Origin of the sequence: Euzebya rosea (genome assembly GCF_003073135.1) — a bacterium.
Taxonomy (GTDB): Bacteria; Actinomycetota; Nitriliruptoria; order Euzebyales; family Euzebyaceae; genus Euzebya; species Euzebya rosea.
In genome coordinates, this window is record NZ_PGDQ01000012.1 from 115,343 (window position 1) to 173,013 (window position 57,671).

Sequence of the window (57,671 nt, forward strand, 5' to 3'; positions counted from 1 at the left end):
CCGGCCTTCGGACTGGCGGACTCCATCGCCGGCATCACGGGTGCGAGCGCCGTGTCCATGGCCCTGTACCACCGCGACGCCCGCGGCGGGGCAGGACAGGTCATCGACCTGAGCCTCCTGGAACCCATCATGACCGCCGTCGGGCCGGCGCCGACCGTCTACGACAAGACCGGTGAGGTGCAGCAGCGGCAGGGCAACACGTCCAGCAACAACGCCCCGCGCAACCTCTATCGCACCGCCGATGACCACTGGGTGGCGATCTCCACCAGCGCCGACGTGATCGCCGAGCGCGTCCTGACGCTGGTGGGTCATCCAGAGGTCATCGACGAACCGTGGTTCGCCTCCGGCGCTGGCCGTGCTGCCCACACCGACCTGCTGGACGGCTGGGTCAGCGAGTGGATCGGCACGCGGTCCCGTGAGGACGTGCAGTCAGCGTTCGCCGAGGTCGGTGCAGCCGTCGCACCGGTCTACTCCGCCCAGGACCTCGTCGCCGACCCGCAGGTCACCGCCCGCGAGATGTTGACCCGAGTGCCCGACGACGACCTCGGAGACCTCCTGCAGCACAACGTCCTGTACCGGATGAGCGAGACGCCTGGTGGGATCCGGTTCACCGGGCGCCCACATGCCGCGGACACCGACGAGGTGCTCCGCGAGCGGCTGGACCTGGACCCAGAGCGCATCGAGGACCTGCGTGACCGCGGCATCCTCGCCTGAGCCCGCGCGCGCCGCCGCCGGCGTGCTGCACCACAGCTACCTCTACGCCCCCGGGTCCCGCCCGGACGTGATGCGCAAGGCGTTGCGGTCCGGGGCAGATGTGGTGCTCCTCGACCTCGAGGACGCCGTCCCGCCGGAGGGCAAGGCCCAGGCCCGTGCCGCGGTGCTCACCCTCCTGGCCGAGATCGCCGACGAGGCACCGCCGTCCGGGGACCACACCCCCGAGGTCCACGTCCGCATCAACGTCGACGGCGGCTGGTGGGACCACGACGACCTCGAGGCCGTCGTCAGCCCGGCCCTGTCGGCGATCCGCCTGCCCAAGGCGGAGGACCCGACCGCCGTCCACGAGGTGGCGGCCGTGCTGGACCGCCTCGAGCGGCAGCACGGCATCGCGGCCGGCCGGATCGGCCTGTACCCGCTGATCGAGTCCGCCGCGGGGATCGACCGGGCCCGCGACCTCCTCTCCTGTCCACGGGTCGTCCGCGCCGCCCTCGGCAGCAGCGACCTGCTGGCGGACCTCGGGATCCTCGAGGACACCCCCGCGACCACCGGGTTCCTGCGGGGCGCGCTGGTGCTCGCCTCCCGCCTGGCCGGTGCCGGCCCCCCGATCGACAGCGTCCACACCGACCTCGACGACGTCGACGGCCTGCGCCGCGCTGCCCGCTGGGCCCGCGACATGGGCTTCGTCGGCAAGTCCCTGATCCATCCGCGGCAGATCGACCCCACCCACAAGGCGTTCGCGCCGACGGACGCCGAGGTCGCCCGCGCCACCGCCCTGCTCGACCGCGCCGACGACGGCGCCAGCCGTGACGGCAGCCAGTTCGTCGACCCCGCCGTCGTGGCCCGAGCCCGCTCCGTCCTTCGACTCCAGAGGAACCCGTGACGACCCTGACCGACCTGTTCGCCGGCCACCGGGCCATCGACCTGTCCCGTCCGTACGTGATCGGGATGCCGCAGTCCCCCAACCACCCCCGGTACTGGCACTCGCTGCCGCGCCGCCACGGCGACACGGTGCGGGGGGACGGTGGCTCCGCCGCCAACGACGTCATCATGCTCGGGACCCACGTGGGGACCCACATGGATGCGCTGGCCCACGTCAGCCACGACGGCCTGCTGCACGGCGGCATAGACGCGTCGGCGGCGTCGGTGGGCGGACGGTTCCGGACCCTCGGCATCGACGAGGTCGCCCCCATCATGGGGCGGGGCATCCTCCTCGACGTGCCGGCGGCCATGCAGCGCGACGCGTGCGAGCCAGCGCACGAGATCACCCCCGACGAGCTCGAGGCGGCCCTGGCCCTCGCCGACGTCGATCCAACCCCGGGCGACGTGCTGATCGTGCGGTCGGGGTGGGGCCAGCGATGGGACGAGGGGGACGCCTACATCGGCAAGGACTCCGGGGTCCCCGGCGTCGGCGAGGCCGGCGCCCGCTGGCTGGCCGCCCACCGGCCGGCCGCGGTCGGGGCCGACACAATCGCCTTCGAACACCTGCCCGCCGGCAAGGGCCACGCCGCCCTCCCCGCCCACCGCGTGCTGCTGGTCGAGACCGGCATCAACATCATCGAGACGATGGCGCTGGAGGAGCTGGCTACCGAGACGAGCCGGCTGGGCGTCAGGCATTTCCCGATCGTGGTCGTGCCACTCCCACTGGTCGGTGCGACGGGATCGCCGGTGCGTCCCCTGGCGCTGCTCGAGGACCGAGAGGCCACGGCATGACCACTGGGACCCTGACCCAACAGCTCGGTGCGTTCGCGAGCGCCACCCGCCGTGACGGTGCACCAGCTGACGTCCGGGCCAGCGTCCGCATGCGCATCCTGGACATCCTCGGCTTGCAGGTCGCGGCGACGGGGCTCGACACCAGCCGGGCCGCGCTGGACTTCGTCGCATCGCAGGGCGGCACGGGGCAGGCCCACACCGTCGGCCTGGCCGAGGCGTTGCCTGCCACGTGGGCGGCCTTCGCCGGCGGTGTCCTGGCGCACTCGCTGGACTACGACGACACCCACCTGCCGTCCGTGCTGCATCCCTCTGCCAGCGTTGTCCCGGCTGCCCTGGCCGTTGCCGAGGCCGAGCAGGCCTCCGGGGCGGCGTTGCAGGATGCGGTGGGGGTCGGCATCGAGGTCGTCGTCCGCCTGGGGATGGCCGGGTACGACCTGACCAGCCGCAACTCGGTGTTCTTCGAGCACGGCCAGCACGCCACCTCCATCTGCGGGGCCATGGGAGCGGCCGTCGCGTCGGCGATGCTGCTGGACCTGGACGAATCAGGGATCACCAACGCCCTGGGCGTGGCAGCGTCGATGGCCAGCGGAATCCTCGAAGCGAACCGGACTGGTGGGACGGTCAAGCGCCTGCACTGCGGCTGGGCCGCCCATGCCGGGGTGACGGCGGCCACGATGGTCAAGCACGGCTTCACCGGCGCGCCGACGGCGCTGGAGGGTCGCTTCGGCTTCTTCCGGGCCTTCCTCCACGACGGGGTGGACCCGGAGGTGGTCGTCGGGGGGCTCGGCGAGAACTGGTCAGTGCCCGGCATCTTCTTCAAGCCGTATCCCGCCAACCATTTCACCCACACCGGCATCGATGCGGCTCGCCGCATGCGCGCGGCCGGTGTGACGCCTGACCTCGTGGAGTCAGCGGTGCTCGGCGTGGCCGGACCGACGGTGCGGACCATCGGCCAGCCGCTGGAGGTCAAGCAGGCGCCTGACACGGGCTACCAAGCGCAGTTCAGCGGGCCGTACACGGTGGCTGCTGGTCTGTTCGGCGGGTCGGGGCTGGGCCTGGGACTCGACGACTTCACCGATGTGCTGGCCCAGGACCCGGACCGACGCCGGCTCATGTCGAAGGTCACCGTTGAAGCCGACGCCGAGTGCGAGGCGATCTTCCCCTTCCAGTTCCCCGCGGTGCTGACCCTGCGGACCACCGACGGCTCGACCCTGGTCGAACGCGTGATGGTCAACCGAGGTGGGCCCGACGACCCGCTGTCGCCCGACGAGCTGCGCGTGAAGTACACCGAGAACGCCACCCGCGTCCTAGACGCGGGGACCGCCGCCGACGTCGCCGACCGCATCGACGACCTCGATGTGGCGGACTCCATCAGCGCCATCGCGGACGCCGTCGCCCAGCCGATGCGGTGACCCTCCTGCGGCGTGTCGGGATGATCCCATCCCGTCTCCCGACACGCCGCATCACCGCCCCTCCAGGGCAGGGACCGCGCTACTGGCGTACCGGCTGCACGGCCCGGTGGTCCAGCTCGGCCAGCGTCGAACGGCCGATCAGCGCCATGGTCTTGGTCATCTCGTCGGTCAGCATCTGCACTGCCCGGGCAACGCCCTCGGCCCCACCGGCAGCCAACCCCATGGCCGCCAGCCGGCCGATGATCACCAGCTCGGCGCCCAACGCGATCGCCTTGAGCACATCGGTGCCCCGCCGGATGCCACCGTCCAGCGCCACGCCGATCCGTCCGCCGACGGCATCCACGACCTCCTCGAGCTGGTCGAGGGTGCCCGGCGCACAGTCCAGCTGGCGTCCACCGTGATTGCTGACGAGGACCGCGGAGGCGCCGATCTGCTCGGAGCGCAGGGCGTCCTCCGCCGTCATGACCCCCTTGACCATGAACGGCAGCTCGGTCTCCGCCATCAGACCGCCGAGCTCATCGAACGTCCAGACGTCCTGGGTCATGGTGCGGAACTGGCCGAACATCTCGTCGCTGCTCCACTCGTGATCGTAGTTGCCACCCATGACGTCCTCGTAGACGAACTGCCGGGCAAGGACGCGGTCGCGGTACCCCGCGGTGGGGCAGTCCGCCGTGATGACGAGCCCACGGAATCCCGCGGCCTCGGCCCGCGCCACGAGACGTCGGAAGTTGTCGTGGGACCCAACGGGGTGCAGCTGGAACCAGGCCGCCGCCTGTGGTGCCGCCTCCCTGATCGCCTCCATCGGATGCGTGCTGACGTGCGGGGCGATCGCGAGGCCCCCGGTGGCCTCGATGCCGCGGGCAACGGCCACCTGCCCATCGGCGTGGAACAGCCCGTCCGCACCGAACGGCGCGGTCGCGACCGGGATGGCCAGGCGTTCGCCCATGAAGGTCGTCGAAAGGTCCGGCGGGGTGTTCCCGGCGAGGATCCGAGGCCGGAACGCCCACCGGTCGAACGCCGCGCGGTTCGCGCTGACCGAGGACTCCTCCCCCGCACCGCCCTCCAGGAAGTCCCAGATGGCGCTGTCGACGTTCGCTCGGGCGCGCTCCGCCAGGTCGGCGTGGTTGCGGATGGTGTCGGGAAGGGTGCTCATGGTTTGTCCTCGCGTTCGGGTGATGGATGGGTGGTCGAGCCGGGCCACGCGCCGAGGGCACCACCGACACCGATCACGGTGATGGCGCCGCCGAGCAGGTGGGCGAGGGTGATGGGCTGTTCGAGCAGCACCCACGCGAGGCCGCCGCTGAGGAAGGGCTGGACGAGCCGCAGCACGGGGGGGAGGTTGGCCGGCACCCACGTCAGCGGCCAGGTCATCAGGAAGTGCCCGATGGCCCCCGGACCGATGGCCAGGGCGGTGGCCAGCACCCAGTCGATCGATGTGGGGTCTGGGAACGATGTGCCACCGAGCAGCACGAAGCCGAGGACGAAGGCGGCCGCGATCGTGATCGTGCGGGCGAGGAAGGGCCAGACGTCGATGTGGGGACGTGCGGCCTTGGAGCACATGAAGAAGACGGAGAACACGACCACGTTGAGCGCAGCCAGCCCCATGCCGATGAGGTTCCCTGACGGTCCGGTCGACCCTGCCCAGCCGACGACGACCGCACCTGTGATGGCGAGCACGCCCCAGGTACGGAAACGGGCGCCCGGCCGTTCCCCGAACAGCGGGATGGCAAGGACGGTGACCACGACTGGCGACAGCGTGTTCATGAGGACCACGTCGGTGACCGATGTCCACTTGACCGCGGTCATCAGTGCGAGCTGATGCAGGCCGAAGCTGATACCGCCGACGAGAGTCCACCAGCGCGCCCGTCGTGGGTCACCGGTGGACGTGCTCGGCCTGCCGAGGGCGAGTGCCCAGAGGATCGGCACCCCGACAACGAGCCTCATCAGGGAGAATCCGGGACCGTCCACGCTGCTCGCGGCGACCATGACCGGTCCTGTGGCGTAGACGGCCACCCCCAGCCACACGACGTCGATCGGACGCCGACGCGCGCGACTCCGCGCAGCCTCGCCGATGGTCGTCATCCTGTGGTGTGGTGGACGAGGTCGAGGACGTCGACCACGGTGGCTCGGGTCGGGTCTTCGCAGGTGTCGGCGAGCGCGGTCAGGTCCGGGGGGTCGGAGAGGTCACCGTCACGGTACAGGTCGTGCAGCTTGTCGAGGACCTGCCGCCGCGACAGCGGGTTGCCGGGGTGTCCGCTGGCGGACAGGACCTCCACGGTCGCGCTCCGTCCGTCGGTTGTCGTGATGGTGGTCCGGGCGCCGAGGTGCGCCGGCGGGAGGTCGTCCAGACGAGGGTCGACGTGCAGGGCGATGGCTGCCTGCAGGGTCCGTATCCGGGCGTCCTCGCGGAAGCGGTCCTCGAGGTGCCGAAGCGCGAATGTCCCCTCGACCAGCCCACACGCGACGACGTAGGGCGTGCTCATCGTCGCAGCCAGCCCGTTGGCCGGGAACGGCTGCCCGAGTACGTCGACCATCTCACGGAACCCGTCGATCCGGACGCTGGCGATGTCGTCGGCGTCCGCGGCGAGGCCACGCAGCGCGCTGACGGCGGACTCCAGCGCGGCGTGGGTGGCCCCCGACGAGGGATACAGCTTCTGACCGGCCTCGAGAAGCAGTGGGTCGGTGGACCCCAGGCCGGCGGTCAGGGCGTCCGGGTTTGGTTCTGCCGAGGTCGCTGCCAGGTAACCCCGCGGCCCGCCGAGCGGTTCCTCGGTGGCGGAGAGTCCAGCGCGCGCGGCGTCTGCGGCGAGCACACCCTCCCTCGACGCGTGTCCCGACAGGGCGTACCAGGCATCGGAGAAGTACGCGGCGCCCACGACCCCGGCGGCCGCGTTGGCGGCCAGTCCGATGGCGGCGGCGTAGACCCCTGGATCGCGCTCGCCCCGGACCTTGAGCGCGGCCACGGCGGCGGCAGGCGTGTTGCAGCCACCCCGCGGGTGCCAGCCTCGTTCGAACGCCGACCGTCCGACTGCCGTGCCGATGCGCATGGCCACCTCGTAGCCGACCGCGCCGGCCTCGAGGAGCGCGCGTCCGTCGGCTTCGACGAGCTCGCCGACAGCCAGCGCCGCAGGCCAGGTTCCCACACCGGGGTGTCCGAGGGAGCCGTGCCAGACGTCGTCGAGGTTCGGCCCGGAGCTGCCGGCCATGCCGTTCAGGAACGCCGCACGGTCGACGCTGGTCCGCCGCTGCTGACCCAGGACCCGGCACGGACCACCGCCACAGAGACCCAGCTCGACGCCGGCCCACGTGCGGTGGTGCGGCCTGGTCGCGCCGAGGCGGGCGACGCCGAGGTGGTCCAGGAGCAGGAGGCCCAACCGGTCGACGGCCGTCGACGGCAGGTCGTCGAGGTCGAGGCCGGCGCACCAGGCTGCGAGCTCGGCGGTCGGACCGCTCACGACATCCACACCCCACCGTTGACATCGATCGTGGCGCCGGTGATCGACGCGGCCCCATCCGACAGCAGGAACGCCACGAGGTCAGCGATCTCCTCCGTCGGGGTGACCCTGCCCAGCGGGATCCCCGCCAGCAGGTCCGCCAGCTCGTCCTCCGACAGCCGATCGACCATCCGGGTCGCGACGGGCCCCGGGGCGATGGCGTTGGCGCGGATGCCTCGCTTGGCCTCGTGGGTCGCCACGTGGCGCGTCAGGGCGATGACCCCAGCCTTGGCCGCGGCGTACGCGGGGCCCGACAGCTCGTTGCCACCGGTGCGTCCGTTGACCGAGCTGCACAGGACCACCCCGCTCCCGGGCACGAGCCGGGGGAGGGCCTGCTGGAGGACCACGAACGCCGAGGTCAGGTTGGCGTCCATCACCCGTCGCCACATCTCCACGTCGTGGTCGGCGATCCCACCGGCCCCGGTGATGCCCGCGAGGTGGACGAGGCCGTCGAGGGTCGGATGGTCGGCCAGGACGGCGGCGACGTCGTCGGGGTTCGTGGCGTCGTGCCCGTCGACGGTGTCCAGGACGACTGCCGTGTCGCCGTCCCGGGCCAGACGGCTGACGACTGCCCTGCCGATGCCTCCTCGTCCACCGACCACGAGGACGGCCATCAGTGCCGCCTGACGTCGTGGGACACCGACTCGAGTGTCCCTCCGGGCACGAGCGTGCCCTGTCGGAACTGGTCCAGGTAGAGGTCGGTCGCCCACAGCAACGTGTTGGCGCCCTTGGGCAGCAGCAGGTAGCTGACCGTCTCGACGATCTCGACCTCGGACACGTCCATGGCGTAGGCGCGACGGAGGTGGGCGACGTACTGGTCCTCGCACATCCGCGAGCCTGCACACACCAAGAGGACGAGCTCTGCCTCGGCGGCGGTGAGGGGCCCTCGGGCAGCGGCAACCAGCTGGTCGTACCCCGCCTCGTGGTCATCGCTGCCCAGCAGGTCCCCCCACCGGCTGTGGGCGAAGTGAAGGGCATCCCACGCCTCGGCGACGCCGGCGAGGCGTACGGCAGCCCGGAGCTCGGCGGTCGGCACGCCAGCCGCCAGTGCGCGTTCGAGGTGCAGGGAGCCGACGTGTTCGCTGGCTGCGGTCAGCAGGCCAGTCCAGACGAGCTCGCGACGGCGGGCGTCAAGGTGGCGCGGCTGCAGTGTGAACTCGCTGTAGAGCTGCCGGTAGGCCAGGAGCATCCGGGGGTCAGTGCGCGCGAGGAGTTCGTGATAGCTGAGCGCGTACCCGCGCTCGCCGCGGATGACGGCGAGCAGGTCGTCGGGGTCCACGAGGTCGGGGCGGGCGACGTCGTCGGTCACAGGCCACCCCCGACGCCGACTTCGCTGTCCTTCCACACCATGAAGCGCCGCTCGGCGACACCGACGAGGTAGTTGACAGTGATGGCGATGGCGGCCACGTAGACAAGCCCGGCGAGGACTCCCGTCGTGTCGAAGAAGCTCGACGCGTTGTTGATGATGTACCCGAGACCCTGGCTGGAGCTGATGAGCTCACCGACGATGGCGCCGATGAGCGCGTAGGGCACGGCCACCTTCAGGCCGGTGAACACCCAGATGCTCGACGATGGCAGGATCACCTTGAGGTACACGTCGCGTCGGTTGCCGCCCATGATCTTCAGGGCGTTGATGTACAGCCGGTCGACGTCCCGGACGCCGGCGTAGGTGTTGAAGAACACGAGGAAGAACACGATCAGACCGACCAGGACCACCTTCGACAGCAGCCCGATGCCGAACCAGAGGATGAACAGCGGGGCGAGCGCCAACTTCGGGAGGCTGTAGACGGCGGTGATGAAGGGGTCGGCGATGGCAGCGAGCATGCCTGCCCGGCCGAGGACGAACCCGACCACGATGCCGAGGACCGATCCCGCGAGGAGGCCGAGCCCCATCTCCCGCAGGGTCGCGCCGAGGTGGACCCAGATGTAGCCGGTGCTGAGCCACTCCCATACGCGGACGCCGATCAGGGACGGGGCGCTGGAGAAGAAGGGGTCGATCAGCGTGCCGCTGGCGAGCTCCCAGGTCCCGAGCCAGACCACGAGGGCGACGACGCGCCACACCCGGATCATGCGCTTGCGGTGTCGTGCCTGGCGCTCCGCTTCGAGGGAGGCCTCGCTTCGTTCGGGCGCGGCTGTCGGGAGCGGACTGGTAGTGGTGCTCATGCGGACCTCACTCGATCACGATCTCGTCCTGGAGCTCCGCCCAGACGGTGCGGCGGGCTTCCTGGAACTCCGGGGTGTCCCTGATCGTCTTGGGATCGCGTGGTCGGTCCAGGACGATGGGTACCTCGGCCTTGATCCGCCCGGGACGGGCGCTCATCACGACGACCCGATCGGCGAGGGTCACGGCCTCGTCGAGATCATGGGTCACCAGCAGGACGTTGCGCACGCTGGTCTCCTCGGCGTCGATCATGGCCATCAGCTCGGCCTGGAGACCGAGCTTCAGCATCGCGTCGAGGGCCCCGAAGGGCTCGTCGAGGAGGATGGTCTCGGGGTCGTAGACGAGGGTCTGGGCCAGGCCAACGCGCTTGCGCATGCCGCCCGACAGCTGTGAGGGGTAGCTGTCCTCGAAGCCGGTGAGCTGTACGAGGTCGAGCATGCGGGCGGCCTTCTCGCGCCGCACCTCGCGGTCCAAGCCGCGCAGCTCGAGCGGCAGCATCACGTTGTCCAGGACGGTCCGCCACGGGAAGACCGAGTCCTGCTGGGTCATGTAGGCGATGCGGGTGTTGATCGACTCGATCGGCACGTCGTCGTAGGACACCGTGCCCGTGGTCGGGTGGATCAGCCCCGCCACCATGTTCAGCAGCGTGGACTTGCCACAGCCCGACGGGCCGATGAGCGCGACGAACTCGCCGTCGGGCATGGTCCAGTCCACGTCGTGCAGCGCCACGACGTCGCCGCGCTTCGACGGGAAGATCTTGGTGACCCCCTGGGCGCGGACGATGGGGCCACGGGTGCTGATGTCGGTGTTGTGCACAGCGCTCCTGGGGTCGGTCTCGGGCCGGGCCGGCAGCGTGGTCACCATGCCACCGCCTGCGGCACCGAGGGTGCGGGCAGGTTCCGGTACGCGTCGGCGATGAGGGTGTCGAGGTCGTGACCCTCAACGGGTTCCCGGTAATCGGTGGACCCGAAGGCGTTCTTGCGGATGATCGACATGTTGCCGGTCCGCGAGTAGAGGGGGCCGTGCCAAGAGAGCGGGGGACGGAAGAAGTAGCCCCCAGGCCGGACGATGCCCCGACGCCCCAGCAGGAAGTCGCCGTACAGCTTGAACGACTCCTCGTACACCGGGTGGTTCTCCTCCATGGGGGCGCGCCAGCCCGGGAGCATGGCGACAACGAAGGCAGTGCCGAGGCGCTCGTCCTGTCGCAGCCACTTGATCTTCACCGCGGGGTTCGGTTCCTCGTCGCCGCGCCAGCCCATGTCGGTCCACGACAGGTTGTCGACGTCGATGACCTCCACGTCGTCACGAGCGCCGGTCTCGACGTCCAGGCCGGGGGTTCCGAAGGACCCCATGTAGAGCACCAGGGGGGCGATGTCGGGCGTCAGCTCGATCGCGGCGCCGGCCGGGACGTGCACGAACGCGCTCCCGGGCATCGGCGTGCCGTTGAGGGTGGCCGACCCCGACACCACGTAGAGGTCCACCGCCGAGGTCAGGGTCCCCACGATCGGACTGGTGACCCTGACCACCGCCGTCTCCGCACCGTCCTCCGGGTCGCGGCTGAGGACCTGCTTCAGACCGGTCTCGGTCCCGCCCAGCTGGTCGGGGCCGATCGGTTGCCAGGGCAGGAGCTTGGTGGTGACGAAGTCGACGGCGGGTCTGTTCCACATGGGCGGGTCCTCGGGTCGTGCGGCGGGGCCGCAGGGGGGTCGGGTGCTGGCGGTCTAGCTGACCTGGGCCATCGCCTCGGTTGCGACCTCGGCGTTGAAGGCGTCGTCGAACTCGAGGGCCTGTGCACCGCTGGAGTCCTGGTTCTGAACCTCGAACGACAGGACGAGGAACTCCTTCGCCTGCTCGAACTGTTCCTGGGTCGGCACGATGCTGGAGCCGTAGATGCCCTTGTTGGCCTCGAAACCGACTTCGAAGATCTCCGGGTCCACACCCTCAAAGAGGCCCTCCATGATGCTGCGGAACTCCTCGGGCTCCTCCTGGATGAAGATCAGGGCGCGCTGGAGGGCGCGGCAGTAGGCCAGGACGTGGTCGCGGTTGGACTCCAGGTACTCGGGACGGCAGGACGCCACGATGTAGAGGTAGTTGACGAGCTCCTCGATGGGGTCCTCGGCCATGTTGAACAGGTACCGCATGCCGAAGTCCGTCGTGCCTTGGTCCGAGGTCGGGGAGGAGAGGCAGAATCCATCGACCTGACCGTTCTCCACCGCCGCGAGGATGGGACCGCCGCCACCCTGTACGGGGACGAGGGTGACGTCGTTCTCGGGGTCCAGGCCACCGAGCTCGGAAGCAACGTAGCGGATGAGCAGGTCGGGGCCGGCGCCGGGGCCAGTCGTGGCCATGCGAAGCCCGTTGAGGGCAGCGGCCCGCTCCTCGTTGGAGCTGTCGTCGGTGAGCCCGGCTGCCTCGAAGGCCTCGCCCGTGATCACGATGTTGCTCGCGTAGGTGGTGACCATGGCGGCGAAGGTCGTGAGCGTCTGGCCGGCCAAGGTGGCCTTCATGGGGCCAACGGGGCTGCCGACGATCATCTCGGCGTCACCGCCCACGACCAGGCCCGCGACCTCGCCCTGGCCGATGGCCTCTCCGGCCTGGTCCAGACCTTCGTCGGCGAAGAAGCCGGCCTGCTCGGCCACGAGGAACGGGGCCCACAGCCACGACACCTCCGAGGACCGGACGGTACGAACCTGGCCATCGAGGGCGACGGCCGTCTCCGACCCCTCCACTGGGGTTGCGGGATCGGTGGCAGCCGGGGCGGTCGCCGATCCGGATGCCGAGCTCGACCCGCTGTCGGACGCGCAGGCCGCGAGGAATCCCCCGAGCGAGGTCGCGCCGAGGACTGCGCCGCCGAGGCGGATGAAGTCCCGTCGTGTGCTGCCGCCCCCGGGTGTTGTGGTGTTCTCCACGGCCTTCTCCTTTGTTCCACTGATAGAAACGTCGTACCGACTAGCGGTACACTAGGTGTGTCGTAGCGCTGACGTCAAGGGGTCGACTGAAGCAAGCCCAGTCGAACGGCCAGATCAGCGAGCACCGCGCCCACGGGAGGTGCGACTGCGTCGAGGGCCTTGGCGGTCCGCCATGCGCCGCAGACCGCGCTGGACACCACGGGCACCCCCAGCTGCTCGGTCAGGCGGACGCACGCTGCGATCGTCGGCACCCCGGTCCCGCTGAGGAGCACCGCGTCGGGGCGTGCCCCCACGAGGGCGTCACCGAGCGCAACGAGGTCGGCGGACCCCAAGGCGTAGATGCCGTTCGGGGCCTCCAGCCGGTGCACGTCGACGACGTCCAGTCCGGCGTCGGTCCAGTAGGTCTCGGCGGCATCGGTGAGGAAGTCGGGGTAGGGCGAGACCACGGCGACATGAGTCGCATCGAGCTCGGCGAGGGTGTCGACTATCGCGTCCGCGGCGGTCACGGGCGCCCCTGCGTCGGCGAGGGCGTCACGGAGCACCTGCTCTTCGGACCGACGGTTGAGATAGGAGGCCCCGGTGCAGGCGTAGTGGACTGCGGACAGTGTGAGGGACCCGAACCGATGGACCGTCTGCCGCAGCGTGTGGTTGTAGTGGCGCAGGCGCTCGTCGAGCGTGCCTTCGACAACGGGAAGGCGCGCCACGTGGAGCGCGACACCCTCGCCCAGCAGGCGTCGGATCTCCGGTTCCGACGTGGGGTTCGCGGGCGGGACGATGAGTCCGACCGAACCGTCGGGGCTGTACTCGGACATGGTGCGCTGACCTCCTGGCGTGGCTACGTGGCGTCGCGTGGCGACGGGCGTCAGCTGCTGCGGTCGGTGGGACGACGCAGGTACTGGCCACAGGGCTGGCCGACGACGGCGCCGTCCTCGACGATCCGGGTGCCCCGGAGGAAGACGTCGGTGACCGCCGCGGTCAGCTCGACCCCCTCGAACGGGGTGTACTCCTGGGTGGACTCGGAGTCCTCGGCCCGGACGGTCCATGTGCGGTCCGGGTCCAGGATGGCGATGTCGGCGTCGTAGCCGGGGGCGATGGTGCCCTTGCTGCCCAGGCCGTAGCGCTGGGCGGGGTTCCAGCTGATCAGCTTGGCGACGGTGGCGGGGGCGAGGCCCCGCTTGGTGCCTTCGCTGAACAACCCGGGCAGCAGGTACTCGGTCCCGCCGAAGCCGGACTTGGCGAGGAAGACGTCGTCGGCGTCGTCGCCGAACTTCATCTCCTCGCGGCAGCAGGCATGGTCGGAGACCACCCAGTCGACGTGCCCGTCCAGCAGGTGCGCCCACAGGGCCTCGACGTCCTCACGGGGGCGGATCGGCGGGTTGACCTTGGCGCCGATGGTGGTCGACTCGATGTCGGTCAACAGGTGCCCGATGGTCACCTCCCGCCGGAAGTTGATGTGGGGGAACGCCGACGCCATCGTCATCGCTGCCTCCATCGCCTTGGCCGACGACAGGTGCAGCAGGTTGATGTTGGCCAGGTTGGTCTCGTGCGCCAGGTAGCTGGCGATTGTGATGGCCAGACCTTCGGAGTGCGGCGGTCGCGACTCGTGGTACGCCCGCAGGCCCGTGTGTTGACCCTCCTCCTCCACCATCTTCGTGTAGGCCGCCATGATCTCGGCGGTCTCGCAGTGCAACGAGAGGCTCAGCTGGTCAGCCAGCTCGGGACGCTCCTCGCGGACCTTCTGGAGTCCACGCATCACGAACTCGAAGTGGGCGTAGTCGTACCGCTCGTCGGGCGGGGTCATCAGGAACTCGCTCTGGTCCGACGACCGACCGTGCAGTCCGTGGGAGCCGTAGAACATGAAGATCTTGAACGAGGCCACCCCGAAGTCGTCGACCAGCATTCCCAGCTCATCGATGTGCTCGCGCATCATCGGCGCCAGGTGGAAGGCGTAGTCGATGTGAGCGTTGCCGTCGGCCTGCTCGAGCACCTCGGGGAAGAACTCCGCGTACGGCCCACCCTTGTAGAGGTAGTACTGCCCGGTCCGCATGTAGGTGATGCCGGTGGTCACGCCACCCTGCGCCGATGCCCGGCTCTCCGACACCGCGTCCTCGGGGAGGGGGTTGTAGATGCCCCAGTGCTGATGCGCGTCGACGGCCCCCGGGAAGGCGAAGCGACCCTTGCCGTCCATGACCTCGCGAGCGGTCGTCGGGTCGATACCCCCCTCCACCGCGGCCACCCGACCTTCGGTGATGGCGATATCCGCGTCGATCGTTGCGTCGAGGTGTGGCTGGACCACACGGACGTTGCGGATGAGGAGATCGAACATTGCGCGGTGCACCCTTCGTCGAACGTTCGGTCACCCTACCACCAATGTTCCTTTCAGCGCAACGTTGTTCCTTTCAATGGAACGGGTTGAGGCGCAGGCCACACGCGACTGGTCCTCGGCCGAACGTTGGGCTTGACCGACCCATCCCGATGGAATCGACTCCGATCCGGCGTCGGGTGCCGGCCTCGCCGAGTCGATTCCATCCGCTCGACCCCGGGTTCCCGGGGTTTCCGCTCGTGGCCCCGGGCGATTCCGTCCACTGGCGGAGGCGATTCCATCCGCGGGGCAGACCGACCCGGTCGTCAGCGGCGTGTCAGAAGGGGATGCGGTGGAATCGTCCCCACTTCGCAGGTCGGCGGCCGGGGGTGGGGACGATTCCGTCGTGTCAGCCACGCGTTCGAGGCGCACCGGCCCCGAGGGTGGGGACGAGTCCACCCGCGGGTGGGGACGAATCCGTCAAGGGGTGGGCCGGAGCGGCGGCCCCGGGGGAGGAACCCCCGGACGTCAGCGGCGGGCGAGCCAGCCGCGGACGGTCGTGGCCAGCTGGCCGATGACGAGGACCGAGCCACCGCCGGCGGCGATCAGGGCCCACATCGTGGCGTCCGGGACGACGACGCCGAGGATGTCGGCGAGCGGGGTCACGAAGACACCGAGGGCGGTCAGGCCGGCCGACACTCCCAGCGCGGCCCACACGATCGGGGAACGGACGATGGGGTTGGTGAACAGAGGCTCGTCGGGGGCGCGCATGTTGAACGTGTGCACCAGGCGGGCCACCACGAATCCGAGGAAGGACACGGTGACGGCAGCCTCCTCCTCCATCTCGAGCGGACCGAGCGCGATGGCGAAGGTGCCCAGCGTCGCCGCGGCGATCAGGACCGACCAGACGATCGTCTCGGTCCAGCGGGCGCGGTCGAGGATGGCCTCGTCGGGGTCACGGGGATCACGGTCCAGCACGTGGTCGTCGCCCTTGACCAGGCCGAGCGCGGCAGCGGGGAAGACGTCGGAGACGAGGTTGATGAAGAGGATCTGGAGGGGCAGCAGCGGCAGGGCGAACCCACCGACGGCGGCCAGGGTGACGGCGAGGATCTCGCCGAGGTTGCCGCTCAGCAGGTAGACGACGAACCGGCGGATGTTCTCGAAGATCGTCCGGCCCTCGCGGATCGCCGCGACGATGGACTCGAAGGCGTCGTCCTGCAGCACGATGTCGGCGGAGTCACGGGCCACCTGCGTGCCCTTGTCCCCCATGGCGATGCCGATGTCGGCCGACTTGAGGGCCGGCGCGTCGTTGACGCCGTCACCGGTCATGCCGACGACGTGGCCACGTGACTGGGCCAGGGCGATCAGGTCGAGCTTCTGGCGGGGGTCCAGCCGGGCGAACACCCGCGTGTTGGCCAGCTGCTCCCGGCGGGCGTCGTCCCACTCCTCGGCGGGCTCCAGGTCGGCGCCACGGATGACCTCGTCCTCGCCCTCGCCGTCGGGGTCCAGCAGGCCGACCTGCCGGGCGATGGCCGCCGCAGTGGCGGGCTGGTCGCCGGTGACCATGACGACCTCGACACCGGCCCGGTGGCAGTCCGCCACGGCCTTTGCGGTGGCCTCGCGCGGCGGGTCCAGCAGGCCGACCATGCCGAGCAGCTGCAGGTCCTCGTACGGCTCGATCGAGCCGGCGTCGTCGGCGTCCTCGACCACCCGCCGGGCCAGCGCGAGGACTCGCAGTCCGCGGCCGGCCAGCTGGCGCTGTCGGTCCAGCCACTCCTCACGATCGGCGTCGGTCAGCGGGTCGTCGTCCCACCCGCGGGTGGCGCTGGCGACCACGGCACCGGGAGCACCCTTGACGGCCACCAGCATCGACCTCGGCGGCAGGCCCGGCCCGCCGTCGGCCCCGACCCGGTGGTAGGTCGCCATCATCTTGGTGTCACGGTCGAACGCGACCTCGCGCTCCTCCGGGGCCAGCGACAGCAGGTCCTCGCGGCTGCCGACGCCCGCGGTGATCGCCGCCCGCTGCAGCGCGGTTTCCATGGGGTCGCCCACGTCGTCGGCAGGGTCGTCCTTCCCGAGGGTGGCGTTGCCGCACAGCGCCGCGACGGCCAGCGCGGCGCGAGCCCGCTCGTCGTCCTCCCCCACCTCCGACAGCTCCACTGCCGACGATCCGGTCTGCAGCATCGTGACCGTCATCCGCCCCTCGGTCAGCGTGCCGGTCTTGTCGGTGAACACCACGGCGGCCGACCCCAGCGTCTCCACCGACGACAGCCGCTTGACCAGCGCGTTGCGGCGGGACATGCGCACCACACCGCGGGCGAGGGCGAGCGTGGCGACGACGGGCAGGCCCTCGGGCACCGCGGCAACGGCCAGCGCGATGGCGGTCTCGATCATCTCCTGCACGTCCTGGCCGACGGCGATGCCGACGCCGGCCACGACCGCGCCCACCGCGATCACCGCGACGATCAGTGCACGGCCGAGCTTGTCGAGCTGCCGCTCCAGCGGCGTCTCGTTGCCGTCGTCGGCCTGCTCGACCAGGCTGGCGACCTCGCCGATCTGGGTGTCGGCGCCGGTCGCGACGACCACGCCGCTGCCCGACCCGACGGTGACGCGGGTGCCCTTGAAGACCATCGACCCTCGCTCGGCCAGCGGGGTGGCGGCGTCGACCGGGTCGACGGCCTTGGCCTGCGGCGCGGACTCGCCGGTCAGGGGGGCTTCGTCGACCTGCAGGTTGGCCACCTCGATCAGGCGCAGGTCACCGGGGACGACGTCCCCCTCCTCGAGCTGCACGATGTCGCCGGGCACCAGGTCGGCTGCGGGGATCTCGGTCGGTGTGCCGTCGCGGGTGACCACGGCGGTGGTCCGGCCCAGCTCGCGCAGGGACTCCACCGACTGCAGCGCCCGGTACTCGGTGACGAACCCGATCACGGCGTTGATCAGCACCGCGATGAGGACGGCGACCGCCTCGACGATCTCACCGGCGAGCAACGCCGCCAGCCCCGCGGCCACCAGGACACCCACGATCGGGGAGAGGAACTGGTTGACCACCAGCCGCCAGAGCGACGTGCCCTCCTCCTGCGCCACCTCGTTGGGCCCGTGCGCCTCCAGCCGTCGCCGCGCTTCGCGGCCCGACAGGCCCTCATCGGGGTCGACGTCGAGAGCACGCGCGACCTCCTCCACCGGGGTCGTCCACGGCTGCTCGGGGCCGTCGAGCGCGGAGGGGCCGGAGGAGTCGGTGGGCGCGGGCGATCGGTCGGTGGTGGCGGCGGACATGGTCCTTCCCGTACCCACGCAGCGCCGACGTCGAACGCGTCCCGCAGCACGAGGGATACTGCGGCATGGCGAAGAACGTGCTCGGTGGCGAGCTGGCCGACTGCTCCCGCGACCCGATGACCGGCTACTACCGTGACGGCTGCTGCAACACCGGCACCGGCGACACGGGGGTCCACACCGTCTGCGCGGTGATGACCGCGGAGTTCCTGGCCTACTCGGCCTCGGTCGGCAACGACCTGGCCACGCCGATGCCCGAGTTCGGCTTCGCGGGCCTGAGCCCCGGTGATCAATGGTGCCTGTGCGCCCCACGCTGGCAGGAGGCGCTGGAGGCCGGCGCCGCGCCGAAGGTCGTGCTGGCCGCCACCCACATCCTGACGCTGGAGTGGTGCGGCCTGGCGGACCTGACGGCCCACGCCGTCGACGCCCCGTAGGGGCTGGGCCCGCCGGTCGCGGCGGCGAAGACCGTCCTCTGGTGGACGCTCGTGCAACCTGGTCGACGTGCGTGGCTCGTGCACCTCTGCCGGCACGGCGGTCAAGCTGCACATCCCGGGCCCGTATGGGTGCAGGCCGGCCGGGATGCTGGTCCAGCTGCACAATTCGGGCCGACCCGGCCGGACCGCGCCGGACCGCGCCGAGCCGACCGGACCGCGCCAATCGGGCCGGACCGCGCGGACCGCGCCGACCGGGCCGGACCGCGCCGGACCGGACCGGGCCGGACCGCGCCGGTGGGACCGAGGCGTCAGGCGGGGTGGGCGTTGCGGATCAGGTGGAGGGGTGCGCCGCCGCGTTGCGCGGTCAGGACCGCCTCGACGACGTAGTCAAGCTCGCGGGCCCGATGGGCGTCGGAGTCCAGGACCAGCGTGGCCCCGGCGGCGACGGCGATCGCCACCATCTCCGCGTCGAGGTCCAGCCGGCGGGGCGACCCGTTGACCTCCAGCGCCGTGCCCGTCTCGGCGGCCGCCTGGGCGATGGCGTGGATGTCGATGCGGTACCCCGGCCGCATCCCGAGCAGCCGGCCGACGGGATGCCCGATCGCGTGGACCGCCGGGTGGGCCACCGCAGCGAGGATCCGCTCGGTCTGGACGGGCTCGGGCCGCTGGAAGACCGAGTGCACACTGGCGACGCACCAGTCCTGAGCGAGCAACGTCTCCTCGTCGTAGTCCAGGCCGCCGTCCAGCCCGATGTTCAGCTCGAGCCCCCTGAGCAGCCGGACGTCAGGATGGCGTTCGCGGGCCTCCTCGATAGCAGCGTCCCGACGACGGAGCGCCTCCCGGGTCAGGCCGTTCATCGTCAGGTTCTCCGCGTGGTCGGTCAGGGCGATCCACTCGTACCCGCGTGCCCGGGCGGCGGTCGCCAGCGTGTCGATGGAGTCGTGGCCGTCCCCCGACCACTCGGTGTGCACGTGTCCGTCGCCGACCAGGTCAGCGAGCGTGATCAGGCGGTCGGGCACGGGCGGGCCGGCCACCTCGCGAAGGGGAGGCGGGACGGGCGTCATGTCCGCCGGGGCGTACGCCGTCGGTTCGTCCGGTGCCGCGCCGTCCATCCCTCGCTCCCGCAGGACCCGGACGTGTGCCTCGCTGCCGGTGGCGACGACGAGCGCCGACCCCGCGCGACGCTCGGCGGTGAGGTGCACGACCAGGTGACGCCCCGCCGAGGTCAGCAGGTCCACCCTGTCCCCGGTGTCGACCAGCGTCCTGATGCAGCCGTCGTGCTCGCACACCGCAACGGCGACCTGCGGGATCGGGTCGGTGCAGACCAGCAGCACATCCAGCGCCGTCGGCTGCTGCACCCCCCGTCGCACCTGCCCGGCCACGACGGCCCGGGCCACACCCGGCAACCCGCCCAGCGCCACCGCCCAGCGTTCGGCCTCCAGCCGTGCCTGCCGCAGCACGGGCATGCCGGCGCCGCGGTGGTCGATGCGTCCGAGCCCGTCGGCGATGACCTCGGCGGTCCGTTCCCGCACGCCGGGCACGTCGAGGATGCTGCCGTCCTCGACGAGGGCGGCCAACCCGTCACGGTCCACGACCCCGCGCGAGGACAGCTCGCGGGCCAGCCTGGTCGACACACCCATCACCTGCACCAGCTGGCCGAACCCTTCCGGTTCCTCCTCCCGCAGCCGCGCCAGGTAGCCGCTGACCCCGTCCTCCAGATGGCTCCGGATGGCCCGTGCCACCGCGTCGCCGACGCCGTCGAGGGCACGCAGCTCCTCCTCAGCCAGCTGGTCCACCGGCAGGGGAAGCGCGGCCACCATCCGGCCGGCGGTGCGGAAGGCGCGTGCGCGGAAGCGCTCGCCGCGGCGGGACGACAGGATCGCCGCGATCTCCGCGAGATCGTCGGCGACGGCGTCGTTGACACCTCGGTCGACGTTGTCCACAGCCACGGCCGGATCCTGCCCCATCCGTCCCGCCGGCATCCGTACCGCGCCGGGCATGGATCCCAGCACCCCCCGTAGACTGGTCCTCGACGATGACCGACCTGATCCGTCCCGATGAGGGAGTCCGTGTCCGCGGGCTCCGCCGGGTGGAGTTCGAGCAGATGGTCGCGCAGGGCATGTTCGAGGGCGAACCGATCGAGCTGCTCGGCGGGGAGCTGGTCTGGGTGAGCCCGCAGGGTTCACCCCACGGCTGGGCCATCACACGACTGACCGCCATGCTGGCGCCGCTGATGGCCCGAGGGCTGGACGTCCGGATCCAGCTGCCCCTGGCCGTCGATGACGTCTCCCTGCCCGAACCCGACGTCGCCGTGACCGACACCACCACCCCGCTCGCCCATCCGCTGGCCGCGCACGCCGCGATCGAGGTCTCGGTCACCAGCCAACGGCTGGACCTCGTGCACAAGGCGCCGCGGTACGCCGCGGCGGGCATCCCCCTCTACGTCGTCCTCGACATGGCCCGGGCCCGGGCGCTCGTGCACCACGACCCCACTCCCGACGGCTACGGGCGCGTCGACGAGCTGGGACCCGACGACGAGCTGGACGTCCTGGGGGCGCCGATCGACCTTGCCCTGCTGCTCGCCGACCGCTGGACGGCCGACGGGACCCGCGTCACGGACTGAGGGACGTGCACCGCGACGGGGTCAACGGCCGCAGCACTTCTTGAACTTCTTGCCGCTGCCGCAGGGGCACGGGTCGTTGCGGCCGACCTTGCTCGTGGGCTGCGGCGGCTCCTCGCCGATGCGCTCGAGTCCCTGCTCGGCGACCTCGGCGATCATCGGCTGACCCGACGCCAGCCCGCGGGTCCACGCCCTGCGGTACAGCGCGGTGGCCGTCTCGTGGTCGTCGAGCCGTTCGTGCATCTCCGCCGCACCCAGGATCGCCCCCGGCTCGTCGGCGTGGTCGGCCAGCACGTGGTCCAGCAGCTGCCGTTGCCGGGGGTCGTCCTGCTCGAGCCAGACCAGGGCGTCCATGTCGACCAGCCAGCAGGCCTCGGGGACGAGGAAGCGCAGGTCGTCCAGCGCCGCCAACCCGGCCTCGACCCCCTCCGCCTCCTTGATGTCCTGGGTGGCGCGTTCGAGCACGCCCGCCAGGTCGTCGTCGTCGATGTAGACCGGCGAGAGACGGCCGGGCTCGTCGAACCAGGTCCGCGCGCGGCGCAGCAGCTCCGTCGGCGTCGACTCGCCGCGGTCGATGGCGGCGATCCCTGCCCCGACGCCGCTGACGTACACCGCTTCCATGTCGATGATGAGCGAGTGGAGGGTGTGCAGCTCCTCCTCCGCCATCGGCAGGTGATCGGCGATCCAGCTCTCGTGCTGGCGCTGGTGGGTCGGGCAGAGGCCGAGGACCACCTCCAGCGGGATGTGGGGAGGGTGCAGGACGGTGCCCGCACAGCCGGCGCAGTCGTCGATCCGCTTGGGCGGCGTCGTCGGGACCAGCGGCTCGGCGGGGAACCCCAGCGGGCCGTCCTCGGCCTCGGCGATGTCGATGAGCACGCCGACGGAGTAGGGCAACCACTCCCCCACCTGCCAGCCGTCGATCGGTGCCGGCTCGGCCGGCAGGTCGGCGAGCGGGTCCTCGCCGTGGGCTGCACCGGTCGCGCCATCCGAGCCGGCCATGGCCTCGGCGACCGCGCGTGCCGCACGGCCGAGCAGCGCGGCCCAGCCTGCGTCGGCGGCGTCGAGCTCGGCCTGCCCCAGGGAGACGTAGCCGATGACCTCGCGTCCGTCGGGGGTCGGGTGGGCGGCCACGAAGCGGTCGGCGCCCTGCCGATCCCCCTCCAGCGGGTCGGCGGCGAGGATGCGCAGACGCACCTCCGTCGGCGTCCCGCCGACGTCCACGGGGCCGACGAGGTCGAGGACCATCGGCTCGTCACGCGGTACCTCGGCGAGGCGGTCGACGAGGTCGGCGGGAAGGTCGGCGGTGAGGTCGTTCATGAGGCCGGCAGGGTACCCGGGCGGTGCGTCAGGCCCCGCCGCGGCCGGTGTGGTCACGAGTGCTGGTGGTCGCCGGCCGTGTGGTCACGAATCCTGGCGCCGGCGGCGCGCCCGGCGGACCGCGATGCGACCCAGCGACCCGATGAGCATGCCGAACGAGCCGACGATGAACAGCCACACCCCGGCGGTCTTGAGCGACTCGAACAGGAAGAAGACCGAGCCGACGAAGAACGCGACGTTGCCGATGACGCCGAGCATGGTGTGGAACCACTCGTAGTCCTGCACCACCTCCTCGACGGGATGGGTGGACAGGCTGACGTCGTCGTGGTCGAGGTCGGTGGTCACGCAGAACTCCGGATGGGTCGGACGAACGAGGTGTTCATCCGACCCATCCCCGGTCCTGCGACCGGCAAACGACGATCAGGCCTGCTGGCTGGCCTCGGCCTCGGCGACCTTGGCGTGCACGTCCTCCATGTCGAGCTCGCGGACCTGCTCGATCAGCTGGTCCATCGCCTGCTGGGGCAGGGCGCCGGACTGGCGGAAGACCATCACGCCCTCGCGGAAGACCATGAGGGTCGGGATGGACTGGATGCCGGCTGCGCCGGCGAGGGCCTGCTCGGCCTCGGTGTCGACCTTGCCGAACACGATGTCGGGGTTGGACTCCGAGGTCGCCTCGTAGACGGGGGCGAAGGACTTGCAGGGGCCACACCACTCGGCCCAGAAGTCGACCATCACGATGTCGTTGTCGGTGACGGTGTCCTGGAAGCTGTCGGCGGTCAGGGTGACGGTGCTCATGGGGTTCTCCTCTGTTCGAGCCGTACGTCGATCCATCCCCCCAACACCAGCTGCCCAACCGATGTTCCGAACCGCCCGTCGACGGGCCCGGAGCCCTCTACAGTCAGGTCCATGGAGATCAGCGACGCCATCGGCTTCCTGTCCGAACGGCACCACGCGGTGATCGTGACCCTCTCCGAGGGGGAGGTTCCCCACGCCACCAACGTGGTCTACGCCTTCGATGGCACGACCTTCCGCGTCTCCGTGACCGACGGGCGCGTCAAGACCGACAACCTGCGCCGCCGGCCGCTGGCGGTCATGCATGTCGCCAGCGACGACTTCTGGTCCTACGTGGCGGCGACCTGCGACGTGGAGCTCTCGCCGGTCTCGACCGAACCGGGTGACGCCACCGGGCAGGAGCTGATGACCGTGTTCGAGGCCGTCCAGGGCAAACCCCACCCGGACCCCGAGGAGTTCATGCAGGCGATGGTCGACGACCGCCGCCTGGTGGTGCGGCTGACCCCGACCGCGGTCCACGGCCAGCTGCCTCGCTGAGGATCAGCTGGGCGATGGGAGCAGCCGACCGGTGGTCAGCTGCTCGAAGGTCAGCTGCTCGGGAGTTAGCTCGGCTGCGGGACCGGGTGCGGGTCGACGGTGGGGGCCCCGTCGGGGGCGGTCAGCGCGTCCGCGGCGGAGTCGGGGTCGCCGTGCACGAGCGCCACGCCGACCATGATGCACAGGCCGCCCACCAGCTGGATCGCGACGGGCAGCTGACCCAGCAGCACCCACGCGGCGAGCACCGCGAACAGCACCTCCGTCAGGCCGACGAAGGACGCCACGCGCGACCCCAGGCGACCGGCCGCGACGATGCCGGTGAGGTAGGCGAGCACCGAGGACACCAGCACCAGCACGACGACCGGCACGATCCAGCTCGTCGTGCGGCCCATCAGCTGCACCGACGCGGTCGACGCGTGCAGCGGCAGCACGCCGGCGACGCCGAGCAGCGCGATGGCGATGCTGCCGACGGCCAACCCGCCGCCGGCCAGCAGCACGGGCGGCAGGTCATCGGAGACCCTCGCCGACAGCAGGAAGTACGCGGACAGGCAGACCGCGGCGCCCAGTCCCCAGAGCACGCCGATCGGGTCGACGTCGACGGCGCCGCCGATGTCGAGCACCAGCACCAGGCCGACCATGGACACGACGGAACCGACGAGGGTCCGGCGGCCCGGGGCCGTCCGGGTGCGGGCCCAGGCCAGCCCGACGAGCAGGACCGGGGCGAGGTACTCCAGCAGCAGCGCCACCCCGACCGACAGCGTCTGAACAGCCGAGAAGTAGCAGATCTGGGCACCGGCGACGGCGATGACGCCATAGGCCAGGACGACGCGGGTGTCACGCCGGGCCGGACGCTTGCGACGCCAGACCACGACGAGGGCCGGCAGCAGGACGAGGGCAGCACCTCCGACACGGACGAGGACTGCGGCGGAGGGCGACCAACCCGACTCCAGCAGCGCCTTGGCGAACGGACCCGACAACCCGAACGTCAGGGCCGAGACCAGGGCCAGGAGGATCGCCCCGACCGAGCCGCCCTGTGGTGCGGGTCCACCGGCTCGACGCAGGCGCAGCCCGGCAAGCGACCCTGCCCGCAGGCGGGTGGGGATCCTGGGACGCAGGGTCGACATCGACCTCAGCACGGCGGTCGTCACGGGGCGGCTCCTCCTGGCCAGCCCCTTCGGACCGGCATGTCATGAGTCAAGTAGCATTACGGTCATGACCGTAGCGCCACAGTATGTCAGGAGTCAACGTGCGTTTCACCCATGACACGGAGATGGCGCTGCTGGCGACGGCTGCGCTGGTCAACACCGCCCCGAACGCCTCGGACAGCGGTGAGGACGAGATGCGCACCGCCGAGCAGCTGGAGGCGTTCGTCGCCGACAACCAGTACTCGGGATCGCGGACCCGCGACGATGTCGAGCTGGACGAGGTCCGGGACCTCCGCCCACGGCTCCGGGAGCTGTGGGATGACGACGTCGAGGCCGTGGTCGATCGGGTCAACACCCTGCTCCGCGAGCACGATGCGTTGCCGCAGCTGGTGCGCCACGACGGGTGGGACTGGCACATCCACGCGGTGGGGGCTGACCATCCGTTGGCCGAACGCATCGCCGTCGAGGCGGCGCTGGCCGTCGTCGACCTGGTCCGCGCCGACGAGCTGTCGCGCCTGCGGCTGTGCGCGGCCGAGGACTGTGATGCCGTGCTGATCGACCTCTCCCGCAACCGGTCCAAGCGCTACTGCGACGTGGGCAACTGCGGCAACCGGGCGAACGTGGCGGCCTACCGGGCGCGGAAGGCCGCCGGGGAACGATGACCCCGGCGGCTCCACCCCCCTCCGTCGGGGTCGGTACTAGGGGCTGATGCCGAGCAGGTCGGCCACGTCGTCACACGCCGTGCGCGAGGCCGAGCAGACGACCTCGGCCCCCTCGGCCACGGCAGCGGCGAGGAAGTCGGCGGTGACCTCGGGGACGGTGTCGCCGTCGAGCAGCACGATCGGGGCATCCCGCTCGGCGGACAGCCGTGCGGCAGAGAACCCGGCGGTCCAGCCGAACGCCGAGCCGCCATCGATCACCACGACCGCATCGGCGGGGTCAGCGGCCGTGGCGCCGCGCGCCTCGGCCACCGCGACGGCGGTGTGGAAGCGGGTCGGTCCAGCGACCCGATCGGTGTCGGCCACGATGGCAGCTGCCGCCACGGCGACGGGGTCGGACAGGGCTGCCTCGCCGCCGACGAGCCGGAGCGAACCCAACGATCCCTGCTCGAGGGCGCTCGTCGTCGTGGCGCTCAGCTGGTCGGTCTCGCTGAGCAGGACGGGGCCGCCCGACGTGGCAGCCCATCCGCCCAGGGCGAGGGAGTCGGCGAACGCCTGCGTCGGCTGGTCCGCCGACGCAGGGAACGCGCGGGCGAGGAAGCCGTCGTCGGAGGCGGCGAGGAGGGCGACAGCCGCTGCCGTCTCCAGCCTCGTCTCACCAGCGGTCCGGCCGACGGTGAACCCCTCGGCCATCAGCGCGTCGGCCACGGCCGGGCTGACGGCGAGCTCTCCCCCGAGGATGCGAACAGAGGTCGCCCCGATGCGTTGCAGCTCTGCCAGCACCTCGTCCTCGAGCTCGTCCGGGTCGGTCAGCAGGAGGGTGCGGGTGTCCTGGAGGGTTCCGGAGGCCAGCGCGTCAGCGAAGACGGCCTCGCTGGCGAGCAGCACCTCGACTTCCTGGACGCCGAGGATCCGCTGGGCGAACCCGGAGGGCCCGTTCGGCGTGGTCAGCTGGCTGAAGTCGATCGACACGTCCGAACCGCCACCGTCACCGTCGGCGGGGGGCACGTAGATCAGGCCGTCATCCGGCGGCGCCGTTTCGGTCGGCGTCGGGGTCGGCGTGGGTGTCGGGGGTGGGGGTGGGGGTGGGGGTGGGGGCGGCGGAGGAGGTGGGGGCGGCGCCGTCGGGGTGACCGCCCCTGACGGCGCGGATTCCGGGCCCTCACCGAGCGCGTTGGTCGCCGACACGGTGAACGTGTAGGGCGTGCCGTTCGTCAGGCCGGTCAGCTGGGTCTGGGTGGACCCGGCGCCGACGTCAACGGGGCCGGCAGCAAGGACGGCACCGTCGTACGCCCGCACCCGGAACCCGGTCAACGCGCTGCCGCCGTCGTCGGCCGGAGCGGTCCACGACACGGTCGCACGGGCGTTTCCGGCGACGGCACCCACGCCCGTCGGGGCTGCGGGGACGTCAGCGGGGGTGTAGGGACCGGCCTCGGCCGACTCCGGCCCCTCACCGATGGCGTTGACCGCCGAGACCGTGAACGTGTACGGCGTCCCGTTGGTCAGGCCGGTGATGGCGCCCGGGGTGTCGGTGAACGTCTCGAAGCCGCCCATCTGGACGCCGCCGTCGAAGGTGCGGACGCGGTACTCGGTGATGGGGCTGCCGCCGGTGTCGGCTGGGGGGTTCCAGGTGAGGGACACCTGTCCCGGGCCCGGCGTCCCGGACAGGTCCATCGGGGCATCGGGTGCCGTCGGGGCAGGGACGACGCCGGCGCTCTCGTCGGACTCCAGTACCTCACCGGACGTGGTCAGTGCCGCGACGGTGAAGGTGTAGGTCGTGCCGTTGGTGAGGCCCGGGACGGTCGCGGAGGTGGCGGCGGGCACGTCGAGGGGGGCGCCCATCTGCACGCCCGTGTCGAAGGTGCGGATCCGGTAGCCGGTGATGGTCCCGGGTTCGTTGGCCGGGGCGTTCCAGGTGAGGTCCACGTGGCCGTTGCCCGGTGTGCCCGCGACCGCGGAGGGGCGCAGGGCATCGAGGGCTGCATGGGCGTCCACGCGGCCGGCACCGACGGCGTCGGCGGGGGCGTTCATCGGCGTGGCCGTGTCCTCCAGCAGCTGGTGGATCTGCGCCGGCGTCATGTCCGGCGCCGCGTCGACGACGAGGGCCGCGACCGCAGCCGCGTGGGGCGCGGCGGCGGACGTGCCGAAGAAGCGGTTGCAACCGTCGAAGAACTGGCCGAAGAAGGTCGTGCAGGTGCCGTCGGTGGCGGTGATGTCCGGCTTGTCCAGCACGTTCGGGGTGGCGAGCGGTGCCGATGGCGTGCCGGTGCCGGGGAAACCAGGGCCCACGGTGTCGGTCGGCTCGAAGTAGTGCGTGACGGGTCCGTGGGAGCTGAACGTCTCCGGCAGGAGGCCGATGTCGTCGTACGGGGTCGCTGCGAGGGACAGGGCGTTCTCCGCCCCGTTGTGACCGAAGATGGTCGGGCCGACGATGTCGCCGTTGACCCCGTCGGGGTACTCCGCACCAACGATCCGGCTGCGCCCGAAGTTGAGGTTGATCCGGGGAGTGCCCGGGGTGGGCGATGGCCATCTGGCGACGACCACCGATACCTCCTGCTGGGCCCCACCGTTGACGAACTCGGTGCGCTCGAACGGCTGGACGCCGATGGGGTTGGTGGACGCGGCGACGCTGTTGCCCGAGGCGTTCAGGAAGACCACGTCGAGGTCGGTGACGACTCCGTGCCACGGCTCTGCCCACTGCGACAGCGACCGGAGGAACCCACCGACGGGCACGGTCAGCCCCAGGGTCGGGTCAGTGCCCGCGCCCGCATCGAAGTCGTGGCAGTCGAGGTAGCCCGCACCGTTGAACGCTGGTGGACATGCCGTCGGGCGGTATGCCGGAGCCTCGTAGCTGGCGACGTTCTTGCCACCGACGATCACGTTGCTGTTGCCGGCGCTCGACAGGTACACCGCACCGCCGGCAACCACATCGTCGACCGCAACCGAGATGGGTCCCTCCTGGAATACCGGCTCGACGAAGTACGTGATGTCGTCGACGATGACGTCCGCGCCCGCCGTGCGCAGGTCACGGATGCGGTCGGCGAACTGGTAGAGCCCCTCGAACGCCGTCGCGAACGACAGGTCGGCCTCGGGTGCGAGGTCGTGCACGAGCTGGGCCATGGCCCGGCCCTCGTCGATACCGCCGTTCAGGTCGGCCAGGACGTCGACCGCCGTGGTCCGTCCGCATGGGTTCGCTGCTCCGGGAAGGTCGTTGGACAGGATGTCGTCCGACTCGTCCGTGGCGTCGGTCGTGGTGGTGTCGTAGGTGTCCGACAGCACGCCGACCGTCACTCCGCTCCCGTCGACACCGAAGTCCCGGCGGGCGATGTCGGCCTGCAGCTGGATGTCGGCGGTGCTGTTGATGCCCGTCGCACATGCCCCGGTGACCGTGCCGTCGTCGTTGACGTCGGGGGCCCACGCCTCCTGGAGCGACACGACGCCGTCGACGGCGGCAACCGCTCGCAGGTCCGCCGGGGCCACGTACGCCGTCACGACCCGGTATTCGTCGGCCACATGGGTGATCTCGGCGCCCGCATCCTCCAAGGCGGCCTCGATACCCGCGTCGATGGCACGGTCGGCCTGCACGTAGACCAACAACCGTCTGCCGTCGTTGATGATCGAGTCCGGGACCGGGCGAACCCCCGGCTCGCTGCTGCTCGTGCCGACCTGGGCGACCTCGCCACGGGCGTAGTCGCTGAGGACCTGGCTGAGCCCCTGTTCGTTCCCGCGCGGATCGGAGGCCGGGCGGTCCTGTGCACCTGCGGGTACTGACAGCAGCGCGGCCAACAGGCCGAACAGCGCCGCGAACGCGAACCGACGGATACGAGACACGTGCATCGAGGTCCCTCCACCTTCTGCCGTTGGCACAGCGATCGCGCCTGGGCGTCGCACGCTACGACTGCGTCCACGGATCCACAACAGGCCGTAAGGAGTGGGCACGCGCAGTCGAACCCAAGGTCCTGAACGCGCCGGGACCTTCGGTCATGGTCATCGTCGCCGGGATCCTCGACGCTGGCCGTCGTGTCCATCGAGCCCAGCACCCCGCCGTCGCGGCCGCGGACCATCCGCGGCCACCGCGAGGGACGCCTGGGACGGTCACCGTTCGGGCCCACCGGCCCCGCCGTCCTGCTCGCCGTCGGCTACGGCGTCGCCGTGGCGGCATGGACGCTGGCGGGTGACGTCCTGCCGGGTGGCCGGTGGCTGGCGGTGCACCTGTTCACCCTCGGTGTCCTCTCCAACCTCGTGCTGGCGTTCGCCGACCACTTCGGGACGACCCTGACCCGCAGCCCGGCCGCCAACCTCACAGGCCGTCTGGTCGTGGCCAACGTCGGCGCGGTGCTGATGCTGACCGGGGTCGTCCAGGGTCGACGGGCCCTGCTGGGCGTCGGTGCCACGGCGCTGACGGGCGCCGTCATGTGGTCCTGGTGGCAGCTTCGGCGCATGCGCCGGCGCGCGGTCGGCGCTCGGTTCGCCTGGATCGTGCGGGTGTACGAGCGAGCCCACGGCATGTTCGTCCACGGTGCCCTGCTCGGGGTGCTGATGGGCCTCGGCGTGCTGTCGGGCCCCTGGTACGTCTCCGCCCGTGTCGCCCACCTGCACGTCAACGTGCTCGGCTGGGGCGGGCTGACGTTGTTGTCCACCGTCGTCTTCTTCGGGCCGACACTTGCCCGCACCCGGATCGAGCCAGGAGCCGACGACCGTGCCGCCGTCGTGCTGCGTCACGGCGCGACCGGCCTGAGCGTCGGCACCCTCCTGCTGCTCGGATCCGGCGTCGGTGGGGTGCTCGGGGTCGTCGTCCGATGCCTGGCGGCGGTCGCGTTGGGGGTCTTCGCCTGGGCTGCCACGACGACGTGCAGCGCGGTCGTGCGGGCGGCGCTGCGGTCTCGTGGCGCGCCGGCGAGGTGGTCGGTCGTCGCGGTCGGCCTGTGGTTCCCCGCGATGGTGTGGGCGGACGTGGCCGTGGTCGCCTACGGCTGGTGGGACCGTCTGGATGCCCTGGGCGTGGCCGTCGGCATGGGCGTGCTGCTGCAGGCGATCGTCGGCGCGCTGACCCACGTCGCCCCCATGCTCCGGGGCCGCACCTTCGCCGGACGGGACCGGATGGTCGCCAGGTTCGAGCGGTTGGCCACGATCCGTGTGGCGCTGTTCAACGCCGGTCTGCTCGCGGTCGTCGTCGCCATAACGATCGGCGGTGCCGCCGGGGCAGTGATGTCCAGGGTCGGCTGGGGCACGGTCGGCGCCGTCGTCACCAGCCACCTGCTGGCCGGCCTGGTCCCCGCGCGCACCTCCCCCGAATCCCCGGTGGTCTCCCGGGTGGCGTCGCGCTACCGACGGGACGGCTGACCGTCGCCCTCGATGATCGCCGGCGATCCCGAGGGAAGCGCAAACCCGTGGCGAGGAGGAGCAGCGCGAGCGCCGGTCGGCATCAGGCGCCGCCTGAGGACGGGGTGACGTGCACCGCCAGCCAACGCGTCCCGGCGGTCGTGGCCAGGACACGGTGCGGGGTGCCGGCCGGCAGGACGATCCAGTCGCCCGCCGCCAGCGTCCGTGGCTCGCCGGCCACCTCGAGCTCAGCGCTGCCGTCGAGCACGACCACCCACTCGTCGGCCTCGCCGACCTGCACGCCGGTGTCCGGGGTGGCGGAGGACGTGATCTGCTCCACGGTCACGCCGGGCAGGCGAAGCAGCGTGGCGAACGCCTCTCCCTCCACCGGTACGTCCGTGGCGGTGGCCAGCGTGCCCGCCCGCAGCGTGGCTCCGCGCGGGTCGTGGCGCAGCATCGCCACCTCCTTGTCGGCGGCGTGGGCGAGCCGCCCCATCTCCTCGAACCCCATCTCGGCATGGAAGTCCAGGGACGCGTCGTTGCGAGGGATGGTGTTGACCTCGGCCAGCACGGGCAGGTCACCGGCCTCGTCGATGACCCGGTGGTACAGCGCCCTGCCGACGCCGCGTCGCCGGTGGTCGGGGGCGACGACGACCCGGTCGACGTAGAGGAAGGCCGGGACCCGCTCGGCGAACCATCGGTAGTTGGGGCTGGCGTAGTCCGACCCCTCGCGGACCAGGACGACGAAGCCGGCGATCGATCCGCCGCGGCGGATGACGATGGTCCGGTCGGCCTGTGCGAGCAGCCGGTCGAACCCGGCCCGGTCCAACGAGCCGACGGCCGGGACCTCCGCCTCGTTGAGCGCCAGGAGGTGGTCGATGTCCTCGGGCGTGGCCGGCGCGAGGACGGGGGCGTCGATCGGGCGGGCGAGGGACAGCTCGTGCCCGTCGGGGTCGGTGCAGTGCACGTAGCGTTCACCCCACGGCGCGTCGGCCGGCTGACCATCCAGCACCCCGCCGGCCGCCACCGCTACGCGGGCCATGGCGTCGACGTCGTCGACCCAGACGATGACCCGTCCCCAGCCCGACGGGGACGGTCCCGGGACCTGCTGGAGGTTGATGAACCCCTCCCCGCAGCGGTAGGAGGTGAAGTCGGCCTGGTGATGGACGCGCTCGAGGCCCAGCGCGTCGTAGAAGGTGGTCGATCGGTCCATGTCGGCCACGGCGAGCGTCACCGCGCTCAACGATTCGATACGTGCCATCCCGGGACCGTACCGGCGCGTGTCGGGCAACCACGACGGGCGGCCCGGAACCCGACACACGTCCGTGACCGGCCCACCCCCGGCAACCACCGCGGGCGGCCCCCACGAAAGGACGCGGGACGCCTCAGGTCTCGTTCGCGGCCGCCGATCGGAGGCCGATGGGCGACCCAACACCGACACGGGGGATGGCTGCGGCGCGCCCTCGACCGTGGCTCGTGGTCGGCGCAGTCCTGGCCATCGGGGCCATGCTCGTCGGCGACGAGGCACGGGTGGCCGCGCGAGGGCTGCAGTACCTGCTCGCGGCTGCGGCCGGCACGACGAGCCTCCTCCGTGTCCGTCGCGCCAACGGTCCTCGACTTCCGGCCTTCTGGTTGCTCGTCGGGTCCTGCACGCTGTACGCCCTCAGCAACGGTGCCCGGTTCGCCCTGCCCGACGGCGGGCCGGGTGAGCTGCTCAACGGACTCGCAAGCCTCCTGCTGCTGACGGCCGGTGCGGTCTTCGTCCGCGGCATCCGCCCGGGTCACGGCCGCCACATCGTCCTCGACGGCCTGATCGTGGGCCTCATCGCCGCGATGGGCCTGCGCGAGCTCGCCGCCCTGACCGGCGACCCGACGGTGGCGGACTCGCTGCCCTCCACGATGCTGGTCATCGGCTTGGTCGGGACCAGCCTGTGGCTGCGTGCCATCGCCACCGACCCCTCCGGCGCGGTGAAGTCCTTCGCCCTGGCTGCCGGGCTCGCGATGCCCGGGACGATCCTCACGGCGCTGCAGGACCTCGGGCCCGTACGGCCGCGGTCGATCGACATCTGGACGGTCGTCTCGAGCCTGCTGCTCGTCCATGCCCTGTCCCACCGCGACCTGTCGACCATCCGTCCCGGTCCGGCGCCGGTGTACCGGCGGGTGACCGCGGCGTCGGTGTCGCTGATGTGCGTCGCGCTGGCGGCGGCACCGGCACTGATGTGGTCACGTGTGGCGCTGGACACACCACCCGATGTCGGACTCGCGACGGGCCTGACACTGCTGTCGGCCCTGTGGGTCATGCGCTTCTCGCTGATGCTGATCGACCGCGACCTCGACCGTGCACGGCTGGACGAGGAGCTCGCAACCGACCCGTTGACGGGGGTTGCCAGCCGCCGGCAGCTGACCGACCACCTCGACAGCCTGCTGGGCGACCCCCACGTCGCCCGTGACGTGGCCGTCCTCATGGCCGACGTCGACGAGTTCAAGGCCGTCAACGACCGTCACGGGCACCGGGCCGGCGACCAGGCGCTGATCGCGGTCGCCCAGCACCTCGAGGAGGCCGTCGGCGGCCGAGGGCTGGTCGCCCGGTTGTCGGGCGACGAGTTCACCGTCGTCGTCCGGACTCCCGACCCGCTGACGCTCCACAAGGAGGTCACCGCCGCCCTCAACGACGTCCCCGTGGCCACCGACCCACCCATCCGGGTCCGGGTCAGCGTCGGCATGGCCATCGCCACACCCGGCGAGACATCATCACACGCGCTGATGGAGCGCGCCGACCAGGCGATGTACCGCCACAAGCGTCAACGGTTCGACTCACCGCCCCGTGTCGACCTCGACGACGCGACCGACCCGCCCGCCGTCGGACGCCACACCCCTTAGCCAGCCGACGACTCAGCTGCCGGCCACGATCCCGTCAGCGGTCGCGGCGAGCGTGTCGGCGAGGTCGGCCGCCATGGGCACGGCCACGAGCACGACCAGCAGGGCCGGCACGAGGAACAGCAGGGCGATGCGCAGCAGGGTCCTGGCCGACGGCGCCTGCAGCGTGCGGGCGGTCCGGTCGGCGGTCCCTCGCACGGCCTGCATGACCGGTGCCACGGAGGCGAAGTCGACGGCTCCGACGGCCGCACGCGACGACCGTGGCTCCGAGGTGGGCGCGACGAAGTAGCCGCGGAGCTCGGACCGGAGACGGTGGACGACATCGTTGTGCATGGCGACAGGGATGCCCGTCGGCGACGACCCCGAACCGTCGCCGTCCCCGGTCACCCCGTCGACGCCGCGACACCCCCGGCGACGTAGCCTGCGCCCCAGTCCCGCAGACCAGCCTGCAGCGGCCCACACCGGGTCGCACACACCAACGGAGGTCCACCGATCGCACGCGCAGCCGGGGTACGGGCGTTGCTGGGTGCCGCACACCTCGAGCCCTCGCTCGTCGTCGTCGCCGTGACGGCCGGCCTCGCGGTGGGCGTCGGCATGGATGGCGGACAGCTCGCCCTGCTGATGGGTGCCGTCCTCAGCGGCCAGCTGTCGGTGGGGTGGTCCAACGACTGGATCGACGCCCGCCGGGGCCGTGACGACGGCCGCCCAGACAAGCCGGCGGCAACCGGGGCCGTGGCTCGAACAACCGTGCAGCGGGCGGCGGTCGGCGCGCTGGCAGTGACGATCGCCACCTCGTCGGTGCTCGGGGTGGTCCCCGGAAGCCTGCACCTGCTGGCCGTCGCGCTGGCGTGGGCCTACAACGCCGCCCTCAAGGACACGGTGTGGAGCCCGGTCAGCTACCTGGTCGCCTTCGGCCTGCTGCCGGTGGTGGTCACGACGGCGGCGGGTGCGGGCTGGCCGGCGTGGTGGGCCGTGGTCGCCGCGGCGTGCTTCGGGGCCGGGGTCCATGCGGCGAACGTCCTGCCCGACCTCGAACGCGATCGGGCCCAGGGGATCGGCGGACTCCCCCAGCGACTGGGTGCCAGCGGCGCCGTCGCCATGGCTGTGGGCTTCCTCGGGACCGGCACGGCAACCGCGCTGCTCGGCCCGGGGCACGGGACACCTCTCGTCGCCGCGGCGACCACGCTCGTCCTGCTGATCGCCGTGGTCGCTGCGCATCGGGCGGGCCGGGCTCGCCTTGCGTTTCGGCTGAGCATGGCGACGGGTCTGCTGCTGGTCGCCACGCTCGTCGCACGGGGTTCCCAGCTGACCGGCTGAGCCGTTCGAGGACGACACACCGTCCGTGGCGCGTCAGGCCAGCAGCACCGCCAGGCCGAACACGACGTACTCGGCGAAGAACAGCCGCCAGATGTCGCGGTAGAACACGACCAGCGTCGTCGGGTCGGAGAGCTGGACACGACGGGTGATCCCCACGGTGGCGGCCAGCAGGGCGGCATGCCCGACCGCCAGCGCCGGCCCGTTGACCCCGTCGAGCCCGACGATGCCGGCGGCGATCAGGGAGAGGTAACACGCGGCGAGGACGCCCAGGCCCAACGCCAGGACCCGCCGGACACCCAGCCGCAGGACGAGCGTGGCGATGCCGTGCCTGGCGTCACCGACCATGTCAGGGACGTCCTTGAACCAGGCGATCGCGATGGTCAGCCCGAGCACCATCCCGGTCAGCGCCCACACGTGCCGCGGGACGGATGGCGCCGGTCCCAGCACGTCGGTGAAGTGGGCGAACAGCAGCAGGTTGACCACCACCGCCCGGACCGACGTGATGGCCGCCGCCGCGCCGAGGTGGAACCGCTTCAGCCGGATGGGCGGCAACGAGTAGGCGGTGCCGACCGCCAGCCCCACGAGGATCGCCGCCAACAGGTACGGGCCGCTGAGGAGGGCCAGGCCGACCGCGAGCAACGCCGAGATCGCCACCAGCGCCCGTGCCGCCGGCAGGCCGAGCTCGCCGGACGCCACCGGCAGCTCGGGTTTGTTGATCCGGTCGATCTCGACGTCGGTCAGCTGGTTGATCCCGACGATGTAGACGTTGGTCGCCAGGGCCGCGAGGAGGGTGACGACCAGCACGGGGAGCGCGGCACGGACGTCGGCGTCGACCAGCGCCACGGCCATGCCCCAGAGCACGACGGTCGCGAGCGTCGTCCCGATGAGGGTGTGGGGACGGCCGAACGCCACGACGATCGCGACCGGCCCTCGGTCGTGCACGACGGACGAGCTCACCGCCGCACCTCCACCCCGTGCACACCGCACCGCGCCTGTGCGACACAGCGGTGGTGTGGACGTCGTCCCTGGGCGGGCATCACGACCGTACGCCCCCCGACTCCAGAGGACACGTCACCATGATCGATCGCCCCACCCCCGGCCAGCCCGCCCCCGACCTGAACGTCGACCTCGTCGGCGGTGGCAGCTGGAAGCTGGCCGACCGGACGCCAGACGCCTTCTCCATGCTGGTGTTCTACCGCGGGCTGCACTGCCCGGTCTGCCGGAGCTACAACCGGACGCTCGACCGCATGGCCGGCGACTTCGCCGAGGCAGGGGTCGAGCCCATCGCCATCAGCATGGACACCCAGTCGCGTGCGACGGAGTCGGTCGAGGAGTGGGGCATCGAGCACCTGCCCGTCGGCTACGGCCTCAGCGAGGACGACGCGAGGACGTGGGGCCTCTACATCTCCACCGCCATCAAGGACGGCGAGCCGGCACGCTTCAGTGAACCCGGCCTGTTCCTGATCTCCCCGGACCGGTCGTTGTTCTACGCGGCGGTCAACTCCATGCCGTGGGGCCGCCCCGATCCCGAGGAGCTGCTGAAGGCCATCGGGTGGGTCAAGGAGCACGACTACCCCTCGCGCGGTCGGGCCAGCTGACCGGCCGGCCATCACCGGTCCAGCGCCTTCCGCAGCTCGTGGAGGGCGTAGCCGAACCCCTCCGACCAGGTCGGGAACGGGTGGATCAGCTCGGCCAGCCGGTCCACGTCGACCTCGGCCCTGATGGCCAGCGCAAACTCGCTGATCGACTCGCCGGCGGCCGGCGCAAGCAACGACGCCCCGAGCAGCAGTCGTGACGACCGGTCGGCGACGAGCACCAGCCGGCCGGCGTCCTCGGGGTCGACGCTGCCGCGTGCGGTGTCGCCGAGGTCGAAGGTGACGTGGACGACGTCGTGGCCCTCCTCCTCCGCCCGTGCACGGGTGATGCCCACCGCGGCCAGCTCGGGTGAGGTGTAGACGGTCCGTGGGATGCCCCGGTGGTCGGCCGCAGTGGGCCGGCCGAGCAGGTTCTGGGCGGCAACCCATCCCTGGTGGTTGGCGGTGTGGGTGAACGGGGCGATCGTGGTGACGTCGCCGATGGCCCACAGGTGGTCCACCCCACGCACCCGGCAGGCCTCGTCGATGGCGAGGTCCTCGCCGGGGTCCAGCCCCAGGTGCTCCAGGCCCAGGCCGTCGACCACCGGGGCCTTGCCGGTCGCCACGACGATGCGCTCCACCGTCACGGTGTCGCCCCCGTCGACCGTCACCCGCCACCCCTCTCCCGGCCCTGCAGGGTCGACCCGGGTGACCTCGGCCTGCGTGCGCACGTCCACCCCGTCGGCGCGCAGCAGCGCCGCGAGGTCCTCGGCGGTCTCGGGTTCGACGCCGCCGCCCATGAGCTCGCTGCCCTCGACGAGCGTGACCGCGGTGCCGAAGCGCACGTGGGCCTGGGCGATCTCGCAGCCCACCGCGCCGCCCCCGATGACCAGCATCGACGCCGGTCGTTCCGTGGCCGTCCACGCCTCGACGAACGTCCACGGCTCGGCGTCGGCCAGGCCGGGGATGTCGGGCACGACGACCGTCGACCCGGTCGCGAGGACCAGCTCGTCGAAGCCCAGCTCGTGCGGTCCGTCGTCGGTATCGATGGACAGCCGTCCCGGTCCGCACACCCGCCCCTCACCCCTGATGACGTGCACACCCTTGTCCTCCAGGGACCGGACGTGGTCGCGATCGTCGTGGTTCGCCGCCGCGTCGTCGCGGCGTCTGGCGGCGGTGCGGTAGGCCTCGGCGCCGTCACCGGCATCGAGCGGCGCAGCTGCGGCCCCGATGTCGTGGGCACGGCCGATCGCGTGGCGGGCCGCCGCGGTCAGGAGCATCACCTTGGAGGGGATGCAGGCGTAGTACGGGCACTCGCCGCCCACGAGGTGGCGTTCGACGACGGCGACGTCGACGCCACCGCTGGCCAGGAGTCCGGCGAGCCGTTCGGCAGCCGATCCACCCCCGAGGACGGCGACGCGGACGTGTTCGGGCATGTCGGTGGTGGGCATGGCCGTTCTCATACCCGCCGAGGGGGTCACCCAACGCCAGTCGCCGGGTCGCGTAGCTTTTCCGAGCAGTGACGCAGGAGGAAGGGGCCCGCGCCGGGACCGCCGGCACCACCTCGGACGGCGAGCCGGCCGACGAGGTGTTGCTTCGCGCGGCGTCGGAGGGCGACCACGCCGCCTTCACCACCCTCGTCCACCGGCACCGCGACCGGGTGTACGCCATCTGCCTGCGGTACTTCCGCAACCCCACCGACGCGCAGGACGCGACCCAGGAGACGTTCCTGGCGCTGCACCGGGGGGCCGGATCGTTCACGGGGCGGTCGTTGTTCACCACGTGGCTGTACCGGATCGCCTCCAACACCTGCCACGACATCACGCGCAAGCGTGACCGGCGCCCGAAGACCGTCGCGTTCGACCCCGACTGGACCGGAACCGCCGACGACGACGTGCGCGCGCTGGAGCTCGGCATGGACCTGTCCCGTGCGCTGGAGACGCTGAACGAGGACCACCGGCAGGCCGTCGTGCTGCACTCCTACTACGGCTACACCTACGTCGAGATCGCCGAGCACACGGGATCGGCGGTCGGGACGATCAAGTCGCGGGTGCACCGCGGGCTCGCGCAGGTCGCCCGTGCGCTGGCCGATGCCGATGACGAACGCGATGTCGATCGGATGGAACCTTCCGGCCCGTCCGTGCATCCAAGTCCCGACCCTCCTTCCCCATCATGACGCCCACCGACGCACAGCTGACGGCCTGGCTGGCCGGCGACCTCGATCCCGTCGCCGACGCCGAGGTCAGCGCTGCCGTGGAGTCCGACCCGGTCGTGGCGGCCCGCGCCGACGCGCTGGCCGGGGTGATGGCGGGGTTGGCGATGGCCGCGGCCGACCCGCCCCCGGCGGGATTCGCCGACGCGCTGGACGCGGGCCTGGCCGCAGCGCTTGGACTGCCCTCGCCCACCCCGGCGCCGACGCCCTCGGCCCCGGGCCCGGCGGTCGTCGCTCCGGTGACCCCACCGCCGCCGCCCGCGGTCTCGCAGCGTCCGACGGGGCGCCGCGACCCCAGCCGCCCGGGCGGGTCGCGTTCGTCGCGTCGCCTCCAGCGGCTGACGTCGAGCCTGGCCGTGCTGCTGCTCGTCGTGACCAGCGGTGGCCTGCTGGTCCGCACCCTCCGCGACGGCCCCGACAGCGTGCTGCCGACCGACCCCGACGTCGTCACCGCCGACCCGGATCCCTCGCGGTCCGAGGGTGACGCGACGAGCGGTGTCCCTTCACCCGATCCCGCCCCCACCACACCGATCACCGGTGACGATGGCGATCAGGGGGACGACGTCCGGCCGGACGAGCCCACGGAGGACCCCGCAGTCGACGACGACGCGACCCAACCGACGACCGGATCCACGCTCGAGCCAGCCGACGGGTCGACCGACCCGTCCACCGGCGGCACCGGGGGGACCACCCGCCCCGACGACGCCGCCGACGCCCCCTCCCCTCCTGTGGTCGCCGGCGGGCCCACGACCGGCGACGGGGACGAGGGGACCACCACGCCCACGCCGGCCCCGACCGCACCTTCGTCCGCGGAGCCGTCGGCCACGGAGGACGGGGCCGCGTCGGGCAGCGACCCGGCCGATGGCGACGCGCAGCCCGGTGACACCGACGCCGCACCGCCGCCCCCGACGGAGGCCGACGATGCCGCCGGCGAGCCGGCCCCGCAGCCCGAGGCCGCGCCGGCCGCACCCCCGACCACCCACCCCACCGTCGCCGACAGCCGGGCCGACCTGCCCACCGACGACGACGTGCGTGCGTGGTTCGGCGGCCGTGAGGAGACCCGCCAGCTGCTCGGGCTGCCGGAGGAGGAGGCCCGCGACCGGGCGGCCGAGCACCGTGCGGTGGTGGAGAAGTCCGGATCGTTCGCCTCGGGCGCCCACCCGGCGACCTGCCTCGACGAGGCCCTCGCCGGCAACGGGCCCGCCGTCGTGGCGGCCGTGGAGTCGGTGGTGCACGACGGCCAGGACGCGCTGGCCTACCTCGTGGTCCGCGGTACCCCGGAGCTGGACCGGGCCGACGTGCTGGTCGCCACCCCCTCGGGCTGCGCCGTCCTCTTCGACGGCCCGGTCACCGCCTGACGTCCCGACCTCGCGAGCGGCCGTGTCGTCGATGGGACGGGCACGAGGCATGATCCGTCGCACGCCCATCCCGTCATCCCGAGGAGCCAGTCGTGCGCAACGTCCTGCTGATCGTCCACATCGCTGCCATCGCCGTGTGGTTCGGCGGTTCGATCATGAACGGCGTCATCAACGCCAGGATCGCGGGGACCAACGACATGTCGGCCAAGGCCACGCTGGCCCGGTCCGAGGTCAACCTCGGCACGCAGGTCTACATGCCGGTCGCCATCCTCACCCTGCTGTCCGGCATCGGCCTCGTCGTGGTCGGCGATTTCCAGTTCGAGTCGATCTGGGTGTCCTTCGGCTTCCTCACCATCATCGTCTCCGCGGTGCTCGGCCCCGTGAAGTTCAAGCCGCTCAGCGAGAGGATCGCCACCGGCTACGAAGGTGGCGACGTCGCCGCCGCCGACGCAGCGACGAAGCAGATCACCATGTGGTCCTCCATCAACACCGCCCTGCTGTTCATCGCCATCGTGCTGATGGTCATCAAGCCCTGACCGACCGGCCGCCAACAGGCCGAGGTTGAGGAGGAGGGCCGGCGGGCATCCCCTCCCCGTGTCCGACAACCACACGCCCGCCGACGGCGACAGACCGACCAGCAGCGCCGACAGCACCGACGCCGACGCAGAGCGCGAGCTGCTGCTGGAGGAGGTGGCCCGGGCCGCCCTCGGCCACGACGAGCTCCGGCCCGGCCAGGCCGAAGCGGCCAGCGCCGTCGTGGCCGGCCGGGACGTCCTGGCGGTCATGCCGACCGGCTCGGGCAAGTCCGCGATCTACCAGCTGGCCGGCTCCCTGGCGTCCGGCACCGTGATCGTCATCTCGCCGCTGCTGGCCCTGCAACGCGACCAGATATCGGCCCTCGACGGCCGCATGGGCGGGGCCCGGGCGCTGAACTCGACGCTGACCGCCAAGGAACATCGCGAGCTGCTGGACGCCGCCGAGGCCGGTGAGGTCCGGTTCCTGCTGATGGCGCCGGAGCAGCTCGCCAACGCCGACACCCTGTCCCGCCTCGCCGAGATCGGGGTGGCGCTGATGGTCGTCGACGAGGCCCACTGCATCGCCAGCTGGGGCCACGACTTCCGGCCCGAGTACCTGATGCTCGGCGAACGCCGGCACGCCCTCGGCGACCCGCCGGTGCTGGCCCTGACCGCGACCGCGTCCCCGCCCGTCCGCAGCGAGATCGCCGCCGAGCTGCGGATGGAGGATCCCGTCGTCGTCACCGCCGGGGTCCTGCGTCCCAACATCCGGCTGGCCGTCATCGACACCGCCGAGCGCGACCGGGCGTTCGAGCTCGCGGTCGAGCAGGCGTCGGAGCTGGACGGCACCGGCATCGTCTACGTGCCCACCCGCGCCGGCGCGACCGACATGGCCGCCCGGATCGACCGGCCCGACCGGCCCGCTGTCGCCTACCACGCGGGCCTGCCGCGGGACGACCGCGAGGACGTCGAGCGTCGGTTCTCCTCCGGCGAGCACATGGTCGTCGTCGCCACCACCGCCTTCGGGATGGGCATCGACCGGCCGGACGTCCGGTTCGTCGTGCACCACCAGGCGCCGGACTCCCTCGACAGCTACTACCAGGAGCTCGGGCGTGCGGGCCGCGACGGGGAACCGGCCGACGCGGTGCTGGTGCGGACCGTCGCCGACGGCAGCGCCCGGGCGTTCCAGGGCGGCACCACCGTCGTCGAGCGGTCGACGTTCGACCGGGTCGTCCGGGGCGTGTCGGCCATCGACCAACCCGTGGAGGTCGAGGCCATCCGCGACGACCTCGGCCTGCCCCGCACCCACCTCATGATCGTCGTCGAGCACCTCTCCCGACTCGACGCCGTCCACGTCGACGCCGACGGCCAGCTGTCGTGGACCGACGGCACGGACCCCGAGGACGCCGTCGAGCGGGCCCACGGGCTGCACGAACGCGACCAGAGCCTGTCCCGGTCCGCCCGGCAGATGCTGGCGCAGTACCTCGACACCTCCAGCTGCCGGTGGCGGTTCATCGCCAGCTACTTCGGTGCCGACATCGACGCCGACTGCGGCCGCTGCGACGTCTGCGAACGCCCGGGGCACGCCGAGTCCCGTCCGGCCGACGCCGACCCCGAGCACGGGTTCCGCACCGGCCAGCAGCTGCACCACCGCTCCTTCGGCGAGGGCGTCGTCGAGGGGGTCGACGGCGACCGCCTGACCGTGGTGTTCGCCGAGGTCGGCCACCGCTCGTTGTCGGCGAGGGTGCTGGCCGACAACGACCTGCTGGTCAGCCCGGGCGCTGACTAACCGGCGCCCAGGACCTCGCTGATCGGGACCGGCGCCGGCTCGGCCAGCTGATCGGTCGAGCACGACTCCGGGTCCCGGTCGGGCCGCCAGCGCAGCATCTTCGTGGTCCCCCGGAACCGTCCCGACGTCGCCCAGCTGTAGGACACCTCCACGACCCGCTCGGGCCGCAGGGGGATCCACGAGTGGTCCCGTCCGTTGGCGCCGCTCCACCGGTTCGGGGCACCGGGCATGGACCCGTCGGCGTTGGCCTCGGCGTCCATCCAGGCCGCCCACGGGTGGGCCGACCGGTCCTCCAGCACCAGCTCGGCGACCTCGTCGAGCAGCTCGACGCGCTTCTTGGCGGTGAAGCTGGCGGCCACGCCGACGTGCCACAGCTGGCCCGCGGGCGAGAACAGGCCGAGGATCAGCGAGCCGACCCCGTCGCCGGACTTGTGGACGCGGTAGCCGGCGACCACGCAGTCGGCGGAGCGGATGTGCTTGAGCTTCAGCTGGGTGCGCTTGTCGGGGACGTACGGGTCGTTGACGGGCTTGAGGATCAGGCCGTCCAGGCCTGCACCCTCGAACCGTTCGAACCACTGCAGGGCGAGGGTGCGGTCGCGGGTGGCCGGGGCGAGGTGCACGGGCGGGGCGAACCCCTCGGCGACCCCCTCCAGCCTGACCCGTCGGTCGGCGAAGGGCAGGTCCACGAGCGACTCGTCGCCCAGCGCGAGGACGTCGAATGCGATGAAGTCCGCGGGGGTCCTCTCGGCCAGCATGGACACGCGGGACTCGGCCGGGTGGATGCGCTGGCCGAGGGCGTCGAAGTCGAGGACCCCGTCGACGGCCACGATGACCTCGCCGTCCACGACACACCGGTCGGGCAGGCTCTGGCGGAACGGTTCGAGCAGCTCGGGGAAGTACCGGTTGAGCGGCTTGGTGTTGCGCGACCCCATGACGACCTCGTCGCCGTCCCGGAAGACGATGCACCGGAAGCCGTCCCACTTGGGCTCGAACGACAGCTCGCCGTCGGGCAGCACCTTCGACGGCTTGGCCAGCATGGGCTTGAGGGGTGGCATGACGGGGAGGTCCACGTCGCGCAGGCTACCCCCGGCCGAGGTCTCAGGCCGGCGGTCGGCCGGCCGATCGTCGAAGGGATGACCTCCCTGCGATCGTCCAGCCGTACCGTCCGTACCGCGACCGGCGTCGGTGGTCCCGCACTGGTCATCGTGTCAGCCGTCGCCGCGGCCGCGCTGGTCATCGGACCGCTCGTGTGGGCGGGTGGCCAGTCACAGCAGGCCGTCGCCGCCGAGGAGGACGCGCGCTGGGCCGAGCTCGTCGCGACGGTGCACCTGGTGAACAGCGCGGCGCTGGACGAGCTGAACGCGATGCTCGCCGATGGCCTCGCCGACCCCTCCGGCGAGGGCCCCTCGGGCACCGACGTCGCCGCAGCCGCGGAGGCCCGGGCCGTCGCCGTGCTCGATGCCGAGGCGTGGCTCGACCGAGTACTGGAGGATCCCGTGGTCGGGCCGACCGCCGAGACGGTGTCGGACCTCGTGCTGGAGCTGCCCGACCGCCCCGACCACCACCCCCATCCCGACGACGTCCTCGGGATCGTGGAGGAGGCCGAGCTGATCCTGGAGTCCGCCGTCGCCGCCGACGCCGAGCTGCTGGCGCTCGCCGACCTCGTGCAGCACGCGTCACTCCCGCGCCTGGTCGTCAACGACGCCATCGACGTGACCTGGCTGGTCCAGCACGACCGCGTCGCAGCCCCGTGGACCGACGGGTACTTCGACACCTCCGAGGCCTACATCACCGACGGCGACGGTGGATGGCTGGGCGAGGACACGATGGTGCCGTCCCCCTTCGTGCAGTCCGCGAACCTCCGCACCCACCTCCCCGGGCTCTGGGAGCGCCTGGCGGCCCTGACCAGCGGTGGCGACGACGTGGCCACCCTGCTGGAGTTCGACGGCTGGGTGCAGCGCTGGACCAGCCGGTCCAGCCACACGCCACCGGTTGCGCTGTCGGCGGTCCGGGACGCGGCCCGGACGGTGACCGAGCGCGTGGATCCCTTCGTGCGGGACGCCCTGCGCGACCGGTCCGACACCTCGCGTCGGGAAGCCGCCGCCCTGCGGGACCGTCGCACCGCCGTGGTCCTCGTCGGCCTGCTGCTCGCCGCATCGCTGATCGTGGTCGTCGTCCGAGTCGGTCGTGTGCAGCTCGGCCGCGTCCGTGGCTGGCGTCGCGCCGCCCTGGTCGACCAGCTGACGGGAATCGCGAACCGCCGAGGGCTCGAGGAGCACGCCGCGGCAATCGTCGAACCCGACCGGGACGCCCACGCACTGCTGCTGTTCGACCTCGACCACTTCAAGGGCATCAACGACCGGTACGGCCACGCGGTCGGTGACGACGCCCTCCAGTCGGTGGCCGCTGCGGCCGGACGGGCCGCGGCGACGCTGCCGGGCGAGGCCATCGCGGCACGCCTCGGCGGTGACGAGTTCGTCGTGCTCGCCCACGACCTGACCGACCCCGGGGCGCAGGCCGGGCATGCCGCCCAGCAGCTGATCGAGACCGTCCGGCGGCAGCGCATCCGCACCGACGGCGAGCCCGTGTCGTTGTCGATCAGCGTGGGCGTCGCCACCTGCGTCGGTCCGCTGGACCTGACCAACCTGCTGATGAAGGCCGACATCGCCCTCTACGAGGTCAAGCGCGGGGGTCGAGGCGCCCATCGGGCGTACGACCCGTCGGCTCAGACCGCCGCCGTACCTGCCGATCCGGAGCGTTGAGGCCCGACCTCCCCTCCCACCCAGCCAGGCCTGCTTCCCCCATGGACACCCAGCTCAAGGACTACCTCCTTCGCACCGTCCGCATCGGTGTCCTCGTCACCGTGGCCGTCGTCGGGCTCCTCGTCGTGCTGCCGTGGCTACCGGGAACCCCCGTGGCCGACCGGACGACGTACCTGGTGGTCGTGGCTGTCACCGCCGCCGGGGCGCTGGTCGTCGGACGGGTGCCGTGGCCGTCGATCATCGACCGCGGCTGGGGCCATCACCTGCTGTACCTGTGGTCGATCGGCGACATCCTGCTGGTGACCGCGCTCCTGGTGCCCACCGGGGGTGCCGACTCACCGCTGTTCTGGACCTACGCGCTGACCACCGTGTTCTTCGCAGCGTCCTACCCGCTGAGCGGCCAGGGCACGCTGGTCGCCCTCACCGTCGCCTGCTACCTGGCCGTCGGGGCCGTCACCGACACGATGCCGGCGGTCGCCGACGTGGTCGAACGGCTCGTGCTGCTCGGCCTGATCGCATGGATGTGTTCGTTCCTGTCCCGTGAGCTCCTCGATGCCGCGTCCGGCCACGCCGCTGCCCGCGACCGCGCCGAACGGCACGCCGCACTCCTCGCCCAGGTGGCGGACTCGGCACGTCACGTCCACGACCTCGACCCCGAACGGGCGAAGCTGGCGGTGCTCACCGCCCTGGACCGCCTCGGGTTCCACACCGCGGCGCTGGTCGTCCGCGTCGACGACGTTGGCTACCGGGTCGACGCCGCCACCGGATGGCCGGAGGACTGCCAGGACGACGTGATCCCCATGGACGTGGGTGTGGTCGGCGAGGTGTTCCGGACGGGCCGGACGATCATGCTCGAGGAGTATCCCGGCGACGACCGGTCGGTGGCGTCCATCCGCGATCAGGGGATCGTGGAGTTCGTGGCCGTGCCCATCCACCTCGACGGGGTCGTCGTCGCCGTGCTGCTGGGAGGGACCGCCACCCGTGGGCTGGTCCAGCAGGACCACGCCGGCGAGTTCGAGCTGCTGGCCAGCTTCGCCGCCCAGGCGATGGAGAACGCCGACCGGTTCCGGGCCGAACGCGAGGCGCACGAACGGCTGGCCGCCCTCGACGCGATGAAGACCGACTTCCTGGCAACCGTGTCACGTGAGCTGCGGACCCCCCTGACGGTGATCGCCGGGGCGGGCCGCATGCTGGCGGCGGAGTGGGACTCCATCGACGATCGGACCCGGCAGGAGCTGCTGGTGCAGTCCAACGCCAGCGTCGACCACCTCAGTCGCGTCATCCGGACGATGCTGGACCTGTCGGCCATGCAGGCCGGCGAGCTGCGTCCCGACATCGGACCCGTCGACCTCGGCGGCCTCGTCACGACCGTGCTGGACGGGCTGGTCGATGACCTGGATCGCCACCAGGTGGTGGTCCAGGGCACCGCTGATGTGGTGGTCCTGGCCGATCGTGGCCTGCTCGCCCGGGTCCTCGACGACCTGCTGCGCAACGTTGCGCTGTACACCCCGGCCGGCACGCTCGTGGCCGTCACCGCCCGACCGGTCGACGGCGACGTCGAGCTGGAGGTGCTCGACCGCGGTCCGGGCATCCCCCGGGCCGTCCTCGAGGGGTTGGGCACGCCGTTCCTGCGAGCCGGCCAGATCAACACCCGTGGCCGCGGCCTCGGCCTCGGGCTGGCCATGGCGAAGGAGACCTTGCGCCTGCACGGTCGCGAGATGGTGATCACGAGCACGCCCGGCCTGGGAACCCGCGTCCGCCTGACCCTCCCGGCCGCAGCCACCCCGCCGACCGGCAGGACCGTTCGCCGGAGCCTCACCGCCTGAGGGGGGCGCCCCCGGGTATGCCCGGGGCGACGCCTCAGCGTCCCCCGGTGACCGCCCGTTCCACCGCGTCGGCGACCGCCGCCGCACCGATCGGCGACGTCGTGATCGTGTAGTGGTTGGTCCCCGCGACCCTGACGATGTCGAGCAAGGGGTTGTCGGCCCGCAGCTGCTGCACGACGGCGTCGGGGTACAGCGGGTCGGGACCGTCGGTGAACCCGCGCTCGGCGACGAGCATCCGTGTGGGCACCGACAGCCGGTGGACGGCGCGCAGCACCTCCGTGTCGACCAGCGTGTCGTGGGCGTCGGCCAGCACCTGCTCCCGCACCACCCGACATCGCACCCCGGTCCCCCCGTCGACCGGTCCGGCGTCATGGGTGGCGTAGGCGTCCAGCAGCCAGCCAGGCGTGCCTGCCGCCACACCGGGGTGGCCCTCCCACAACGTTCGGTAGGCGGCCCGATCGGGGAAGGTCCGGTCCAGCCGGGCGAGGGCCGGGCCGACGACGGCCCGGAGGACCTCCTCGACGCGCTCCTCCGCCACCGGGTCCGCGGTCAGCGGCGGGCCACCGTCGACCAGCACGACCGCCCGTGCCCGCTCCGGGCGACGGGTGGCGGCGACCGCCACCACGAACCCGCCCATGGAGTGGCCCAGCAACGTCGCCCGCTCCGTGCCGAGGCTGTCGAGGACGGCCCACACGTCCTCGGCGTGCCGGCCGATCGACGCGTCGCCGAGGCCGGCGGAGTCCCCCCTCCCCCGCAGGTCCGGCGCGACCAGCCTGATCTCCCTGCTGGCCAGCGCCTGCCCGACCAGCGCCCACGACACCGCGTTGGCGGTGATGCCGTGGACGGCGACGACCACTGCGCCGTCGTCGGGCCCCCAGCTGCGGCAGGCCAGCGTGCCGCCGGACACGTCGACGGCCAGCGGGACCCCCAGGTCATGGGCGACCCGGTCGTCCGGCACCCGGTCGTTCGTCACTGCACCTCCACGTCGTCACGGGCGCCGAGTCCCCGACGGATGAACGCCATCATCTCGTCGAAGACGTCCGTCGGGATCGTCCGGGCGTCGTTCCACAGCACCCAGCGCATGCCGACGATCTCGCCGATGCCCATCAGCATCCAGCCGATCAGCTCGGGGTTGCCGCGCAGGATGTCCCCCCGGTCCATGGCCTCGTTGAGCCCGTCCACGTAGCCGGTCGCGATGCGGTCGTAGTGCAGGTGCAGCGCGGCGGGCGAGGCGAACTCGGCCTGGCGGATGATCCGGTACAGGGCGGGATGTTCGGCGGTGAACTCGAAGAAGGCACGGAAGCCTCCCTCCTCCTTCTCCGAGCGGGTGGTCCCGGTCGCGGCACCCTCGCTCATCGCCTGCCGCACCCGCCGGTTGAGGTCCACGACGACCTCGTCGAAGATGGCCTGCTTGGACGGGAAGTAGCGGTAGAAGGTGCCCTGGGCGACCCCGGCGGCCTCGGTGATCTTGACGATCGACGCGTCGTGCCAGCCCTCCTCGGCGAAGGTCGCCTCGGCCGCGTCCATCAGCTTGCGCCGTGTCCGCAGACCGCGGGCGGACAGGGCCTGCCCGTCCACGCCCAGCGGTTCGACGTCGCGATCGATCGGTGTGGTCTGTCCGATGCTCATGGCGGGGTCCCGGGGGCTCGAGGGGTGGGAGCAGCACCGTCGGCGCGGCGCAGGGTGCTGCGCAGCCGGTCGCTGATACCCGCCATCCCGCCGGGGGCGAACAACATCAGCAGCACGAAGAGCGTACCGAGGACGAAGAGCGGTTCGGAGAGCACTCCCTCGATCGGATCGGGCAACCCGTCGAGCACCCCGGAGGTCCCCAGCGCCGAGAGGCGAAGGGTGAGCAACCCGTAGACCATGCCGCCGATCGCGGCGCCCCACAGCCGGCCGGCCCCGCCGAGGACGACCATGACGAGCAACGCCAGGGTGAAGTCGGCGCTGGCCAGCGACGGGTTGGCCCCGCGGACCAGCAGCAGGTACACCCCACCGCCGAGGGTCGCCAGCGACGCGCCGATGACGAAGGAGACCAGCTTGAACGGCAGGGGCTTCAGGCCCAGCAGCTCCACGCGGTCCTCGTTCTCGCGGATGGCCTCCCACACCCGACCGGCCCGCGACGCGGTGACCATGCGGGCGATCGCGTAGGCGATGACGAGGAACACCAGCGCCAGCCAGTACCGGTTGCGGATGTTGACGACGCCGCGCAGCAGGTCGGGGACGCCGTCGCTGACGAGGGCCAGGCCCTCCTCACCACCGGAGATCCGCAGGGGGTCGGCGAGCAGCAGGATGGAGAAGACCTCGGCGTAGGCGAGGGTGACCATGGCGAAGGCCACACCGCCCACGCGAAGGGCCACGCCGCCGAGCAGTGCCGCGATCACCGCGACCACCAGCACGGTCAACGGGACCGCAGCCACGTAGGGCAGGCCGGTGGACTCCATGAGCAGGTTGGTGCCGTAGGCGCCGAGCGCGACGAACAGCGCATGCCCGAACGACAGCAGGCCGGTGAACCCGAAGACGATGTCGTAGCTGACGGCGATGCCGGCGAAGACCAGGCCGATGGCGAGGACCTGCAGGCTGCCCGGGCTGGAGATCGCACCCGGCAGGACGCCGGGGATCGGGATGCCGACGAAGGGCAGGACCGCGAGCACGGCGACGACGACGAGGGCGATCAACCCACCGCGTGCGGTGGTGGCCCGGGTGGTCGGCAACGGGGCCGCGGCGGGCGAGGTGGGACGGACGGTGGTGTCGGCGGTGTCGGTCATCGTGCGGTCCTTCCCAGCAGGCCCTGCGGTCGGACCAGCAGCACCAGCGCGAGCAGGGCCACGACGGCGATGTCGCCCACGCCGGTGGCGACGTAGAAGTTGCCCATCTGCTGGACCAGGGCGACGACGACGGCCGCGATGGCGGTTCCGGTGATCGAGCCGAGGCCGCCGATGACGACGACGATGAAGGCGAAGATCAGCTGGGTGGTGCCAAGTCCCGGGGTGATGCCGTTGAAGTAGACGGCCCCGAGGGTCCCGCCGACGGCGGCGAGCATCCCGCCGATGCCGAAGACCAGGGTGAAGGACCGGCCGACGTCGATGCCGAGGGCCTGGACCATCTGTCGGTTCTCGACCCCGGCCCGGATGATCAGGCCGTGCCTGGTCCGGTTGAGGAAGGTCAGCAGGCCGACGAGGACGACGACGGCGACCGCGAAGATCAGCATGCGGCTGTTGGGGATGCGGGCGCCGAGGACGGTCGTGGTGTCGGCGAACCACTCGGGTTGTGCCAGGGACCGGGGGTCGTAGCTGTACAGGCCGCCGAGGAGGGCGACGCCGGCGAAGCCGAGCCCGAGGGTGACGAGGATCTGTACGAGGTGGTCGCCGTAGTTGCGGGCGATCAGGAGCCGCTCGACGACCACCCCGACGAGGTAGCCCACCGCGGCGGCGATGACGAGGGCGAGGAGGAACCGGAGCCCGACGGGTTCGATGACGTCGAGGGCGTCCATGGCGGTCCACGCGGCGTACCCGCCGAGGGCGAAGAAGGCCCCGTGGGCCAGGTTGAGGACGTCCATCAGCCCGAAGATCAGGCTGAGGCCGGCGGCGAGGAGGAAGTAGAGGCCGGCGAGGCCGAGGCCGGTGGCGACGAGGAGGACGAAGGTGCTCACGCGCCGCTCACCCCCAGGTAGCGCTGCGTCAGCGCCTCGTCGGCGAACAGGTCGGCCATCCCCCCGTCGTGCACGACCGTCCCGTGGTCCAGCACGACGACGTCGCTGGCCAGCCGGTGGGCAACCCGCAGGTTCTGCTCGACCAGCAGGATCGTGGTCTCGGCGGCGGCGCGCTCGAGCGCCTCGACGACGTCGATCACGACGGCGGGGGCCAGCCCCTTGGAGGGTTCGTCCACCAGCAGGAGCCGGTTGGGGTTCAGCAGCGCCCGCGCGATGGCGAGCATCTGCTGCTGGCCACCCGACAGCGTGCCGGCCGCCTGCGCGCGGCGGTCGTGCAGGATCGGGAACACGTCGTGGACCAGGTCCATGCGGCCGGTGGCCTCTGGGGTGCGCGCGGCCAGCTTGAGGTTCTCCGCGACCGTCAGCTCGCTGAAGACCTCGCGGTCCTCCGGCACGTAGCCGATGCCGCTGGCGACGATGCGGTGGGTCGGCATGCCGAGCAGCTGCTCGCCGTCGACGGTGACCGAGCCGGTGCCGGGCAGCAGCCCGAGGATCGCCAGCAGGGTGGTGGTCTTGCCGGCGCCGTTGCGGCCCAGCAGGGCGGTGACCCGGTTGGCGGCGACGGTGAAGGACAGGCCGTGCAGGACGTGGGCCTCGCCGCGGTGCACGTGCAGGTCGTCGACCTGCAGGGCCGGCCGTGTGGCGTTGTCGCTGCGAGGTGCGACCGCGGGGGTGGGGGTGGGCGTCACAGCTCGGCCCCCAGGTAGGCGTCACGGACCCGTTCGTCGGCGACGACCACGTCCGGGACGTCGCAGGCGAGCAGCTCGCCGCGGTGGACGACGGCGATGCGGTCGCTGACATCCAGGACGATCTCCATGCGGTGCTCGACCATGACGACGGTCCGCCCGCGGCCGTGCACGTCGCGGACGACGTCGACCAACGGGCCGACCTCCTCCGCCGACACACCCGCGGTGGGTTCGTCCAGCAGGAGCACCTTCGGTTCGGTGCACAGCACGATCGCGATCTCCAGCTTCCTCTTGTCGCCGTGGGGCAGGTCGGTGACCGGTTGGTCGGCCCGATCGGCGAGCCCCACCTCGGTGATGCGGTCCATGGCCGTCGTGGTGGCCAGGTCGTTGCGCTTCGGTCGGCGGACGAGGTCGAGGCTGCCGCCGAGCGCCGCCTGCGAGGCGAGCCGGGCGTTCTCCAGCACCGTCAGCCCCGGGAAGAGGCTGGAGGTCTGGAAGGTCCGCCCGATGCCGCGCCGCGTTCGGTCGGCCGGACGCAGCGTCGTGATGTCCTCGCCGCTCGTGAAGATCCGGCCGTCCGACGCCGAGTGCACGCCGGACAGCAGGTTGATCAGGCTGGACTTCCCGGCCCCGTTGGGTCCGATGACGGACAGGAACTCGCCGTCGTGGATGTCCAGGTCGATCCCACGGATGATCTCGAACCCGCCGACCCGCCAACGAAGGCCCTCGGTGGAGAGGACCGCCGTCGGCTGGGCCGGCCCGGCCCGGTCCGACACGGACTCGACGGTCATCCGGCCTCGGGCGGCGCAACCGCCTCGGGCTCGAGGGTGTCCAGCAGGGTCGCGGCGTCGCCCTCGAGGCTGGCCGTGAACATGGGCTGCAGCATCGCGTGGTCGCTGGCCCGGATCGTCTGGGTGCCCTTGGGTGCCTCGAACTCCCAGCCCTCGAGCGCCGCGATCATGCTGGCGGTGTCGTCGGGGGACCCCTCGGTCAGGGCCTGCACGATCATCTGCGCGGCCACGAACCCGTCGGGGGTGAACAGGTCGGCGTCGGGCACGGCCTCGACCAGTGCAGCGTTGGCCTCGGTGTCGGGCGCCTCGGCGAAGTAGTGGGACAGGAACTCGACCCCGGCGGCGTACACCGGCCAGACGGCGCGGTCGGCCAGGCCGGTGGCGACGGTGACGGCCTCGGGCACGCCCTGCTGCTCGAGCGCCTGCCACATGGCGGGGGCGGTGTCGCCGGCCCAGGCCACGAAGAGCAGGTCGGGGGCGGCGTCGATCACCTGCTGGGCGAACGGCGTGAACTCGCTGGTGTTCAGCGGGACGAGCAGCGAGTCGACGCTGCCGACGGTGTCGCCGAGGACGGCCTCGACCGCCGCGACGTTGCCGGCACCGAACTCCGAGTCCTGGGCGAACACGAGGACGCTTCCGCCGTCGACGTCGTCGAGCAGGCTGGCTGCGGTGGCGACGTCCTGGTAGCTCTGCCGGCCGGACCGGAAGGTGTGGCCGTTGAGGCCCGTGATGGCGTCGGACGCCGCCGGACCGGAGATGTAGAGGACGTCGTTCTCCTCCGCGAACGGGCCCAGCTGGGTGGCCACGCCGGAGGAGACGGTGCCGGCCAGGATAGTGACGCCCTGCCCGACCAGGTCGGTGGCTGCGGTGATCGCCTGCTCGGCGTCGCCGCCGTCGTCGACGATCTCCAGCTCGATCGGGCGGCCGTTGACCGCGCGGGTGCCGTCGGTGGCGTAGTCCATGCCGGCCTCGAGGCCCGCCAGGTACTGCTCGCCGAAGCCGCCGAGCAACCCGCTGGTGGAGGTCACGATGCCGACCACGATGGGCTCGCCGTCAGCTGCTGGTTCGTCGGCCGGCTCCTCCTCGGTCGCCTCGTCGGCGTCGGCGTCGTCGGTGGCCTCTTCGGTCGCGTCGTCGGCGGGTTCGTCGGCGGCGTCGTCCGTCGCGTCGTCCGCAGCGGTGTCGTCGGCGGCGGTGTCATCGCCGGCGCTGTCGTCGGCCGTGGTGTCGTCGGTCCCGCTGCACGCGACGGCGAACAGCAGGAGGAAGGCAGCAAGAAGGGAGAGCAGGCTCGAGCGTCTCATGGGGGCTCCTGGGGTGGTGATCGGGGGTGGACGCAACTCGTGGCGGGACACTAACATGAGAGGTGATTCATCTGTCAAGTAGGAGCCTCGATGAGCCGGTTCGCAGTCCTCGTTCTTGCCCTCGTGCTGCTCGGTGCCGCACAGGAGCCCCCCGGTGCACCGCCGTCCGGGGGCGTGGAGGGTGTGGCGGTCGACGACGCCGTCGACCGCTTGCTGGCACTCCCCTACACCCCGCTGTACCAGCCACAGGGCACCGACTCGGCCTTCGGTGACGACGGCTACCCGTCGGCCTTCCCGGCCACCGACACCGCCGGTGGCGAGGGCTGCTGTGTCGGACCGGTGCCGGACCAGCCACCGCTGGCCGACCTGGCCCCACCCTTCGCGGACTTCCCCGCGACGTTCGACCGGATCCAGCTGACCTCGGCCGACGGCACGCCGCTGCACGCGATGATCTCGATCGTGCCGGGCGCCCCCGGGATCGTGGTTGCGCAGGGGTTCAACACCAACGGCAAGCACTCGATCGTGCGCTACGCCGCGTTCCTGCGCGCCAACGGCTACAGCGTCATCGCCCCCGATCACCGTGACATGGGCCGCGAGTGGGTGCGAGGCGGATCGTGGCATCCCTCGGGGGAACGGCGCGGCCAGACGATCGGCTGGAAGGAGGGACAGGACTTCCTGGCGGCTGCGCAGGAGCTGCACGACCGGGGCGTCCCGGCGATCGGCATGCTCGGCTTCTCCGAGGGCGCCCAGAACACGCTGCTGGCCCTGGCGGAGGACCATCACGGCGTCATCGACGCCGTGATGACGTTCTCGGGCCCGGCCGACCAGGCAACCCAGGGAACCCGCAACGACGTGGCCACGGCGGCCCTGCTGACCACGGTCGTCAACAACCCGGACCTGTGCGGCTACCTCCAGGGGGTCGGTGCCCGCGAGGAGTTCAGCGCGTCCCCCAACCACATCCTGCGCCACGGGTCCGCCGTCGACGCCGTCGACGGGATCATCGGCGGTGCCCCGGTCGACCGGGTGCCGGGCGTGCACTTCTACGCCGCCGACGACACGCTCGTGCAGGACTACCACGCGACGCTGCTGGCCTCCCGTACCAACGAGCTCCAGCACCACCGCACCGTGCTGGTCCGAGCCGGCAACCACGCCTACTTCTACGACCGCTGGTGGACCCAGGCCGCGGCGCTGGAGTGGTTCGGGACGTGGCTGGATCCCGACGGGATGACCACCGCGCAACCGACGGTCGCCCAGTCAGCGGGCGGCGCCCCGATGGCCGACCAGGTGACCGACCTGTCGACGGTCAGCCGGGCCGACGGAGACGCCGAGCGCAGTCCCGTGGATGCGTGTCCAGCCGCGGACGATCCGGTGGGGCCGACCGCGCTGGCGCAGGCGGTCGTGACCGACGAGGGGGCGGTCACGGTCGACCTGCGCCGGTCGTGGGCCGGCTGGGACGACCACCGGCTGGTGGGCTGGTCGGTCGACTGGACCGACGGCACCACCGACGAGGGCGATGACATCGCCGACGGGCTGGTCACCCACACCTTCGCCGAGCCCGGTCCACGGACGATCGTGGTGTCGGTGACCGACGACACCGGCGCCACCGACCGTGCCCACGTGGCCGTCGACGTGCCCGGCCGTGTCGAACGGCTCGCCGGCCCGGGACGGGTCGCAACCGCGCTGGCGGTGTCGCGGGCGACGTTCGAGGCAGCCGACCGGGTGGTCGTGGCGTCGGCCGACGGGTTCGCCGACGCCCTTGCCGCGGCACCGCTGGCGTTCCAGCTGGGCAGCCCGATCCTGCTCGTCGGCGACACGCTGGAACCGGCGGTCGTCGCCGAGCTGATCCGCCTGCGTGCGCTGGAGGTGCAGCTTGTCGGGGGCACGGCGGCGATCGGCGAGGACGTCGAGGCCGCCCTCGTGGCGGCCGGCTTCACGGTGCGACGGACCGGCGGCCCCGACCGGTACGCGACCGCCGCGCTGCTGGCGGCGGAGGTGGGCGGCGCCGCCGGCGGCGTCCTCGTCGTGGACGGCACGTCGTTCCCCGACGCGGTCGCCGCGTCGGGGCTCGCGGCCCGCGGCGGCATGCCGCTGCTGCTGGTCGAGGGGGGCCCGACGGGGTCGGTGCCGACGGCGACGGCGACGGCCCTGCAGCTGCTGGACCCGGCGACCGTCACCGTCGTCGGCGGCGAAGCCGTGGTGCCCGCCGACGTCGCGGAGGCCGTCGGCGCGACCGCCCGGCTGGCCGGGGCGGACCGCTACACCACCTCGATCGCCGTGGCCGACGCGAGCCTGGCGCTGGGCCTGCGGCCGACACGGACGTGGCTGGCCACCGGCACCGACTTCCCGGACGCGCTGGCCGTCGGTGTCGCGTCGGCCCGGTCGGGCGACGTGATGCTGCTGGTCGACGGCGCCACACCGGCGGATGACGTGAGCGACGTCGCGGCGTGGCTGGCCGACCACGGCGTGGTGCGCCTGACCGTCGCGGGCGGCGAGGACGCAGTCGTGCCGTCGTCGGTCGACGGGATCCTTCCCGGGTGACCCCCTGCGGATGGACGGGGTGGGCTCCCCGGCAGGAGTGATGTCGTCCGTACACTCAGTACTCCTGCTCGCGCGCCGATCGAGTGAAGGCGCGTAGCCGTCTACTCCAGTTCACGCATCGCCGTCGTCAACGACGACACGGCTGGCCGAGGTGCGCACACCACACCCGCCACCGAAGGCTTTTCGCTGTGACCTCCCTCCCCTCCATCTCCCCTGCGCGCGTGCGCCGGTCCGTCGTCGCGGAGCTCCGCGACGCGATCCGCACCAACCCGCGGGCCGACCTGCTCTCGGGGCTGGTCGTCGCGCTGGCCCTGATCCCCGAGGCCATCTCGTTCTCGATCATCGCCGGTGTCGACCCGAAGGTGGGCCTGTACGCCTCCTTCTCCATCGCGATCGTCATCGCCATGACGGGCGGCCGACGCGGCATGATCTCCGCCGCCACGGGCGCCATGGCCCTGGTCGTCGTCCCGCTCGTCGCCGAGCACGGCGTGGGATACCTGTTCGCCGCCACCGTGCTGGCCGGGGTGCTGCAGATCGGCCTCGGCGTCCTCGGGGTCGGCTCGCTGATGCGGTTCATCCCGCGCACGGTGATGACCGGGTTCGTCAACGCCCTGGCCATCCTCATCTTCATGGCGCAGATCCCCCACATCCTGCTGACCGACGAGGCCGACGCGGCGTCGATGCTGCCGATGAACCTGGCGTTCATCGCCGCTGGCCTCGTCATCATCTACGGGCTGCCGCGCATCACGAAGGCCGTGCCCGCGCCGCTGGTCGCCATCGTCGCCCTGTCCGGCCTGGCCATCGGTGCCGGCATCGACCTGCCGACCGTCGGCGACATGGGTGCGCTGCCCGACACGCTGCCGGGCCTGTCGCTGCCCGACGTGCCGTTCACGCTGGCGACCCTCCAGATCATCCTCCCGTTCTCCATCACCCTGGCGCTGGTCGGCCTGCTCGAGTCGTTGCTGACCGCCCAGCTGCTGGACGACATGACCGACACCAACTCCAACAAGAACATGGAGTCACGCGGGCAGGGCATCGCCAACGTCATCACCGGCTTCCTCGGTGGCATGGCCGGCTGCGCCATGATCGGCCAGTCGATGATCAACCACCGCTCCGGCGGTCGGACGCGCCTGTCGACGCTGGCCTCCGGTGTCTTCCTGCTGATCCTCATCCTGGTCCTCGGCGACCTCGTCGCCGCCATCCCCATGGCCGCCCTGGTCGCCGTGATGATCATGGTGTCGGTCGGCACGTTCGACTGGAAGAGCATCACGCCGCGCGCGCTCGAGCACATGCCGCGGGCCGAGACCGCCGTCATGGTCGTGACCGTCGGCATCGTGGTGCTGACCCACAACCTGGCCTACGGCGTCGGCGCCGGCGTCGTGCTGTCCGCGGTGTTCTTCGTCCGCAAGGTCGTGCACGTCGTCAACGTCACCAGCGTCGTCGACCCCGACGGCCACGAGCGGCTGTACGCCGTCAGCGGCGAGCTGTTCTTCGCCTCGACCAACGAGCTCATCCACGCCTTCGACTACGACGCCGTCCAGGTCAAGCAGGTCGAGATCGACCTGTCGGAGGCCCGGGTGTGGGACACCTCCGCCGTGGTCGCCCTGGA

Annotated in this window: 50 protein-coding genes (2 of these 50 running past the window's edge); 20 read left to right on the plus strand and 30 right to left on the minus strand. The window is 71.8% G+C overall.

Features of this window, described 5'->3' with window-relative positions:
* The 4 genes in view from CUC05_RS16480 to CUC05_RS16495 are tightly spaced (each overlapping or abutting the next) and all read left to right on the plus strand, a layout consistent with a single transcriptional unit that may run on beyond the window.
* Positions 1-714, plus strand: the 3' portion of a protein-coding gene (locus tag CUC05_RS16480; RefSeq protein ID WP_205712380.1) for a CaiB/BaiF CoA transferase family protein. 510 nt of this gene lie to the left of the window's left edge; only the last 714 of its 1,224 coding nucleotides appear in the window; its start codon lies beyond the left edge, outside the window; it ends in the stop codon at positions 712-714.
* Positions 692-1,597 (plus strand): HpcH/HpaI aldolase/citrate lyase family protein, encoded by a 906-nt coding sequence (locus CUC05_RS16485; protein WP_157965666.1) that lies wholly within the window; start codon positions 692-694, stop codon positions 1,595-1,597. The genes CUC05_RS16480 and CUC05_RS16485 overlap by 23 nt, the downstream gene beginning before the upstream one ends.
* Positions 1,594-2,427, plus strand: coding sequence for a cyclase family protein (locus CUC05_RS16490; RefSeq protein WP_108667220.1), 834 nt, complete (start codon positions 1,594-1,596; stop codon positions 2,425-2,427). Before CUC05_RS16485 ends, CUC05_RS16490 begins: the two co-directional genes overlap by 4 nt.
* Positions 2,424-3,839 (plus strand): MmgE/PrpD family protein, encoded by a 1,416-nt coding sequence (locus CUC05_RS16495; protein ID WP_108667221.1) that lies wholly within the window; start codon positions 2,424-2,426, stop codon positions 3,837-3,839. Before CUC05_RS16490 ends, CUC05_RS16495 begins: the two co-directional genes overlap by 4 nt.
* Positions 3,840-3,918: 79 nt before the next feature.
* Here CUC05_RS16495 and CUC05_RS16500 read toward each other — a convergent pair whose 3' ends face one another.
* The 12 genes from CUC05_RS16500 to CUC05_RS16555 form a co-directional block, all read right to left on the minus strand.
* Positions 3,919-4,992 (minus strand): alpha-hydroxy acid oxidase, encoded by a 1,074-nt coding sequence (locus CUC05_RS16500; protein WP_108667222.1) that lies wholly within the window; start codon positions 4,990-4,992, stop codon positions 3,919-3,921.
* Complete coding sequence (locus CUC05_RS16505) at positions 4,989-5,921, minus strand: DMT family transporter (RefSeq protein WP_108667223.1); 933 nt, start codon at positions 5,919-5,921, stop codon at positions 4,989-4,991. Before CUC05_RS16505 ends, CUC05_RS16500 begins: the two co-directional genes overlap by 4 nt.
* Positions 5,918-7,294, minus strand: coding sequence for an MmgE/PrpD family protein (locus CUC05_RS16510; RefSeq protein ID WP_157965667.1), 1,377 nt, complete (start codon positions 7,292-7,294; stop codon positions 5,918-5,920). Before CUC05_RS16510 ends, CUC05_RS16505 begins: the two co-directional genes overlap by 4 nt.
* Positions 7,291-7,947: an SDR family oxidoreductase gene (locus tag CUC05_RS16515; protein ID WP_108667225.1), complete on the minus strand. Its 657-nt coding sequence runs from the start codon at positions 7,945-7,947 to the stop codon at positions 7,291-7,293. Before CUC05_RS16515 ends, CUC05_RS16510 begins: the two co-directional genes overlap by 4 nt.
* Positions 7,947-8,642 (minus strand): carboxymuconolactone decarboxylase family protein, encoded by a 696-nt coding sequence (locus CUC05_RS16520; protein ID WP_108667226.1) that lies wholly within the window; start codon positions 8,640-8,642, stop codon positions 7,947-7,949. The genes CUC05_RS16515 and CUC05_RS16520 overlap by 1 nt, the downstream gene beginning before the upstream one ends.
* On the minus strand, positions 8,639-9,496 hold the full coding sequence (locus CUC05_RS16525; RefSeq protein WP_205712381.1) for an ABC transporter permease: 858 nt from the start codon (positions 9,494-9,496) through the stop codon (positions 8,639-8,641). The genes CUC05_RS16520 and CUC05_RS16525 overlap by 4 nt, the downstream gene beginning before the upstream one ends.
* Before the next feature lie 7 nt (positions 9,497-9,503).
* The gene (locus tag CUC05_RS16530) at positions 9,504-10,358 is read right to left on the minus strand and encodes an ABC transporter ATP-binding protein (protein ID WP_108667228.1); all 855 of its coding nucleotides are present in this window, start codon (positions 10,356-10,358) and stop codon (positions 9,504-9,506) included.
* Positions 10,352-11,161, minus strand: coding sequence for a hypothetical protein (locus tag CUC05_RS16535; protein ID WP_108667229.1), 810 nt, complete (start codon positions 11,159-11,161; stop codon positions 10,352-10,354). Before CUC05_RS16535 ends, CUC05_RS16530 begins: the two co-directional genes overlap by 7 nt.
* Before the next feature lie 54 nt (positions 11,162-11,215).
* Positions 11,216-12,403 carry an ABC transporter substrate-binding protein gene (locus tag CUC05_RS16540; protein ID WP_157965668.1) on the minus strand — a complete coding sequence of 396 codons (1,188 nt, stop codon included), beginning with the start codon at positions 12,401-12,403 and terminating at the stop codon, positions 11,216-11,218.
* 74 nt (positions 12,404-12,477) lie between these two features.
* Complete coding sequence (locus CUC05_RS16545) at positions 12,478-13,215, minus strand: maleate cis-trans isomerase family protein (RefSeq protein ID WP_108667231.1); 738 nt, start codon at positions 13,213-13,215, stop codon at positions 12,478-12,480.
* A 50-nt stretch (positions 13,216-13,265) separates the two neighbouring features.
* Positions 13,266-14,729, minus strand: a complete 1,464-nt coding sequence (locus CUC05_RS16550; RefSeq protein WP_108667232.1) for a dihydroorotase — start codon at positions 14,727-14,729, stop codon at positions 13,266-13,268.
* 504 nt (positions 14,730-15,233) lie between these two features.
* Positions 15,234-17,978, minus strand: a complete 2,745-nt coding sequence (locus CUC05_RS16555) for a cation-translocating P-type ATPase (protein WP_108667233.1) — start codon at positions 17,976-17,978, stop codon at positions 15,234-15,236.
* A gap of 65 nt (positions 17,979-18,043) precedes the next feature.
* On the opposite strand from CUC05_RS16555, the gene CUC05_RS16560 reads away from it, so the two are divergent.
* The gene (locus tag CUC05_RS16560; protein WP_108667234.1) at positions 18,044-18,409 is read left to right on the plus strand and encodes a DUF2237 family protein; all 366 of its coding nucleotides are present in this window, start codon (positions 18,044-18,046) and stop codon (positions 18,407-18,409) included.
* Between the two features lie 308 nt (positions 18,410-18,717).
* On the opposite strand, the gene CUC05_RS16565 is transcribed toward CUC05_RS16560, so the two are convergent.
* Positions 18,718-20,358 (minus strand): PHP domain-containing protein, encoded by a 1,641-nt coding sequence (locus tag CUC05_RS16565; RefSeq protein WP_170128041.1) that lies wholly within the window; start codon positions 20,356-20,358, stop codon positions 18,718-18,720.
* Positions 20,359-20,444: 86 nt separating this feature from the next.
* Here CUC05_RS16565 and CUC05_RS16570 point away from each other — a divergent pair, with 86 nt between their 5' ends.
* On the plus strand, positions 20,445-21,032 hold the full coding sequence (locus CUC05_RS16570) for a Uma2 family endonuclease (RefSeq protein ID WP_108667236.1): 588 nt from the start codon (positions 20,445-20,447) through the stop codon (positions 21,030-21,032).
* A gap of 21 nt (positions 21,033-21,053) precedes the next feature.
* Here the strand turns inward: CUC05_RS16570 and CUC05_RS25925 are convergent, their stop codons facing one another.
* From CUC05_RS25925 to trxA, 3 genes are all read right to left on the minus strand, one after another.
* Positions 21,054-22,346 carry a YecA family protein gene (locus CUC05_RS25925; protein WP_276308913.1) on the minus strand — a complete coding sequence of 431 codons (1,293 nt, stop codon included), beginning with the start codon at positions 22,344-22,346 and terminating at the stop codon, positions 21,054-21,056.
* Between the two features lie 84 nt (positions 22,347-22,430).
* Complete coding sequence (locus CUC05_RS16580) at positions 22,431-22,691, minus strand: YrhK family protein (RefSeq protein WP_205712382.1); 261 nt, start codon at positions 22,689-22,691, stop codon at positions 22,431-22,433.
* Between the two features lie 75 nt (positions 22,692-22,766).
* Positions 22,767-23,141 (minus strand): thioredoxin, encoded by a 375-nt coding sequence (gene trxA, locus CUC05_RS16585; protein WP_108667237.1) that lies wholly within the window; start codon positions 23,139-23,141, stop codon positions 22,767-22,769.
* Between the two features lie 111 nt (positions 23,142-23,252).
* Here trxA and CUC05_RS16590 point away from each other — a divergent pair, with 111 nt between their 5' ends.
* Positions 23,253-23,675, plus strand: a complete 423-nt coding sequence (locus CUC05_RS16590) for a TIGR03618 family F420-dependent PPOX class oxidoreductase (protein WP_108667238.1) — start codon at positions 23,253-23,255, stop codon at positions 23,673-23,675.
* 65 nt (positions 23,676-23,740) lie between these two features.
* Here the strand turns inward: CUC05_RS16590 and CUC05_RS16595 are convergent, their stop codons facing one another.
* Complete coding sequence (locus CUC05_RS16595; protein WP_205712383.1) at positions 23,741-24,823, minus strand: EamA family transporter; 1,083 nt, start codon at positions 24,821-24,823, stop codon at positions 23,741-23,743.
* Positions 24,824-24,921: 98 nt separating this feature from the next.
* Between CUC05_RS16595 and CUC05_RS16600 the strand changes: the two genes are divergently transcribed.
* Positions 24,922-25,482: a CGNR zinc finger domain-containing protein gene (locus tag CUC05_RS16600; RefSeq protein ID WP_108667239.1), complete on the plus strand. Its 561-nt coding sequence runs from the start codon at positions 24,922-24,924 to the stop codon at positions 25,480-25,482.
* A gap of 36 nt (positions 25,483-25,518) precedes the next feature.
* On the opposite strand, the gene CUC05_RS25930 is transcribed toward CUC05_RS16600, so the two are convergent.
* The gene (locus CUC05_RS25930) at positions 25,519-29,316 is read right to left on the minus strand and encodes a fibronectin type III domain-containing protein (RefSeq protein WP_108667240.1); all 3,798 of its coding nucleotides are present in this window, start codon (positions 29,314-29,316) and stop codon (positions 25,519-25,521) included.
* A 183-nt stretch (positions 29,317-29,499) separates the two neighbouring features.
* Between CUC05_RS25930 and CUC05_RS16610 the strand changes: the two genes are divergently transcribed.
* Complete coding sequence (locus CUC05_RS16610; RefSeq protein WP_108667241.1) at positions 29,500-30,822, plus strand: hypothetical protein; 1,323 nt, start codon at positions 29,500-29,502, stop codon at positions 30,820-30,822.
* Positions 30,823-30,904: 82 nt separating this feature from the next.
* Here CUC05_RS16610 and CUC05_RS16615 read toward each other — a convergent pair whose 3' ends face one another.
* Positions 30,905-32,062, minus strand: a complete 1,158-nt coding sequence (locus CUC05_RS16615; protein ID WP_108667242.1) for a GNAT family N-acetyltransferase — start codon at positions 32,060-32,062, stop codon at positions 30,905-30,907.
* A gap of 185 nt (positions 32,063-32,247) precedes the next feature.
* Between CUC05_RS16615 and CUC05_RS16620 the strand changes: the two genes are divergently transcribed.
* Positions 32,248-33,681 carry a GGDEF domain-containing protein gene (locus CUC05_RS16620; protein WP_157965669.1) on the plus strand — a complete coding sequence of 478 codons (1,434 nt, stop codon included), beginning with the start codon at positions 32,248-32,250 and terminating at the stop codon, positions 33,679-33,681.
* Between the two features lie 12 nt (positions 33,682-33,693).
* On the opposite strand, the gene CUC05_RS16625 is transcribed toward CUC05_RS16620, so the two are convergent.
* Positions 33,694-34,011 carry a hypothetical protein gene (locus CUC05_RS16625; RefSeq protein ID WP_157965670.1) on the minus strand — a complete coding sequence of 106 codons (318 nt, stop codon included), beginning with the start codon at positions 34,009-34,011 and terminating at the stop codon, positions 33,694-33,696.
* 186 nt (positions 34,012-34,197) lie between these two features.
* Between CUC05_RS16625 and CUC05_RS16630 the strand changes: the two genes are divergently transcribed.
* Complete coding sequence (locus tag CUC05_RS16630) at positions 34,198-34,995, plus strand: UbiA family prenyltransferase (RefSeq protein ID WP_108667245.1); 798 nt, start codon at positions 34,198-34,200, stop codon at positions 34,993-34,995.
* A gap of 33 nt (positions 34,996-35,028) precedes the next feature.
* On the opposite strand, the gene CUC05_RS16635 is transcribed toward CUC05_RS16630, so the two are convergent.
* The gene (locus CUC05_RS16635; protein WP_157965671.1) at positions 35,029-35,952 is read right to left on the minus strand and encodes a homogentisate phytyltransferase; all 924 of its coding nucleotides are present in this window, start codon (positions 35,950-35,952) and stop codon (positions 35,029-35,031) included.
* Positions 35,953-36,071: 119 nt separating this feature from the next.
* Here CUC05_RS16635 and CUC05_RS16640 point away from each other — a divergent pair, with 119 nt between their 5' ends.
* Complete coding sequence (locus tag CUC05_RS16640) at positions 36,072-36,593, plus strand: redoxin domain-containing protein (protein ID WP_108667247.1); 522 nt, start codon at positions 36,072-36,074, stop codon at positions 36,591-36,593.
* 11 nt (positions 36,594-36,604) lie between these two features.
* Here the strand turns inward: CUC05_RS16640 and CUC05_RS16645 are convergent, their stop codons facing one another.
* Positions 36,605-38,020 carry a dihydrolipoyl dehydrogenase family protein gene (locus CUC05_RS16645; protein WP_170128042.1) on the minus strand — a complete coding sequence of 472 codons (1,416 nt, stop codon included), beginning with the start codon at positions 38,018-38,020 and terminating at the stop codon, positions 36,605-36,607.
* Between the two features lie 68 nt (positions 38,021-38,088).
* Here CUC05_RS16645 and CUC05_RS16650 point away from each other — a divergent pair, with 68 nt between their 5' ends.
* The 4 genes from CUC05_RS16650 (at position 38,089) to CUC05_RS16665 (ending at position 42,443) form a co-directional block, all read left to right on the plus strand.
* A complete protein-coding gene (locus CUC05_RS16650; RefSeq protein ID WP_108667249.1) occupies positions 38,089-38,745 on the plus strand; it encodes an RNA polymerase sigma factor in 657 nt (218 codons plus the stop codon).
* A complete protein-coding gene (locus tag CUC05_RS16655; protein ID WP_108667250.1) occupies positions 38,742-40,139 on the plus strand; it encodes a hypothetical protein in 1,398 nt (465 codons plus the stop codon). The genes CUC05_RS16650 and CUC05_RS16655 overlap by 4 nt, the downstream gene beginning before the upstream one ends.
* A gap of 92 nt (positions 40,140-40,231) precedes the next feature.
* Entirely contained in the window at positions 40,232-40,675 is a 444-nt protein-coding gene (locus tag CUC05_RS16660; RefSeq protein ID WP_108667251.1) for a DUF2269 family protein, read from the plus strand.
* Positions 40,676-40,733: 58 nt separating this feature from the next.
* Positions 40,734-42,443, plus strand: a complete 1,710-nt coding sequence (locus CUC05_RS16665; protein WP_170128043.1) for a RecQ family ATP-dependent DNA helicase — start codon at positions 40,734-40,736, stop codon at positions 42,441-42,443.
* Here CUC05_RS16665 and CUC05_RS16670 read toward each other — a convergent pair.
* Complete coding sequence (locus tag CUC05_RS16670; protein WP_108667253.1) at positions 42,440-43,513, minus strand: ATP-dependent DNA ligase; 1,074 nt, start codon at positions 43,511-43,513, stop codon at positions 42,440-42,442. The genes CUC05_RS16665 and CUC05_RS16670 overlap by 4 nt on opposite strands.
* 63 nt (positions 43,514-43,576) lie before the next feature.
* On the opposite strand from CUC05_RS16670, the gene CUC05_RS25935 reads away from it, so the two are divergent.
* Together CUC05_RS25935 and CUC05_RS16680 are read left to right on the plus strand one after the other, a co-directional pair.
* Positions 43,577-45,205, plus strand: coding sequence for a GGDEF domain-containing protein (locus tag CUC05_RS25935; RefSeq protein WP_108667254.1), 1,629 nt, complete (start codon positions 43,577-43,579; stop codon positions 45,203-45,205).
* A gap of 41 nt (positions 45,206-45,246) precedes the next feature.
* Positions 45,247-47,031, plus strand: a complete 1,785-nt coding sequence (locus CUC05_RS16680) for a sensor histidine kinase (protein WP_108667255.1) — start codon at positions 45,247-45,249, stop codon at positions 47,029-47,031.
* A 34-nt stretch (positions 47,032-47,065) separates the two neighbouring features.
* Here CUC05_RS16680 and CUC05_RS16685 read toward each other — a convergent pair whose 3' ends face one another.
* From CUC05_RS16685 to CUC05_RS16715, 7 genes are read right to left on the minus strand one after another with little or no spacing between them, the layout of a single operon-like run.
* Positions 47,066-48,004 (minus strand): alpha/beta fold hydrolase, encoded by a 939-nt coding sequence (locus CUC05_RS16685; protein WP_108667256.1) that lies wholly within the window; start codon positions 48,002-48,004, stop codon positions 47,066-47,068.
* A complete protein-coding gene (locus tag CUC05_RS16690) occupies positions 48,001-48,660 on the minus strand; it encodes a TetR/AcrR family transcriptional regulator (protein WP_108667257.1) in 660 nt (219 codons plus the stop codon). The genes CUC05_RS16685 and CUC05_RS16690 overlap by 4 nt, the downstream gene beginning before the upstream one ends.
* Positions 48,657-49,799: a branched-chain amino acid ABC transporter permease gene (locus CUC05_RS16695; RefSeq protein ID WP_108667258.1), complete on the minus strand. Its 1,143-nt coding sequence runs from the start codon at positions 49,797-49,799 to the stop codon at positions 48,657-48,659. The genes CUC05_RS16690 and CUC05_RS16695 overlap by 4 nt, the downstream gene beginning before the upstream one ends.
* The gene (locus CUC05_RS16700) at positions 49,796-50,683 is read right to left on the minus strand and encodes a branched-chain amino acid ABC transporter permease (protein ID WP_108667259.1); all 888 of its coding nucleotides are present in this window, start codon (positions 50,681-50,683) and stop codon (positions 49,796-49,798) included. Before CUC05_RS16700 ends, CUC05_RS16695 begins: the two co-directional genes overlap by 4 nt.
* Positions 50,680-51,432, minus strand: a complete 753-nt coding sequence (locus CUC05_RS16705; protein WP_108667260.1) for an ABC transporter ATP-binding protein — start codon at positions 51,430-51,432, stop codon at positions 50,680-50,682. Before CUC05_RS16705 ends, CUC05_RS16700 begins: the two co-directional genes overlap by 4 nt.
* Positions 51,429-52,220, minus strand: coding sequence for an ABC transporter ATP-binding protein (locus CUC05_RS16710; protein WP_108667261.1), 792 nt, complete (start codon positions 52,218-52,220; stop codon positions 51,429-51,431). Before CUC05_RS16710 ends, CUC05_RS16705 begins: the two co-directional genes overlap by 4 nt.
* Positions 52,217-53,524: a substrate-binding domain-containing protein gene (locus CUC05_RS16715; protein WP_108667262.1), complete on the minus strand. Its 1,308-nt coding sequence runs from the start codon at positions 53,522-53,524 to the stop codon at positions 52,217-52,219. Before CUC05_RS16715 ends, CUC05_RS16710 begins: the two co-directional genes overlap by 4 nt.
* A gap of 90 nt (positions 53,525-53,614) precedes the next feature.
* Here CUC05_RS16715 and CUC05_RS16720 point away from each other — a divergent pair, with 90 nt between their 5' ends.
* Together CUC05_RS16720 and CUC05_RS16725 are read left to right on the plus strand one after the other, a co-directional pair.
* Positions 53,615-56,062, plus strand: coding sequence for a cell wall-binding repeat-containing protein (locus CUC05_RS16720; protein WP_157965672.1), 2,448 nt, complete (start codon positions 53,615-53,617; stop codon positions 56,060-56,062).
* A gap of 188 nt (positions 56,063-56,250) precedes the next feature.
* Positions 56,251-57,671, plus strand: the 5' portion of a protein-coding gene (locus CUC05_RS16725; protein WP_205712384.1) for a SulP family inorganic anion transporter. The gene runs 115 nt beyond the window's last position; 1,421 of the gene's 1,536 nt are visible here — the first part of the coding sequence; the start codon lies at positions 56,251-56,253; its stop codon lies beyond the right edge, outside the window.

Coding starts and splice junctions, on each gene's coding strand:
- CUC05_RS16690 (WP_108667257.1), bottom strand. CDS start 48,660: ATGAGCATCGGACAGACCACACCGATCGATCGCGACGTCGAACCGCTG.
- CUC05_RS16550 (WP_108667232.1), bottom strand. CDS start 14,729: ATGTTCGATCTCCTCATCCGCAACGTCCGTGTGGTCCAGCCACACCTC.
- CUC05_RS16655 (WP_108667250.1), top strand. CDS start 38,742: ATGACGCCCACCGACGCACAGCTGACGGCCTGGCTGGCCGGCGACCTC.
- CUC05_RS16505 (WP_108667223.1), bottom strand. CDS start 5,921: ATGACGACCATCGGCGAGGCTGCGCGGAGTCGCGCGCGTCGGCGTCCG.
- CUC05_RS16495 (WP_108667221.1), top strand. CDS start 2,424: ATGACCACTGGGACCCTGACCCAACAGCTCGGTGCGTTCGCGAGCGCC.
- CUC05_RS16515 (WP_108667225.1), bottom strand. CDS start 7,947: ATGGCCGTCCTCGTGGTCGGTGGACGAGGAGGCATCGGCAGGGCAGTC.
- CUC05_RS16525 (WP_205712381.1), bottom strand. CDS start 9,496: ATGAGCACCACTACCAGTCCGCTCCCGACAGCCGCGCCCGAACGAAGC.
- CUC05_RS16570 (WP_108667236.1), top strand. CDS start 20,445: ATGACCGACCTGATCCGTCCCGATGAGGGAGTCCGTGTCCGCGGGCTC.
- trxA (WP_108667237.1), bottom strand. CDS start 23,141: ATGAGCACCGTCACCCTGACCGCCGACAGCTTCCAGGACACCGTCACC.
- CUC05_RS16625 (WP_157965670.1), bottom strand. CDS start 34,011: ATGCACAACGATGTCGTCCACCGTCTCCGGTCCGAGCTCCGCGGCTAC.
- CUC05_RS25935 (WP_108667254.1), top strand. CDS start 43,577: ATGACCTCCCTGCGATCGTCCAGCCGTACCGTCCGTACCGCGACCGGC.
- CUC05_RS16680 (WP_108667255.1), top strand. CDS start 45,247: ATGGACACCCAGCTCAAGGACTACCTCCTTCGCACCGTCCGCATCGGT.
- CUC05_RS16535 (WP_108667229.1), bottom strand. CDS start 11,161: ATGTGGAACAGACCCGCCGTCGACTTCGTCACCACCAAGCTCCTGCCC.
- CUC05_RS25930 (WP_108667240.1), bottom strand. CDS start 29,316: ATGCACGTGTCTCGTATCCGTCGGTTCGCGTTCGCGGCGCTGTTCGGC.
- CUC05_RS16620 (WP_157965669.1), top strand. CDS start 32,248: ATGGCTGCGGCGCGCCCTCGACCGTGGCTCGTGGTCGGCGCAGTCCTG.
- CUC05_RS16615 (WP_108667242.1), bottom strand. CDS start 32,062: ATGGCACGTATCGAATCGTTGAGCGCGGTGACGCTCGCCGTGGCCGAC.
- CUC05_RS16555 (WP_108667233.1), bottom strand. CDS start 17,978: ATGTCCGCCGCCACCACCGACCGATCGCCCGCGCCCACCGACTCCTCC.
- CUC05_RS16710 (WP_108667261.1), bottom strand. CDS start 52,220: ATGACCGTCGAGTCCGTGTCGGACCGGGCCGGGCCGGCCCAGCCGACG.
- CUC05_RS16590 (WP_108667238.1), top strand. CDS start 23,253: ATGGAGATCAGCGACGCCATCGGCTTCCTGTCCGAACGGCACCACGCG.
- CUC05_RS16640 (WP_108667247.1), top strand. CDS start 36,072: ATGATCGATCGCCCCACCCCCGGCCAGCCCGCCCCCGACCTGAACGTC.
- CUC05_RS16720 (WP_157965672.1), top strand. CDS start 53,615: ATGAGCCGGTTCGCAGTCCTCGTTCTTGCCCTCGTGCTGCTCGGTGCC.
- CUC05_RS16530 (WP_108667228.1), bottom strand. CDS start 10,358: ATGGTGACCACGCTGCCGGCCCGGCCCGAGACCGACCCCAGGAGCGCT.
- CUC05_RS25925 (WP_276308913.1), bottom strand. CDS start 22,346: ATGAACGACCTCACCGCCGACCTTCCCGCCGACCTCGTCGACCGCCTC.
- CUC05_RS16715 (WP_108667262.1), bottom strand. CDS start 53,524: ATGAGACGCTCGAGCCTGCTCTCCCTTCTTGCTGCCTTCCTCCTGCTG.
- CUC05_RS16545 (WP_108667231.1), bottom strand. CDS start 13,215: ATGTCCGAGTACAGCCCCGACGGTTCGGTCGGACTCATCGTCCCGCCC.
- CUC05_RS16500 (WP_108667222.1), bottom strand. CDS start 4,992: ATGAGCACCCTTCCCGACACCATCCGCAACCACGCCGACCTGGCGGAG.
- CUC05_RS16645 (WP_170128042.1), bottom strand. CDS start 38,020: ATGCCCACCACCGACATGCCCGAACACGTCCGCGTCGCCGTCCTCGGG.
- CUC05_RS16560 (WP_108667234.1), top strand. CDS start 18,044: ATGGCGAAGAACGTGCTCGGTGGCGAGCTGGCCGACTGCTCCCGCGAC.
- CUC05_RS16695 (WP_108667258.1), bottom strand. CDS start 49,799: ATGACCGACACCGCCGACACCACCGTCCGTCCCACCTCGCCCGCCGCG.